Source organism: Pseudomonas sp. B2021, from assembly GCF_018135665.1.
Lineage (GTDB): Bacteria > Pseudomonadota > Gammaproteobacteria > Pseudomonadales > Pseudomonadaceae > Aquipseudomonas > Aquipseudomonas lactis.
This window is the reverse complement of sequence record NZ_SMOF01000001.1, coordinates 5,799,509-5,856,003: the sequence shown is the minus strand read 5'-3', so window position 1 is coordinate 5,856,003 and position 56,495 is coordinate 5,799,509. Positions and strand designations below refer to the sequence as shown.

Below are 56,495 nucleotides of genomic sequence, written 5' to 3'. Positions count from 1 at the left end.
CCGCTCTCCGGATGGCTGGGCGGGGCGGGCAAGCCTTTGCTGCTGGGCAGCCTGTCGGCACTGGTGCTGGCGTATCTGGTGCGGTTTCTGGCGGTGGCCTACGGGCCGCTGGAAAACAGCCTGGCGCGAATCCGTCCGTCATTGCCTGAAGCGGCACGCAGCCTTGGGGTGAGCGGCCCACGACTGTTTTGCAAAGTGTATCTGCCGTTATTGCTGCCGGGCACGTTGAGCGCAGCGCTGCTGGTGTTTGTGGATGTGCTCAAGGAAATGCCGGCCACCTTGCTGATGCGCCCGTTTGGCTGGGACACCCTGGCGGTCCGCATCTTTGAAATGACCAGTGAAGGCGAATGGGCGCGGGCGTCTTTGCCGGCGCTGACCCTGGTGCTGGTCGGCTTGTTGCCGGTCATCGGGCTGATTCGTCGCTCGGCTCGGCAAATCGGTTAGGTGCCAGTCCTACGGCTTGAGGCTACAATGCGCGGCATTCGGTGCGCTCCGTCTTTCGGATCGACCTGCTGTATGTGGCTGCGGGCCTTGTAATACAAGGTGTTCGGCGCAAGTGGCAGCTCTGCGCGCCTTCGCCAAGCCCGGAAGGAGAAACCCATGGGACAGCGTACGCCTCTGTATGACCTGCATCTCGCCCTCGGCGCGAAAATGGTCGATTTTGGCGGTTGGGATATGCCTTTGCATTACGGCTCGCAAGTTGAAGAACACCATCAGGTGCGACGCGACTGCGGGGTCTTCGATGTATCTCATATGACCGTGATCGATGTCACCGGCCCCCAGGCCAAGGAATGGCTCCAGTACCTACTGGCCAATGATGTCGACCGACTGCACGGCTGTGGCCGAGCGTTGTACAGCGCCATGCTCAACGAGCAGGGCGGGGTGGTGGATGACATGATCGTCTACCGCACCGAAACCGGTTACCGCTTGGTGGTCAACGCCGCCACGCGTGACCAGGACATGGCCTGGATGCAGGCGCAACTGGACAGCTACTCAGTGCAACTGCATGAGCGCTCCGAGTTGGCCATGCTCGCCATCCAAGGCCCCCACGCCCGGCAGAAAATCGCCGAACTGGTGACCCAGTCCCGTGGCATCCTGATCCATCAGCTCAAACCGTTCGAAGGCCGGGCCGACGGCGACTGGTATATCGCCCGCACCGGCTATACCGGCGAAGACGGCCTCGAAATCGTGCTGCCGGCCGATCAGGCACCGGGCTTTTTCAACGACTTGGTAGGCGCTGGCATTTCCCCCATCGGCCTCGGTGCGCGCGACACCTTGCGCCTGGAGGCCGGCATGAACCTGTATGGCCAGGATATTCACCAGGCCGTCTCACCCCTGGCGGCCAACATGGCCTGGAGCATCGCCTGGGAACCTGTCGAGCGTAACTTCATTGGCCGCGCCGCGCTGGAAGCAGAAAAGGCAGCCGGCGTGCAGTTCAAACTGGTGGGGCTCGTCCTCGAAGAACGGGGTGTGCTGCGCGCTCATCAGGTGGTTCGTATCGCCAATGTTGGCGAAGGAGAGATCACCAGTGGTAGTTTCTCGCCTACGCTAAGCAAATCCATTGCGCTGGCGCGTGTGCCGACGGCGACTGCCGACCGGGCCGAAGTGGAAATCCGCGGCAAGTGGTATCCGGTTCGAGTGGTCAAGCCGACCTTCGTGCGCCATGGCAAAACCTTGATCTAACCAATTCCGGCAGGCCGAAGGCCGCTGACATTTCATCTTGAGGACACAGACTATGAGCAATATCCCTGCCGACCTGCGTTTTGCCGAAAGTCACGAATGGGCCCGTCTGGAAGCTGACGGCACCGTGACCGTCGGGATTTCCGACCATGCACAGGAAGCTTTGGGTGATGTGGTGTTTGTTGAGTTGGCAGAGGTGGGTGCCAATTTTGAAGCGCAAGGCCAGGCGGGTGTGGTTGAGTCGGTGAAAGCAGCCTCGGATATCTACTCGCCGGTTGCCGGCGAAGTGATTGCTGTCAACGAAGAGTTGAGTGGCAGTCCTGAGCTGTTGAACTCCGACCCGTACGGCGCCTGGATCTTCAAGCTCAAGCCAAGCGACAAGGCCGAGCTGGACAAGCTGTTGGATGCCGCCGGCTACAAAGCCGCCATCGGCGAATAATTGCAATAGTTACAACGACACAAATCAATGTGGGAGCTGGCTTGCCTGCGATTGGATCACCCGGGTATCACCGATACACCGAGGTGCCAGCATCGCAGGCAAGCCAGCTCCCACAGTTGACTTGTTGTGATCAGTCTCTTTTCAATACAGCTTTAACCGCCGCTACAGCCCGCTCCACATCCGCCTCTGTCATCGCCGTGAACATCGGCAACGACACGATCAAACGCCCAACACGTTCGGCCACCGGGAACATGCCTTCCTTGAAACCCTGTGCCCGATACAGGCTCAGCAGGTGGATTGGCGGGTAGTGATAGCCGATACCCACGCCGTGGGTCTGCATCTGCTCCATGAACGTCGCACGGGCCGGCAGGCCATCCTGGCGCTCCGGCAACACCAGTTGGAACAGGTGCCAGTTGCTGTTTTCGAAGTCGGCCGGCGGCAGTTGCGCGCCGTACTGGGCTTCGAAATCGCTGCCAAAGCATTTGAAGTAGTGCCGTGCCAGGTTCTGACGATGGGCGGTGATCTTCTCGATGTGCGCAAATTGCCCCAGGCCGATGGCGGCGGCAATGTCGGTCATGTTGAACTTGCCACCCAGCACATCCACATCCAGGCCATCGAAGCCGCTGCGGGTGACGCCTTGCAGGCGGTACTTCTCTGCCAGACGGGCCTCCTCGGCATTGTTCAACACCAGGCAGCCGCCTTCGGACGACGTGATGTTCTTGTTCGCCTGGAAGCTGAAGGACACGAAGTCGCCGGTTGCGCCGATGCGTTCTCCATCCCAGCTGGAACCCAGGGCCTGGGCAGCATCTTCGACAATGCGCAGGTTGTACTTGTTGGCCAGCGCATAGAGCATCGGCATATCCAGGGGCAAGCCGGCCAGGTAGACGGGGATGATCGCCTTGGTGCGCGGGGTAATCGCGGCTTCTACCTGAGCCAGATCGATATTGCGCGTCACCGGGTCGATGTCGGCGAAGACGGGAGTGGCGCCGACTTCGAGAATCACGTTGGCCGTGGCAACCCAGGAGATTGGCGTGGTGATAACTTCATCTCCAGGCCCGATCCCGGCGATGCGCAAGGCGATCTCCATGGTGCAGGTGCCCGAGTTGAAGGTGCGCACCGGACGTCCGCCAAAATACTCCGACAACTGTGCTTCGAACGCCTGCACCTTCGGCCCGCTGGTGATCCAGCCGGAACGCAGAACATCGCCGACCGCCGAGATGGTGGCTTCATCAATGGTCGGTTTGGAAAACGGCAGGAAGGGCTGTTGGCTCATGACGAAGAAGGCATCCGTTTCAGGTAGGCAATTAAAATAGACGTGTCAGTAGGGCATGGTTGCATGCTGAGACTGAATATAGCCTGTCATCCATGAACGATTCGTCATGCAGCAGGCAAAAAAATGCCGCTTGAGAAAGCGGCATTTTTTATGAGGGCAGTTGTTACTCGGTTACAGCATTCTTCGCCAGGATGGCGTTAGCCAGTTCCATATCGGTGGCTTGAAGGCCAGGGTTATCGGCGCGGACCTTCTGCATGGCCGCTTCCAGGTACGGGCCGCGAATGCCGCCGTCGCTGGCGACGAAGCTGCCGGCGTCGTCTTGGGCGGCGACCACCAGCTTGTGGTCCTTGAACGTCAGGTAAGTCGAGCCAGTGGTGGCGCCCGACGAGATGACATTACGCCAGAAGCTATCGGCCATGGCTGAGCCGACAGGTAGGGAAAGCACAGCGAGGGTTGCGACAGCATATTTGAGACGCATGATGGGTGACTCCGGTGGGTTATCTGTACGTTTTGATTGTAGTTAAGCCGATCCAGTTCCATCACTGACTAAACAGTTTCAACCTTCAAAATCACCCCATCCTGGCCAACCACGCGGACTTGAGCGCCCACGGGGGCGTCGACACCGGTGACCATCCATACGCCATCGCCGACTTTGACCTTGCCGCGACCATCCACAATGGCTTGATGCACCACGAAAGTGCGCCCGACCAACTCTGAACCGCGCTCATTCAACCCCGGTTGATCGCTGGCCTTGGCACTGCTGCGTTGGCGTTTCCACCAGTACACGGCGGTCAGTATAGACAACACCGCAAACAGCAGCAGTTGCCATTCCAGCCCCAGCGGTGGGAACAGGAACTTGATCACGCCCACGGCTGCGGCGGCGATGCCCATCCAGAGCAGGTAGCCTCCGGCACCGAACACCTCGAGAATCAACAGCACGGTGCCCAGTGCTAACCAGTCCCAGAACGACAAATGCAGCAAAAAGTCCCACATGGTGTTGGCCTCAGCCTTTCTGGTTGCCGAAGGTTGCCTTGACGATTTCGCCGATACCGCCCACGGCGCCAATCACCTGGCTGGCTTCCAGCGGCATCAGGATGACCTTGCTGTTGTTGGCCGACGCCAGCTTGCCCAGGGCGTCGATGTATTTTTGCGCGACGAAGTAGTTCACCGCCTGCACATTTCCCGACGCAATGGCTTCGGACACCACTTGTGTCGCCCGCGCTTCGGCTTCGGCCTGGCGCTCGCGCGCCTCGGACTCCAGGAACGCGGCCTGACGGCTACCTTCGGCTTCAAGGATCTGCGCCTGCTTCTTGCCTTCCGCTGTCAGGATCGCCGACGCCCGCAGGCCCTCGGCTTCGAGGATCTGTGCACGCTTGATCCGCTCGGCTTTCATTTGGCCGGACATGGCGGCCATCAGGTCGGCGGGCGGGCTGATGTCCTTGATCTCGATACGGGTGATCTTGATGCCCCACGGCGCGGTAGCTTCATCCACGGTGCGCAGGAGTTTTTCGTTGATGCCGTCACGCTGGCTCAGCATGGCGTCCAGCTCCATGGAGCCGAGTACGGTGCGGATATTGGTCTGCAGCAGGTTGCGGATAGCATGTTCGAGGTTGTTGACCTCATAGGCGGCCTGGGCGGTGTTGACCACCTGGAAGAAGCACACGGCATCGATCTGCACGGTGGCATTGTCGGCGGTGATGACTTCTTGAGGCGGGATATCCAGCACGCTTTCCATCACGTTGATCTTGCGGCCGATACGGTCCATCACCGGGATGATGATATTCAGGCCAGGCTTGAGGGTGTTGGTGTAGCGGCCGAAACGCTCGACGGTCCATTGGTAGCCCTGGGGCACCACTTTGAACCCCATGAACAGGATGGCGATGGCCAAGCCCACGAAAAGAAGCAGTACGGTTCCGATCTGCATAGCGATTCCCTATCTGGAGGTGTCAGTGAACGACATTAGGCCGATTGTAACGGTCTGGTCACGGATAAAGACGGTTTCATGGCCCAACAAACAAAGGATTTGTTTCTGAATCCCCTGGCGTGACCCGCAACACCTCCGTCATCGTGGTCAGGCCGGCTTTCACTTTCTCGATGCCGGCCATGCGCAGGCTGCTCATGCCCTGCGCCAGTGCCCCACGGCGCAGGGCTTGTACGTCCGCACCCGGGGTGACCAGCGCCTGGAGGGCTGGGTCCATGAGCATGATTTCATACAGCCCGGCCCGGCCTCGATAACCGCTGTCACGGCATTGCGCACAGCCGACAGCATCAAAGCCGCCAGCGTCCTCCTGGCCCACGGGGCGCTTGCAGTGGCTGCACAGAACCCGCACCAAGCGCTGCGCCATCACGCCTATGAGCGTGGCTTTGATCAAATAGTGAGCAATGCCCAGTTCCTGCAGGCGGCTGATGGCGCTGGGCGCATCGTTGGTATGTAGGGTAGAGAGCACCAAGTGCCCCGTCAGCGCGGCCTGGATAGCCATCTCTGCGGTTTCCTGGTCGCGGATTTCGCCGATCATGATGATGTCCGGGTCCTGGCGCAGCAGGGCGCGGATGCCGCTGGCGAACGTGAGGTCGATGTTGTGCTGGACTTGCATCTGGTTGAAGGCGGGCTCGATCATTTCAATCGGGTCTTCCACCGTGCACAGGTTGACCTCGCGGGTCGCCAGTTGCCTGAGGGTGGTGTAGAGGGTGCTGGTCTTGCCTGAACCGGTCGGGCCGGTGACGAGGATGATGCCGTGGGTGCGTCGCGTCATGGCGTGCCAGCGTTGCTGGTCGGCGTTGGACAAACCCAACTGGTCAAAATCCTTGAGCAGCACCTGAGGGTCAAAAATTCGCATCACCAGTTTTTCGCCGAATGCCGTGGGCAGTGTGGAAAGCCGCAATTCCACTTCGACACCCGCAGGGTTCCTGGTTTTGACGCGGCCATCCTGGGGTTTGCGTTTTTCGGCCACGTTCATTCGCCCCAGGCTTTTCAGGCGGCTGACCACGGCCATGGTGACCTGCGGGGGAAATTGATAGACGTCATGCAGCAGCCCATCAATGCGAAAGCGCATCCGACCCTGGTCGCGGCAGGGCTCGATATGGATATCGCTGGCTCGTTGGCCAAAGGCGTATTGCAGCAGCCAGTCGACAATGTTGACGATATGCGCGTCGTTGGCATCCGGCTCCTTGTCACTGGCGCCGAGGCTGAGCAAGTCGACATTGCCAGGCGCCGTCATCTTTTGATCCGCGCCGCTGACGGACTTGGCCAAGCGGTAAAATTCGTTGATACAGCGTTGGATATCCTGGGGGTTGGCAACCACGCGCTTGATCGTGCGTTTGAGCACCTGGGACAGCCCGGCTTCCCAGGCGGTGATATGGGGTTGGGCACTGGCGACCGTTACGCTGCGGGCATCCACGGCGACTGCAAGAATGCCGTGGCGCTGGGCAAAGGCGTGGGACATCAAGGGCACCACGGCTGCCACATCGATCTTCAACGGGTCGATGTGCAGGTAAGGCTGGCCGACCTGCCGGGCCAGCCATTGGGTCAAGGTCTCCAGGCAAGGGCCCTGGGCTGCGATGCATTCCAGGGGGTGCTGGCTGGCGGGCGCTGGCACCACCTTTTGCGCCGCCTGCGCCGTGATCAGCCCTTGCTCGACCAACGCCGGCAACAATTGCTGCAGTTCCAAGGGGTGATCGTGAGCGGCGACGGGCATGCAGGTTTTCCTGGGCGGCTTGGGTGTAATCCCAGGCTAGCGAGCCGCTGAAGATCCTGCCTGCGCGTGTATTGCAGGTTTTTACTGCGCCATCGCCGCCAACGCTTGGGGCCGCTCGGAATCAGCCGACCACAGCTCCAGGGTGCAGACGCTGACCAGGTTTCGAATCTTTTCACCGATCACCTGGGCGCGGTGCCAGCTCAGGCCGGTCATCACGATATCGATGCTCAGTAGGTCGGCTTCCCGGTTCGCGCTGACCTGGGTGGGCGTGAGCAATTGCAGCGCGAAGTAGTTGAGCACCCGGCACAGCACGTCCGGTTCGGCCTCGGCGACGATGTGATAGTGCGCCCGGCAGTGGCTGCTATTGGCCGCCCACGCATCGACGCGGGTGGCAGGGTAGGCGGTTTCGACGGCGTGCATGCTGACTCTCCAAATTCGACTGGAGGAATTTTTACATTCGCCTCGGGAGATTTCTTATCTAAGATGAGCCTGTTTGGCGATAAATCGACTCAATCAATTCAAGATCAGCCTATTAACGGGTACGTTTATGCACAGTGAGTTGGACGCCTACGACCGCCGCATCCTGGCCTTGCTGCAAGAGGACGCCTCGCTCTCCAGCGCACAGATTGGCGAGCAGGTCGGCCTGTCTCAGTCGCCATGCTGGCGGCGCATTCAGCGGCTCAAGGAAGAGGGCGTGATCCGCGGCCAGGTCACCCTGCTGGACCGCAAGAAAATCGGGCTCAACACGCAGATTTTCGCCGAGGTCAAACTCAACGCCCACGGTCGCTCCAATTTCACTGAGTTCACCGAGGCGATTCGCGGTTTTCCGGAAGTGTTGGAGTGCTACGTGCTGATGGGAGCGGTGGATTTTCTGCTGCGTATCGTCACCTCGGATATCGAGGCGTACGAGCGGTTCTTCTTCGAGAAGTTGTCGATGGTGCCGGGCATCCAGGAGGTCAACTCGATTGTGGCGCTGTCGGAAATCAAGTCCACCACCAGCCTGCCAGTATTGCGCTGACAGGGAGGGCCTCATCGCGGGCAAGCCCGCTCCCACAGGAAACTGTCTCTTACCAACCAGCCGATAACCGATGACTCGCTGGATGCGCGTATGCACCCGGCGATAGCGGTATTACAGGCGCAGAAGGGTCTTCCAGGCACGGTTCTGATACACCGCAATCGCCTGGTGCATACGCGCATCCAGCGATTCATCGGTAATCGGCTGGTTGGCCAGGTGTGCCAGCTTGTTCAGCTCGCCGTACAAGCGGTCCAGTTCAGGAATGTCCACCACCTGGCGCGCATGGTGCAGCCAGGCCTGGATGCGTTCGATGCGCGGCAGTTGCTCGGCCAGGTCTTCCGGCTGTTGCTGGTAGCGCTGCAGTTGCAGGGCGACGGCGTCGTCGGCCAGCAGGCGTGGCAGCCAGTTGGTGATTTGCGCAGCGCCCTGGCGGTTGCCACGCACGTTACGTTCGGCTGTCCAGGTGCGAGCCAACAACCAGCGCGAGAGGTTGAGTGAGAACAGGCCCCACCGCACGTCTTGCAGCTCTTCGATGAACTGCTCTGGCGCGGCTTTGCGGATGTCTTCATCGTCGTCACCGGCCTGGACCAGCGGGCGCCAGTCTTCCAGCAACGCATCCAGGGCGCTGCGCAGTTCGCTGGTGGATTGGCGCGGCGCGGCCTGGCCGAGGCTGCCGATCAGGGCGCGCAATTCACCGAGGTTCTCGACCCAGTCTTGCAGCAGGCGCCAGTGGCCATTGAAGCGGTATTGCTCGGCCAGGCGCTGGCTGCTGCCCAGCAGGTACCACAGGATCGCGGCGAAGGCGTCGTCCAATGGCATTTCGGCGTGGATCTGTGGCGCCGGCAAGCTCAGGGAATAGCTACTGGCGTCATACAGGCGGTAGCCGCGTTCGGCCTTGCTGATGTCGCACGGCATCAGGGCCAGGGTCGCGGCCAGCTCGGCAGCCAATTCCAGCAGGGCAGCCGGTTCGCCTTCGCGCAATTCCAGCTCCAGTTCGCAGATTTCTTCTTTCTGCTTGCCGACCACCACGTGGCCCAGGTCCAGGGCGGCTTCGATCACCACCTTGGCCTTGCCACGGCCCCAAGCGATCTCGGCGCGTTCACGCACGAAGTCGGTGGTGAAGATCGGCTTGAGGGTCTTTTTGTCCAGCTCGGCCAGTTGCTCGGGCCAGCACTCGCCATCGAGTTTCTTCACGTCGAGCTTGGCTTTGGGCAGGTCCCAGTTGTATTCGTTGCGTTCCGACAAGCCGGCGACGCTTTGGCCGCGGGTCTTGAGGGTCTGGATGATGTCGTCACCATCCTTGCGCAGGCGCAGGGCAACCTTGGCCTGGGCCAGGTCACGCTCGGGGGTGTCGAAGTACTGGTTCATCAACTCACGGCGTTCCCAGCCACTTTTGTTGCGTTTTTTCAGTAACGGGTGCTCACGCAGCGCAACGAGTGTTTCGCGGCTGACGCGTAGCTTGATTTCGGTTTCTTTCTGCATGGCCGGAAAATCCAGGATCGGGAGCGCAGCCGGGGAAAAGTGTGGCTGCCAAGGTCGTGCAGTGTACAGGACTGAGCCCGGCAACGTGCCGCAACGGTTTATTGTGTTGCGCAGATGCCTCTATAGTGAGGTTCATCCGGGAAGTTGGGAGACCGCGCATGCCGTTACCGTCCATGAAAGAGCAGTTCGCCGCCTTGATCGCCGCGCCGTCGGTGAGCTGCACCCAGGCGTCTCTCGACCAGAGCAACCGTCCGGTGATCGACCTGCTCGCCGCTTGGTTGGGCGACCTGGGCTTTGCCATCGATATCCAACAGGTCAGCCCCGGCAAGTTCAACCTGTTGGCCAGTTTCGGCAGCGGCCCCGGTGGCTTGGTGTTGGCGGGGCATAGCGATACCGTGCCGTATGACGCGGCGCTGTGGAACACCGACCCCCTCAAGCTGACGGAAGTCGACGGCCGCTGGGTAGGACTGGGTAGTTGCGACATGAAGGGTTTCTTTGCCCTGGTTATCGAGGCGGTATTGCCGCTGCTGGGCCAACCCTTCAAGCAACCGCTGTTGATCCTGGCAACCTGTGACGAGGAAAGCTCCATGTCCGGTGCCCGTGCGCTGGCCGAGGCGGGGCGGCCGCTGGGTCGTGCGGCGGTGATCGGCGAGCCGACCGGGCTCAAGCCTATCCGCTTGCACAAAGGCGTGATGATGGAGCGCATCGACATCCTCGGGCGCAGCGGCCACTCGTCGGACCCCAGCCTGGGCCACAGCGCCCTGGAAGCCATGCATGACGCTATTGGCGAGTTGCGCGGCCTGCGCCTGGCCTGGCAGCGCGAGTACCGCAACGCGCAATTCAGCGTGCCGCAGCCGACCATGAACTTCGGCTGCATTCACGGCGGCGACAACCCCAACCGCATCTGTGGCCAGTGCTCCCTGGAGTTCGACCTGCGACCCCTGCCGGGCATGGACCCCGAGGTGCTGCGCGCCGCGATTCGCCAGAAGCTCGAACCCGTGGCCGAGCGGCATAAGGTCAAGATCGACTACGCGCCGTTGTTCCCCGCAGTGCCACCCTTTGAGCAGCCCGAAGACGCCGAGTTGGTGCGGGTGGCGGAACGTTTGACCGGTCATCGTGCCGAAGCAGTAGCGTTCGGCACCGAAGCGCCTTATCTTCAGCGCCTCGGTTGCGAAACCCTGGTGCTCGGCCCTGGCGACATTGCCTGCGCCCACCAGCCGGGCGAATACCTTGAAATGTCACGCTTGACGCCTACAGTGCGTCTATTGCGGGAACTGATCGAACACTACTGCCTGAAACCTGCATAAATTAACCCCTGCCCATTCGTACATAAGGAGAGTGAGCGTGTCGCCAAGCCTGTTCCGACGATAACCATCAGCCGCTGTGCGCTTTCACGATTGATCCTTTATTTGGCTGCTTTTTATTACAGGCCCAGGTGTTATGCCCGAATACGTCAATTGGCTTCGTCACGCTTCGCCCTACATCAACGCCCACCGCGACTGCACCTTTGTGGTCATGCTGCCCGGCGATGGTGTGGACCACCCCAACTTCGGCAATATCGTCCACGACCTGGTGCTGCTTCACAGCCTGGGTGTGCGCCTGGTGCTGGTGCACGGCTCGCGCCCGCAAATCGAAACCCGCCTTGAAGCACGCGGCCTTACCCCGGCTTACCACGAAGGCTTGCGCATCACCGATGCCGCGACGCTGGAATGTGTGATCGACGCGGTGGGCCATCTGCGCATTGCCATTGAGGCGCGCTTGTCCATGGACATGGCGTCCTCGCCGATGCAGGGCTCGCGCCTGCGTGTGGCCAGCGGCAACCTGGTTACCGCGCGGCCAATCGGCGTGCTGGAAGGCGTGGACTACCACCACACCGGCGAAGTGCGCCGGGTCGATCGCAAGGGTATCAACCGCCTGTTGGACGAACGCTCCATCGTGCTGCTGTCGCCCCTGGGGTATTCGCCTACCGGCGAGATCTTCAACCTGGCCTGCGAAGACGTCGCCACCCGCGCCGCCATCGACCTGGGTGCCGACAAGTTGCTGCTGTTCGGCGCCGATCCCGGTCTGATCGATGAGAACGGCCGCCTGGTGCGTGAATTGCGCCCACAACAAGTGCCTGCGCACCTGCAACGCCTGGGCAGCAACTATCAAGCCGAACTGCTCGATGCCGCTGCTGAAGCCTGCCGCGGTGGAGTAGGGCGCAGCCATATCGTCAGTTACGCCGAAGATGGCGCCTTGCTCACTGAACTGTTCACCCGCGACGGCGGCGGTACGCTGGTGGCCCAGGAGCAATTCGAACTGGTGCGCGAAGCGGCGATTGAAGACGTCGGCGGTTTGCTGGATCTGATCAGCCCGCTGGAAGAGCAGGGCATTCTGGTGCGCCGCTCGCGGGAAGTGCTGGAGCGTGAGATCGAACAGTTCAGCGTGGTCGAGCGCGAAGGCATGATCATCGCCTGCGCAGCGCTGTATCAGATTGCGGATTCGGATGCGGGGGAGCTGGCGTGCCTGGCAGTGAACCCGGAGTACCGCCACGGCGCGCGCGGCGATGTGTTGCTCGAACGCATCCAGACCCGGGCGCGCGCCCAGGGCTTGAAAACCCTCTTTGTACTCACCACCCGTACGGCCCACTGGTTCCGCGAACGCGGCTTTGTGCCGAGCAGCGTAGACCGCCTGCCGTCGGCGCGGGCGTCGCTGTACAACTATCAGCGCAACTCCAAGATCTTCGAAAAGGCCCTGTAAAAGATTACTGCTCTGTGTGGGAGCTGGCTTGCCTGCGATAGCGGCGCCTCGGTTTATCTGAAGGACCGAGTTGCTGGCATCGCAGGCAAGCCAGCCCCCACACTGGACCGCGCTTTTATTCTGGGATGAATTTATCGGTCACGTAGGCCGAATAATCCGGCAGCACCGTCTCCACCTTCCCCTGTTCCTTCAAGAACTTCGCCGTCTCCCCAATCGCCTTCGCCGTGCCGCCCTTGAGCAGCGCAGCGGTTTGCTGTGCCTGCGCATCCGGAAACGTCGTACCAGCCAAGAGTTCCGGAATGTCGTCGGCATTTGAACCTGTCAATTTGGCAATTTTCTGAACTGGCTCGGAATCCACCGTCCAGCTGTCTTTGTGGGCGGCATAGTCGGCAAAGGCATCCAGGGTAACTTTGGCGAACTTGGCCACGACGTCAGGATGTTTTTGCGCAAAATCCTTGCGCGCCACCCACACCTCAAACGTCGGCGCGCCCCATTGGCCCACCTGCGCCGCGTCTGTCAGGGTTTTGCCGGTCTTGCGGATTTCGCCCAGGGCCGGCGACCACACGAAAGCCCCATCAATATCGCCGCGCTTCCAAGCGGCGGCGATTTCGGCTGGCTGCAAGTTCACCACTTTGACTTGCTGGGTGTTCAACCCCCAGTGTTTCAGCGCGCCGAGCAGGCTGTAGTGGGAGGTCGAGACGAACGGGGTGGCGATGGTTTTGCCGATCAGGTCTTGAGGGTTGTCGATGCCACTGCCGTTGCGCACCACCAGGGCTTCAGAAGCGTTGATCTGTGCCGATACGATAAACGCCACAATCGGCAGGTTGCGCGACGCCGCCGCCGCAAGCGGGCTGGAGCCGAGGTTGCCGATTTGCACATCACCCGAAGCGATGGCCGTGACCACCTCTGGCCCGCTGTTGAAGCGGCGCCAGGCGATTTTTTCGCCGATGGCTTTTTCGTACAGGCCGTCGGCCTGGGGAACCTTGCTGGGATCGATGCCGGTCTGGTAGCCCACCGTCAGGTCGGCGGCGTTGACACCAAAAGAAAGTAATAGCGATACAAAAACTGTAACAAATTGACGGGAGGATGTGCGTTTGGCCATGATGGCGTCGCCTTTTTGATCGTGAGTGACGTATGCAACCGTACGACCACACTAATCGATCTAAAAAAGCACCAGTAAATACCCTTTAGGAATTAGCTTATGGAGCGGCGCGTCTATCCTGACCGGCCAGCTTCACGGAAAGTCTTATTCCTGGATCGTATGAAAAAGAATGAAATAATTCTTTTTGGGTGTATGAAAAACTCATTACCCTGCAGGGACCAAATCAACTGCGATTAGACGAAGGTAGTAGACACACTAGGTTACGATTGACTTGGTAGTCACTATCTGGCGCTAATCGCGCATCTGTGGATCGAGGGCGTCAGACCCGAGACCAAAGAAATACAAAAATTAGAAATGAGAGGAGCGGTACATGAAGAAGTCCACCTTGGCTGTGGCTGTAACGTTGGGCGCAATCGCCCAGCAAGCAGGCGCTGCCGGTTTCATCGAAGACAGCAAGGCCACACTGGGCCTGCGTAACTTCTACATCAACACCGATAACCGCGAAGGCACGGCCAACCCGAGCCGCAACGAAGAATGGGGCCAAGGCTTCGATCTGCGTTTCATCTCCGGTTACACCCAAGGCACTGTTGGCTTCGGTCTTGACGCAATCGGCCTGCTGGGCGTTCGCCTGGATTCGGGCGGCGGCACCAACGGTGCGACTGCCAGCTCTTACGGCGGCACTATCTTCCCGAGCAAGTCCAATGGCGAAGCCGTTGATAACTACTCGAGCCTGGGCTTGACCGCCAAGGCCAAGATCTCCCAGACCGAACTGAAGCTGGGTACCTTGCAGCCTAAGCTGCCGGTCATCGTCACCAACGATGGTCGTATGCTGCCGCAGACCTTCCAGGGTGGCCAGATCACCTCCAGCGACATCAAGGACCTGACCCTGGTTGCCGGCCAGATCGAAAAAGCCAAGGGCCGTAACTCCAGCAACAACGAAAGCCTGTCCATCTCCGGCGCCAACAGCCGTGGCGTGAACTGGCGTTCGAGCAACAAGTTCTACTACGCCGGTGGCGACTACAAGATCACCAAGGATCTGACCGCCCAGTACTACTACGGCAACCTGGAAGATTTCTACAAGCAACACTTCCTGGGCCTGACCCACAACTGGGCTATCGGCCCTGGCGTGCTGAAGTCTGACCTGCGCTACTTCAACAGCTCCGACGATGGTAACAACGGCAACCAGTCCGCTTACTTCTCGACGGGCAACTACGGCGGCGTGAACTCCGGCCGTGGCAAAGTCGACAACAACCTGTACAGCGGCCTGTTCCTGTACTCGGTAGCCGGTCACACTTTTGGTGGCGGTTATCAGGTCAGCAACGGCAGCAGCGACTTCCCTTGGCTGAACCAGGGTGACGGCTCGTCGGCTTACATCACCACCGACATGCAGATCCAGAAGTTCGCCCGTGCCGGCGAGCGTACCTGGCAAGCTCGCTACTCCTACGACTTCGCCAAAGTCGGCGTACCTGGCCTGACCGCGGGTGTGGTTTACCTGAAGGGCGACCATATCGACACCGTCTCCAGCAACCGTACCGAGTTCACCGGCCAGTCCGAGTGGGAACGTGACATCACTGTTGCCTACGTTGTACCGGAAGGTCCGCTGAAGAACGTCGGCGTAGCGTGGAAAAACGCTATGTGGCGCAGCGACATCGCCAGCGCGCGTAACCAGGACGAAAACCGCTTGATCGTCAGCTACTCGATCCCGCTGTTGTAAGACTGTAAAACCTTGCCCGGCGCAATGCCGGGCAAGGTGTCTTGCTGTTCAAGTCGGGCTCAACCCCCGCAAGCCCTTCCTGAACCCCTCTTTTTTGCAGCGTCTCAAGGCCTTCTCGAACCTTGAAAGCGATGTTGGCCTCAGGCCGTTCCCAAGTCCAATGAACTGATTTTTAATATTCCTTTATCGTCTAGATAAATCGATATTTATTCTTTTTAAATCAGCAAAAATCCATGCACAGTGGGCTCCATAAGCACTCACCAGGAGCCATACCATGAGCCTAAGACTGGGCGACATCGCCCCCGACTTCGAACAGGATTCCAGCGCCGGCAAGATTCGTTTCCATGAATGGCTGGGCGACAGCTGGGGAGTGTTGTTTTCCCACCCGGCGGACTTCACGCCGGTGTGCACCACCGAACTGGGCTTCACCGCCAAGCTCAAGGATGAATTCGCCAAGCGTGGGGTCAAGGCCATCGCCCTGTCGGTAGACCCGGTGGACTCGCACCACAAGTGGATCGAAGACATCAACGAGACCCAGAACACCGTGGTCAACTTTCCGATCCTGGCCGACGCCGACCGCAAGGTCTCGGACCTCTACGACCTGATCCACCCGAATGCCAGCGATACCCTCACCGTGCGCTCCTTGTTCGTGATCGACCCGAACAAGAAGATCCGCCTGACCATCACCTATCCGGCCAGTACCGGGCGTAACTTCCATGAAATCCTGCGGGTGATCGATTCCCTGCAACTGACCGACAACCACAAGGTGGCGACGCCGGCCAACTGGCAGGATGGGGATGAAGTGGTGATCGTGCCGTCGCTTAAGGACGAGGAAGAGATCAAGAAACGCTTTCCCAAGGGCTATCGCGCGGTGAAGCCGTACCTGCGTCTTACCCCACAACCCAATCGTTAAGGCGAATATCGCCATCGCGGGGAAGCCCGGCTCCCACAGTTGACCGCATTCCCCTGTGCCGCATTCCCCTGTGGGAGCCGGGCTTCCCCGCGATGGTGGCCTCATGAACAGCAAAGGCATCAAGTTGCAAACCGTCTCACACAGCAGGGGTTTTCAGGCCGTTTCGACGGCCTTTTTTTTCGCCTGGCGATTGATTAAACACTTATGCATTTGTGGAATAAACAAATGAATAAATAAGATTTATAGATATATAAATCTGCTGATAAGGTCTATCCCATCTTGGCGCCATCGCCGCACAGCGAACCGCCGACACTTGCTCAAGGAATCTCCTGCATGCTGGTCGTAACACTTGGAGGCAGTCCCAGCCAGCGTTCCCGCTCTGGGGTCTTGCTGGATAAAACTCGTCAGTGGCTGCAACAGCAGGGCGTGGAAGTGGTGAGTTACCAGGTACGGGACTTCCCGGCTGAAGACTTGCTGCACGCACGCTTCGACAGCCCCAAGGTCATTGACCTGCTGCAACAAGTCGCCAATGCCGACGGCCTGGTGATCGCCACGCCGGTGTACAAGGCGTCGTTTTCCGGGGCGTTGAAGACCCTACTGGACCTGCTGCCGGAGCGTGCGTTGGCCCATAAGGTGGTGCTGCCGATGGCGACCGGCGGCAGCATCGCCCACATGCTGGCGGTGGACTACGCCCTGAAGCCGGTGCTGTCGGCCCTCAAGGCCCAGGAATTGCTCCACGGTATTTTTGCCGAAGACAGCCAGATCGCCTATGGCGAAGGCAGCGTGCAGGCGCAGTTGGTGCCGGTACTCGAACAGCGTCTGCACGAAGCCCTGGAGCAGCTCTACAGCGCCATGGCGCGCCGGCCAAAACCGCTGGACCCTGACGTATTGAATGAACGTTTGTTGAGTGCTCGCTGGAGCATCTGAGCCTCACCCCGAAAAGCTGGAAACCCTCACCTTACTCAGCCGACAACGGCCAAGCAGGTGCAGCCAAAACCCTAATCGCACAGTTGGAGAGAGCGCCATGCGCACTGTCATCTTGCGTCGTGGTCTGGTCGCACTCTTTGCTGCGGCTGTGTCCTTCGGCGCCATCGTTCAAGCCCACGCCGCCGAGACCTTGCGGATCGGTTATCAAAAATACGGCACCCTGGTGCTGCTCAAGGCCAAGGGCACCCTGGAAAAACGCCTGGCCGCCCAAGGTGTGCAGGTGCAGTGGACCGAGTTTCCCGGTGGCCCGCAATTGCTCGAGGGCCTGAACGTCGGCTCCATCGACTTTGGCGTTACCGGGGAAACCCCACCGGTGTTCGCCCAGGCGGCTGGCGCCGATCTGCTCTATGTCGCCTACGAACCACCCGCGCCTACCAGCGAAGCGATCCTGGTGCCCAAGAACTCGCCAATCAAATCGGTGGCCGAGCTCAAGGGTAAAAAGGTCGTGCTCAACAAAGGCTCCAACGTGCACTACCTGCTGGTGCGTGCCCTGGAAGACGCCGGCCTCAACTACACCGACGTGAAGACCGTGTTCCTGCCGCCCGCCGATGCCCGTGCCGCGTTCGAGCGTGGCAGCGTGGACGCCTGGGTGATCTGGGACCCGTACCAGGCCGCCGCCGAGAAGCAACTGCAAGCGCGCACCCTGCGAGACGGCACCGGGATTGCCGACAACCATCAGTTTTACCTCGCCACCAAGCCCTACGCCGAGCAACACCCACAAGTGATCAAGGCGTTGGTGGAAGAGGTGCGTGCGGTAGGCGAATGGTCCAAGGCCAACCCGCAGGAAGTGACTGAGCAGGTCGCCCCACTGCTCGGCCTGCCGGCAGATATCACCCTCACGTCGGTGAAACGCCAGGGCTATGGCGCGCTGTTTTTGACCCCGGAAGTGGTCGCCGCCCAGCAGAAAATCGCCGACAGCTTCTACCAACTCAAATTGATCCCCAAGCCCTTGAGCATCAAGGACGTGATCTGGACGCCACCCGCCGCGGTTGCCAAAGCGCCGTAATCTGACTTCATTCAGGAGACAACTCCATGAGCCTCAATATTTTCTGGTTCCTGCCCACCCACGGCGACGGTCATTACCTTGGCACCGCCGAAGGCGCCCGCGCTGTCGACCACGGTTACCTGCAACAAGTGGCCCAGGCTGCCGACCGCCTGGGTTTCGGCGGGGTGTTGATCCCTACGGGTCGCTCCTGCGAAGACTCGTGGTTGGTGGCAGCCTCGCTGATCCCCGTGACCCAGCGCTTGAAATTCCTGGTTGCCCTGCGCCCTGGGATTATCTCCCCGACCGTGGCCGCGCGTCAGGCCGCGACTCTGGATCGCTTGTCTGGCGGTCGTGCGCTGTTCAACCTGGTCACCGGTGGCGATCCGGAAGAACTGGCTGGCGACGGTTTGTTCTTGAGCCATGAAGAACGCTACCAGGCGTCGGTGGAATTCACCCGCATCTGGCGCCGTGTCTTGGAAGGCGAGACCGTGGACTACGAGGGCGAACACATCAGCGTCAAAGGCGCCAAATTGCTCTACCCACCGATTCAACAGCCACGCCCGCCACTGTATTTCGGCGGTTCCTCCGAAGCCGCCCAGGACCTGGCGGCCGAACAGGTGGAGATGGTGCTGACCTGGGGCGAGCCGCCGGCAGCCGTCGCGGAAAAGATCGCGCAGGTACGCGCCAAAGCCGCAAAGCTGGGGCGCACGGTGCGCTTCGGTATTCGCTTGCACGTGATCGTGCGCGAAACCAACGACGAAGCCTGGAAAGCCGCCGACAAACTGATCTCCCACCTGGACGACGAGACCATCGCCCGCGCCCAGGCGTCTTTGGCGCGTTTCGATTCGGTGGGCCAGCAACGCATGGCAGCCTTGCATGGCGGTAGCCGTGACAACCTGGAAGTCAGCCCTAACCTGTGGGCCGGCGTCGGCCTGGTGCGTGGCGGCGCAGGGACGGCGCTGGTGGGCGATGGCCCAACGGTTGCGGCGCGGGTCAAGGAGTACGCGGACCTGGGTATCGATACCTTTATCTTCTCCGGTTATCCACATCTGGAAGAGTCGTATCGGGTCGCCGAGCTGTTGTTCCCGCACCTGGATATCGAACGTCCCGAGCTGCCCAAAAGCGCCGGCTACGTCAGCCCGTTCGGCGAGATGGTCGCCAACGACATCCTTCCCAAAGCTGCGTCGCAGAGCTGAGGCGCCGTTATGGACTTAGAAAAAATCAGCCATCGCGTGGCGCCCTGGGCGCTGCCGATCTTATTGCTGGCGGTGTGGCAGTTGTCGGTGTCGGCGGGTTGGTTGTCGACGCGCATTCTGCCAGCGCCGAGTGCGGTGATCGAAGCCGGGGTGAACCTGGTGGTCAGCGGCGAAATCTGGACTCACCTGGCCATCAGCGGCTGGCGCGCCGGCCTGGGCTTTGTGATCGGTGGCAGCATCGGTCTGGCCCTGGGCTTTATCACCGGCTTGTCGAAGTGGGGCGAACGCTTGCTCGACAGCTCCGTGCAGATGATCCGCAACGTGCCGCACCTGGCGCTGATTCCGCTGGTGATCCTGTGGTTCGGCATTGATGAGACCGCGAAGATTTTCCTGGTGGCCCTGGGGACCTTGTTCCCCATCTACCTGAACACTTACCACGGCATCCGCAATGTCGACCCGGCGCTGGTAGAGATGTCGCGCAGCTATGGCTTGTCCGGTTTCAGCCTGTTCTGGCAAGTGATCCTGCCGGGCGCGCTGCCGTCGATCCTGGTGGGGGTGCGCTTTGCCCTGGGCTTCATGTGGCTGACGCTGATCGTGGCAGAAACCATCTCGGCCAGTTCCGGCATCGGTTACCTGGCGATGAATGCCCGTGAATTCCTGCAAACCGACGTGGTGGTGCTGGCCATCGTCATGTACGCCATCCTCGGCAAACTGGCCGACCTGGCAGCCCGTGGGCTGGAACGTGTGTGGCTGCGCTGGCACCCGGCGTATCAAGTCAAAGGAGGTGCAGCATGACCGCTCAACAACCTCCGCGCCTGTTGAAGGGCATCCCGCTGGCGGTGCGCAAATTGCGCAAGGCCTTTGGTACCCGCGAAGTGCTCAAAGAGATCGACCTGCATATTCCCGCAGGGCAGTTCGTGGCTGTGGTCGGCCGCAGTGGTTGCGGCAAAAGTACCTTGCTGCGCCTGTTGGCGGGGCTGGACAAAGCCAGTGGCGGCGAGCTGCTGGCCGGCTCCGCGCCGCTGCACGAGGCGATTGAAGATACACGGTTGATGTTCCAGGAAGCGCGCTTGCTGCCCTGGAAAAAGATCATCGATAACGTCGGCCTGGGCCTCAAGGGCGACTGGCGCCCCAAAGCGCTGGAAGCCCTGGAAGCGGTCGGCCTGGCCGAGCGCGCCAATGAATGGCCGGCGGCGTTGTCCGGCGGCCAGAAACAGCGCGTGGCACTCGCCCGGGCGTTGATCCACCAGCCGCGCTTGTTGCTGCTCGATGAGCCGCTGGGCGCACTGGATGCCCTGACCCGCATCGAGATGCAGCAACTGATCGAAAACCTGTGGCGCAAGCACGGTTTCACGGTGTTGCTGGTGACCCACGACGTCAGCGAAGCCGTGGCGATTGCCGACCGCGTGATTCTGATTGAAAACGGCGAAATCGGCCTCGACCTGACCATCGACCTGCCACGCCCACGGGCCCGTGGTTCACACCGCCTGGCCGCGCTGGAAGCCGAAGTGCTCAATCGCGTGCTGTCGCTCCCCGGTTCTCCACCGGAACCCGAACCTGTTTCACCGCTGCCGACGCAATTGCGTTGGGCTCAATAACTCACACAGGAAAAACATCATGACGATTAAAGCCATCAACGTGCGTAACCAGTTCAAAGGCACCATCAAGGAAATCGTGGTCGGCGACGTGCTGTCGGAAATTGACGTGCAGACCGCGTCCGGCATTGTCACTTCGGTGATCACCACCCGTTCGGTCAAGGAGTTGGAGCTGGTGATCGGCAGTGAAGTGATTGCTTTTGTGAAATCCACTGAGGTGTCGATTGCCAAGTTGTGATTGGCACTGTCCTGATCGTTCCCACGCTCTGCGTGGGAATGCCGCCTGGGGCGCTCCGCGTCCCGCTGTGCCAAAGGTGACGCAGAGCGTCACGGGATGTATTCCCACGCAGAGCGTGGGAACGATCAGCGCTTGGGCAGATAGGCCGGCAAATAAAGCCCCACATACGCATCAAACACCCGCATCCCTTCCTCCGCCATGCGCGGCGTAATCAGCCCATGCTGATGCACCGAGCGCGCGTACACGCGGTCGCTCAACTCCAGCGCCAGGGCAAACACATCCACATCGCTCGGTAGCGTTGGCACTTCAAAGTGGCGATTGAACACCGCCAGCATCAAGTCGCCCAATTCCAGATCATGCTGGCGATCGGCCTGGGTCACTTCGGTCAAGCCGTGCTGGGCCAGGATCAACTGGCGCGCCGCGGCATCGTTGCTGTAGATGCTGAGCATGCGTTGTTCAACGATGTAGGACAGGTCGCGCCAATGCTTGAGAGATTCATGCTCGATGGGCGCCTGGATGGCGGCGCGAAAGGCCGCGTGAATGTCAGCGGTCAACGCCTCCAGCAATGCCGGCACACTGGCGAAAAAGTGGTACACCGACGACGGCGGAATCTGTGCCCGTTCGGCCACGCTGTAGATCGACAAACTGGCCACACCTTCGGCGGCCAGCAAGGTGCGGGCGGCGTCGAGGATCGCATCGATCCGGGCCTGGCTGCGGGCGCGGGGTTTGCGAACAGTGGCGGGGCGGGTGGTCATGGATGTCTCCTACAAGGCAGCGGGCATTGTATGAGCAGGAAGGTTGTGTTGTCTGCCAGGCCGCTATCGCAGGCAAGCCAGCTCCCACATTTGACCGAGTTCAAGCCTTGAAATGCGATCCACTGTGGGAGCTGGCTTGCCTGCGATGAGGCCAACTCGGTTTCCCAAAATAAACCCATAAAAAAACGCCGCGGACCAAAGCCAGCGGCGTTCCTTCGACAGCTACCACCGCTTACACGGTATGCAAGTACCAGTTGTACTCAAGGTCGGAGATGGAGTGTTCAAACTCCTCCAGCTCACTTTCCTTACAGGCGACGAAGATATCGATGTATTTAGGATCGATGTACTTGGCCATCACCTCACTGTCGTCCAACTCGCGCAAGGCATCGCGCAGGTTGTTAGGCAGGCTCTGCTCGTTCTGCTCGTAGCTGTTGCCTTCCACCGGAGCGTTCGGCTCGATCTTGTTGGTCAGGCCGTGGTGCACGCCCGCCAGTACCGAGGCCATCAGCAGGTAAGGGTTGGCATCGGCGCCAGCCACGCGGTGTTCGATACGCACGGCATCGGACGAGCCGGTGGGTACGCGAATCGCCACGGTGCGGTTATCCAGGCCCCAGCACGGCGAGTTCGGCACGTAGAACTGTGCGCCGAAACGACGGTAGGAGTTGACGTTGGGGCACAGAAACGCCATTTGGGCGGGTAGGGTCTCCAGCACACCGCCGATCGCGTGACGCAATGCGGCGTTCTGCTCGGGATCCTCGCTGGCAAAGATGTTCTTGCCGTCCTTGTCCAGAATGGAGATGTGTACGTGCAGCCCGTTGCCTGCCTGGCCTGGGTAAGGCTTGGCCATGAAGGTGGTGTCCATCTCATGGTCGTAGGCGATGTTCTTGATCAGGCGTTTGAGCAGTACCGCGTAGTCGCAGGCCTTGATCGGGTCGGCGACGTGGTGCAGGTTCACTTCGAACTGCGCCGGGGCACTTTCCTTGACGATGGCGTCCGCCGGGATGCCTTGCTCCTTGGCACCTTCCAGAATGTCCTGGAGGCAGTCGACGTATTCGTCGAGGTCGTCGATCAGGTAGACCTGTGTCGAGTGCGGGCGTTTGCCGGAGATCGGCGAGCGGGGCGGTTGCGGGCGGCCGTTCACGTTCTCCTGGTCGATCAGGTAGAACTCAAGCTCGAAGGCGGCGCAGATGGTCAGACCGAGGTCGTCAAACTTGGTAACAACTTGGCGGAGCACTTCGCGCGGATCGGCGAAGAAAGGTTCACCTTCGAGTTCGTGCATGGTCATCAGCAGTTGCGCGGTAGGGCGCTTTTGCCAGGGTTCATTGCACAGGGTGTCGGGGATTGGATAACAGATTCGGTCAGCATCACCGATGTCCAGGCCCAGGCCGGTGCTTTCCACCGTAGAGCCGTTGATATCCAGGGCAAATAAAGAGGCAGGCAGGTTAATGCCCTTCTCGTAAACCTTGTGGAGGCTGGTGCGTTCGATGCGCTTACCGCGCACCACACCATTCATATCCGCAATTAGAAGGTCTACGTACAGAACCTCAGGATGATCCTTAAGGAACGCGTTCGCTTCGTTAAGCTGAACGGCACGCGGGGGTACCGACATGATGCAACACCTTTGTTGTTAAAAATATCAATCATTGATCTTTTCTGGTTTCAGTCAACCCGAACGGCCTGCCGAAGTCAAGCGAGGCATTTTTTGCCCTAAAAAAGCGCCACGAAGCCTTTTTTGCGGGGTTTTGGGGCGATTTTTTGGGTTTGAGGGGCTTGGGACCTGCAGGCTTGAGCGGGCCGTGTAGGATTTTTTACGGGGGTGTTGTGTAAAAAAATGAACAAGGCTAAGCTCGATTCAAACCCATAACAGCAATAATACCGGGGTGCTTCATGTTTCACCTGCCGCCAATCGGCGTCTGCGCCTGCTCCAGCCAGGCTTTGTCCGCAGCTCGTTCGCCCCGTGTGAATGCCCAGGCACCGGCCAATATTCTTGACGGCCCGGCCGATCTCCTTTTTGCCATCTCCTACGCCACTGACCTGCCCTCATCCGCTGTGCCGATCGTGATTCTGCACAACTTTGGCCTGAGGAATGCAACCCATGGGCAAATGGCAGGTAAGCTCCTACCCTGAATGAAAAAACGACGCGGATGCTGCGTCAACCAACGCCTGGCCTTTAATGGATGCCAGGAAACCCAGCCCAGAGGCATTTATGAGTAACAACCTCGACCAGCTCACCGATTGGTTGAAAGACCACAAGATCACAGAAGTCGAATGCATGATTGGCGACCTCACCGGTATTACCCGGGGCAAGATCTCGCCGACCAACAAGTTCATTGCCGAAAAAGGCATGCGCCTGCCCGAAAGCGTTCTGTTGCAGACCGTGACCGGCGACTATGTCGAAGACGACATCTATTACGAATTGCTCGACCCGGCCGACATCGACATGATCTGCCGCCCCGACCAGAACGCGGTATTTCTGGTGCCGTGGGCCATCGAGCCGACCGCCCAGGTGATCCACGACACCTACGACAAGCAAGGCAACCCGATCGAGCTGTCGCCGCGCAACGTGCTCAAGAAAGTCCTCAAGCTCTATTCCGACCGCGGCTGGCAGCCCATCGTGGCGCCGGAGATGGAGTTCTACCTGACCAAGCGCTGCGAAGACCCGGACTTCCCGCTGCAACCGCCGATTGGCCGCTCCGGCCGCCCGGAAACCGGTCGCCAGTCCTTCTCTATAGAAGCGGCCAACGAATTCGACCCGCTGTTCGAAGACGTCTACGACTGGTGCGAACTGCAGGAACTGGACCTCGACACCCTGATCCACGAGGACGGCACCGCGCAGATGGAAATCAACTTCCGTCACGGCGATGCCCTGTCCCTGGCCGACCAGATCCTGGTGTTCAAGCGCACCATGCGCGAAGCCGCGCTCAAGCACGACGTGGCCGCCACCTTCATGGCCAAGCCCATGACCGGCGAGCCCGGCAGCGCGATGCACCTGCACCAGAGCATCATCGACATCGCCACCGGCAAGAACGTCTTCTCCAATGAAGACGGGACCATGAGCCAACTGTTCCTCAACCACATTGGCGGCCTGCAGAAATTCATCCCTGAATTGCTGCCTTTATTCGCCCCCAACGTGAACTCGTTCCGCCGCTTCCTGCCCGATACCTCGGCGCCGGTGAACGTGGAATGGGGCGAAGAAAACCGCACTGTCGGCCTGCGCGTCCCGGATGCCGGCCCGCAGAACCGCCGCGTGGAAAACCGCCTGCCGGGCGCCGACGCCAACCCGTACCTGGCGATTGCCGCCAGCCTGTTGTGCGGCTACATCGGCATGGTCGAAGGCCATAACCCGAGCGCGCCGGTGGTGGGCCGTGGTTACGAGCGACGCAACCTGCGTCTGCCGTTGACCATCGAAGACGCCCTGGAACGCATGGAAAACAGCAAGACCATCGAGAAATACCTGGGGCAAAAATTCATCACAGGCTACGTCGCGGTCAAGCGGGCCGAGCATGAAAACTTCAAGCGCGTGATCAGTTCGTGGGAGCGGGAATTCCTGCTCTTCGCCGTCTGATGCGCCGGGCGCGCCCTTCAAACGGCGCGCCCTTCACTGAAAAGTCTAGGAGATCGGTATGTCCAGCAACAACCCGCAAACCCGTGAATGGCAAGCCTTGAGCAATGATCACCATCTGGCGCCGTTCAGCGACTTCAAGCAATTGAAAGAGAAAGGCCCAAGGATCATCACCAAAGCCCACGGCGTTTACCTGTGGGACAGCGAAGGCAACAAGATCCTCGACGGTATGGCCGGCCTGTGGTGTGTGGCGATCGGTTACGGTCGCGATGAACTGGCCGATGCCGCCGCCAAGCAAATGAAAGAACTGCCGTACTACAACCTGTTCTTCCAGACCGCACACCCGCCGGTATTGGAGTTGGCCAAGGTCATTTCCGATGTCGCGCCGGCCGGCATGAACCACGTGTTCTTCACCGGCTCTGGCTCCGAAGGCAACGACACCATGTTGCGCATGGTCCGCCACTACTGGGCGATCAAGGGCCAGCCCAACAAGAAAACCATCATTGCCCGCAAGAATGGCTACCACGGCTCTACCGTGGCCGGCGCCAGTCTGGGCGGCATGACCTATATGCACGAGCAGGGCGACTTGCCGATCCCGGGCATTACCCACATCGCCCAGCCGTACTGGTTTGGCGAAGGCGGCGACATGAGCCCCGAGGAATTCGGTGTGTGGGCCGCCAACCAGTTGGAAGAGAAAATCCTGGAGCTGGGCGTGGACAACGTCGGCGCCTTTATTGCCGAGCCGATCCAGGGCGCCGGTGGCGTAATTGTGCCGCCTACCACGTACTGGCCGCGCATCAAGGAAATCCTCGCCAAGTACGACATCCTGTTTGTCGCCGACGAAGTAATCTGCGGTTTCGGCCGTACCGGTGAGTGGTTCGGTAGCGATTTCTACGACCTCAAGCCGCACATGATGACCATCGCCAAGGGCCTGACCTCGGGCTACGTGCCCATGGGCGGCCTGATCGTGCGCGACGAAGTGGTGGCGGTGCTCAACGAAGGGGGCGATTTCAACCACGGCTTTACCTACTCCGGTCACCCGGTCGCTGCGGCTGTGGCCCTGGAAAACATCCGCATCCTGCGCGATGAAAAAATCGTTAACCGTGTGCACGAAGAAACGGCACCGTATTTGCAGAAACGTCTGAGGGAACTGGGCGATCATCCGCTGGTGGGTGAAGTACGCGGCGTCGGCATGCTCGGGGCGATCGAGCTGGTGCAGGACAAGGCGACGCGCAAGCGTCACGAAGGCAAAGGCGCCGGCATGATCTGCCGAACCTTCTGCTTCGAGAATGGCCTGATCATGCGCGCCGTGGGCGACACCATGATCATTTCGCCGCCGCTGGTCATCAGCAAGGCTGAAATCGACGAGCTGGTAACCAAGGCCCGCCATTGCCTGGACCTGACTTTGGCTGCCTTGCAGGGCTAAGTGCTAGGCTCAGTGCGCGGTGCATTGGGCAGTTAAAAATGCAGGGGCTTTGGTTGAAAGCCGGCCCCTGAACTTGCCAGACTGTCGCCCTGTTTTGTTGCCCTTCGGTTGGGCCGTAAAACATACAACGCTTGTGGCCCAAAAAAGAAAAAATTGGAGCATCACCAAATGAAGGCATTAGGTTTGAAGAACGCTGGCAAGACCCTCCTCGCCTTGTCCCTGATGGGCGCAATGGCGGGCGCGGCCCAGGCAGACAGCAAAGTGCTGCACGTCTACAACTGGTCCGACTACATTGCACCGGACACCATCGCCAACTTTGAAAAAGAGTCGGGCATCAAAGTGGTGTACGACGTTTTTGACAGCAACGAAACCCTGGAAGCCAAGTTGCTGGCGGGCAAGTCCGGCTACGACATCGTCGTGCCGTCGAACAGCTTCCTCGCCAAGCAGATCAAGGCAGGTGTCTACCAGGAGCTGGACAAGTCCAAGCTGTCCAACTACGACAACCTGAACAAATCCCTGCTCAAGGCTGTATCGGTCAGCGACCCGGACAACAAGCACGCCTTCCCGTACATGTGGGGCTCGATGGGCATCGGCTACAACCCGGAGAAGGTCAAGGCCGCACTGGGCGTGGACAAGATCGACTCGTGGGACGTACTGATGAAGCCGGAAAACATCGCCAAGCTGAAAAGCTGCGGCGTGAGCTTCCTCGATTCGCCAACCGAAATGCTGCCGGTAGCGCTGCATTACCTGGGCCTGCCGACCGACACTACAAAGAAGGCTGATCTGAAACAGGCCGAAGACCTGTTCATGAAAATCCGTCCTTCGATCGGCTACTTCCACTCGTCCAAGTACATCTCCGACCTGGCCAACGGCAACATCTGCGTGGCTGTGGGCTACTCGGGTGACATCGAACAGGCCAAAACCCGCGCGGCTGAAGCCGGTGGCAAGGTCAAGATCGCCTATGACATTCCCAAGGAAGGTGCTGGCAGCTTCTTCGACATGGTCGCCATTCCCAAGGATGCCGAAAACGTCGACGCTGCCTACGCATTCATGAACTACCTGCTCAAGCCAGACGTCATGGCGGCGATCACCAACAGTGTGCGTTTCCCGAACGGTAACGAGAAAGCCACCGCCCTGGTCGATAAAGACATCACCAGCGACCCGGGTATTTATCCGTCGGCCGAAGTGCAATCCAAGCTCTACGCCATTGCCGACATGCCGGCGGCAACTCAGCGTGAAATGACCCGTAGCTGGACCAAAATCAAATCCGGTAAATAACGCACAAACCTGTAGGAGCGAGCTTGCTCGCGAAAATCGTCAACGATAACGCAGCGCCTCTGGTCGCCCGCGTTGCCTGTGAGTTCTTCGCGAGCAAGCTCGCTCCTACAAACAGCGGCAACCGTACAGAAAATAAATGACAGAAAGTTTTGCCGGATCGGTTTATCGACGGTAAGTTGCGCGCCGGTTTTGTTGCCGGGCAACAACTTCAAGGCCCCAACTATTAAGAGGACCTCCACTTGCCAATTTCTTTATTTCGCAAAGCCATGCTGGTGGGTGCAGGTATCACGCTGGCTGCCAGCGTGCAGGCCGCACCGACGGTGCATATTTATAACTGGTCGGACTACATCGGCCCCGACACCTTGGTCAACTTTGAAAAGGCCAGCGGTATCAAGCCCGTGTATGACGTGTTTGACTCCAACGAAACCCTGGAAGGCAAGTTGCTCGCCGGGCGTACCGGCTACGACGTCGTGGTGCCGTCCAACCATTTCCTGGGCAAGCAGATCAAGGCTGGCGCGTTCCAGAAGCTCGACAAGTCACTGCTGACCCACTACGCCAACCTCGACCCGGTACTGCTCAAACGCCTGGAAAAGAACGACCCGGGCAACCAATACGCCGTGCCGTACCTGTGGGGCACCAACGGCATTGGCTACAACGTCGACAAGGTCAAGCAAGTGCTGGGTGTCGACAAGATCGACTCCTGGGCTGTGTTGTTCGAACCGGAAAACATGAAGAAGCTGGCCACTTGCGGCGTGTCGTTCATGGACTCGGCCGATGAAATGCTGCCGGCAGTACTCAACTACATGGGCCTGGACCCCAACAGCACCAACCCGGCCGACTACAAGAAAGCCGAGGAAAAATTGCTGAAAGTGCGGCCCTACGTGACCTACTTCCATTCCTCCAAATACATCTCGGACTTGGCCAACGGCAACATCTGCGTGGCGGCCGGTTTCTCCGGCGATGTGTTCCAGGCCAAGGCTCGCGCAGCAGAGGCGGGCAAAGGCGTGAACATCGCCTACACGATTCCAAAAGAAGGCGGCAACCTGTGGTTCGACGTGCTGGCGATTCCCAAGGATGCCAGCAACGTCAAGGAAGCCCACGCCTTCATCAACTATTTGCTGCAGCCTGAGGTGATCGCTCAGGTCAGCGATCAAGTCGGTTACGCCAACCCTAACCCAGGGGCGGACAAACTGATGGAGCAATCGATACGCACTGACGCAGCGGTTTACCCACCGCAGGCGGTTCTCGAGCGGACATTCGTCAACTTTGAGCTACCCCCGAAAGTGCAGCGTTTAATGACCCGTAGCTGGACCAAGGTCAAGACGGGCAAGTAAGGCTCAAACTATCCAAGGCTGGCCCGCATTGGGCCGGCTGCACAGTTTTTTTTGGGAGTTTCGTAAATGGCAGTTGCCTCCGGCGCCTATAAGAAAGCCCTCGAGGGCGACCAGACACCGAAAAAGGTGCTGGTCAAAATCGACCGGGTCACGAAGAAGTTCGACGAGACGATTGCCGTGGACGATGTGTCCCTGGAAATCAAGAAAGGCGAGATCTTCGCCTTGCTCGGCGGTTCGGGTTCGGGCAAATCCACCTTGCTGCGCATGCTGGCAGGTTTCGAGCGCCCAACCGAAGGTCGCATCTACCTCGACGGTGTGGACATCACCGACATGCCGCCCTACGAGCGGCCGATCAACATGATGTTCCAGTCCTACGCCTTGTTCCCGCACATGACCGTGGCGCAGAACATCGCCTTCGGCCTGCAACAGGACAAGATCCCCAAGGCTGAAGTCGACGCACGCGTGGCCGAGATGCTCAAGCTGGTGCAGATGAGCCAGTACGCCAAGCGCAAGCCGCACCAGTTGTCCGGCGGCCAGCGCCAGCGTGTGGCGTTGGCCCGTTCCTTGGCCAAGCGCCCGAAACTGCTGCTGCTCGATGAGCCAATGGGCGCGCTGGACAAGAAGCTGCGCTCGCAGATGCAGCTTGAGTTGGTGGAGATCATCGAGCGCGTTGGGGTGACCTGCGTGATGGTGACCCACGACCAGGAAGAGGCCATGACCATGGCCGAACGCATCGCGATCATGCACCTGGGCTGGATCGCCCAGATCGGCAGCCCCATCGATATCTACGAAACCCCCACCAGCCGCCTGGTGTGCGAGTTCATTGGCAACGTCAACATCTTCGACACCCAAGTGGTGGACGACGCTGAAGGCCACGCGGTGCTCAAGTGCCCGGACCTGGACCGCGACATCTACGTGGGCTACGGCATCGCCACCTCGGTGGAAGACAAGTCGGTGACCTACGCCATTCGCCCGGAAAAGCTTCTGGTGACCACCGAAATGCCAACCTGCGAGCACAACTGGTCCAGCGGCAAGGTGCACGACATCGCCTACCTGGGCGGCCACTCGGTGTTCTACGTGGAGCTGCCGAGCGGCAAGCTGGTGCAGTCCTTCGTCGCCAACGCCGAACGCCGTGGCCAGCGCCCAACCTGGGGTGACCAGGTGTATGTGTGGTGGGAAGACGATAGCGGCGTGGTACTTCGCTCATGAACATGAAGAAATTCAAGCGGCGCTTGGATCGCATCGTGCCCAATGGCAAGCAGGTGGTCATCGGGATTCCCTTCCTCTGGCTGTTCCTGTTTTTCGCACTGCCGTTTTTCATCGTGCTGAAAATCAGCTTTGCCGAAGCCGATGTGGCGATCCCGCCCTATACCGAGATCTATACCTACGTTGAGCAAAAGCTGGAGGTGGTGCTGAACCTGGCCAACTACAGCTTGCTGGCGGGCGACGAGTTGTACATCGCCGCCTACCTGGGCTCGCTGAAGATGGCGTTTTTCAGCACGCTGCTGTGCCTGCTGATCGGCTACCCGATGGCCTACGCCATCGCCACCGCGCGCAAAGAGATGCAGACCGTGCTGGTGCTGCTGATCATGATGCCCACCTGGACCGCGATCCTGATCCGGGTGTATGCGTGGATGGGCATCCTCAGCAACAACGGCCTGCTCAATGGCTTCCTGATGTCCATGGGCTTGATCAACGAGCCGCTGCAGATCCTCAACACCAACGTCGCGGTGTACATCGGTGTGGTCTATTCGTACCTGCCATTCATGATCCTGCCGCTGTACGCCAACCTGGTGAAGCACGACCAGAGCCTGCTGGAAGCCGCCTCCGACCTGGGGTCGAGCACCTTCAACAGCTTCTGGAAAATCACCGTGCCGCTGTCCAAGAACGGCATCATCGCCGGTTGCATGCTGGTGTTTATCCCGGTGGTGGGCGAGTTCGTGATTCCTGAACTGCTCGGCGGCCCGGAAACCCTGATGATCGGTAAGGTGTTGTGGCAAGAGTTCTTCAACAACCGTGACTGGCCGGTGGCGTCTGCCCTGGCGGTGGTGATGCTGGCGATCCTGATCGTGCCGATCATCCTGTTCAACCGCAGCCAAGCCAAAGAGCTGGAGGGCAAGATATGAAGCGCTTTCGTTTCTCCAGCTTCATGCTGGTCGCAGGCTTGTTGTTCATCTACCTGCCGATGTTGATCCTGGTGATCTACTCGTTCAACGAATCCAAGCTGGTAACAGTGTGGGGCGGTTGGTCGATCAAGTGGTACGTGGGCCTGTTGGACAACACCCAGTTGATGGGCTCGGTGGCCCGATCCCTGGAAATCGCCTGCTACACGGCGGTGGCGGCGGTGGCGTTGGGTACCCTGGCAGCCTTCGTGCTGACGCGCATCAGCCAGTTCAAGGGCCGCACGCTGTTCGGTGGCCTGGTGACGGCGCCGTTGGTGATGCCCGAAGTGATCACCGGTCTGTCGCTGTTGCTGCTGTTCGTGGCCATGGCGCAGATGATCGGCTGGCCCCAGGAGCGTGGCATCGTCACCATCTGGATCGCCCACACCACCTTCTGTGCGGCGTATGTGGCGGTGGTGGTGTCGGCGCGCTTGCGTGAGCTGGACCTGTCGATCGAAGAAGCGGCGATGGACTTGGGCGCACGGCCGTGGAAGGTGTTCTTCCTGATCACCATCCCGATGATCGCGCCGTCGCTGGCGGCGGGCGGGATGATGTCCTTCGCACTGTCCCTGGATGACCTGGTACTCGCCAGCTTCGTGTCGGGCCCCGGTTCCACCACCTTGCCGATGGAAGTGTTCTCGGCGGTGCGCCTTGGGGTTAAGCCCGAGATCAACGCCGTGGCGAGCCTGATTCTGTTGGCGGTGTCGCTGGTGACCTTCCTGGTGTGGTTCTTCAGCCGTCGGGCCGAAGAGCATCGCAAGAAGGCCATCCAGCAGGCGATTGAAGAAGCTGCGGCGGATGGCTGGCAACAGCCGGACAAGCGCCGGGCGCCAGCACCGGTCTAACTGCCGGAACAGGGTGAAAATGTGGGAGCTGGCTTGCCTGCGATTGCGGTGTATCAGTCACTTATAAGATGCTGACCCACCGCCATCGCAGGCAAGCCAGCTCCCACAGTAGTTTTGCGGTGCTTATAAAATCGGGTTTCAGTCAGCCCACGGCGATGTGCGGATCACCTGCACAAAATTCATCGGCTTGAACCCAGGCTCCTGGTCCACCAGCACATCGGTCTTAACATTGCCAAACGTGGTCTGCGGGCGATGGCGCAAGCCGTCGGCGAACGCGCAGATGATGCACTCCTTGAACCCTTCACCCCGTGGATGCGCATGCACCACCGCTTCGCGCTGCACGCTGCTGAAGGCGGCGTAGTCCATGCCCAGCACGTCCATCTCCACACCAGCGGTCACCAGCGCCACCGTGGGGCGCAGGTGTTTCGGCACGCCCGGCGTGGTGTGCAGGGCGATGGACAACCACACTTGTTCAATATCGTCATCGCTCAACCCATAAGGCTTGAGGAACGCGGCGGCGGCGTTGGCGCCGTCCACTTCGAAACGCTCGTCGTCACTGCGGTGGCCTTCCACCAGGCCCAGGTCATGGAACATCGCGCCGACGTAGAGCAACTCCGGGTTGTAGGCCAACTGTTTGCGCTCACCGCTCAAGGCGCCGAACAGGAAGACCCGACGCGAATGGTGGTAGAGCAGGTCCGATTCGACGTCGCGGATGTATTCGGTGGTGGCCCGGGCCAAGGCGCTGTCAGGAATCTGGATACCGGCTATGGTGGTGCTCATGGGGGATCTCCTCTGGAAAGATTCCAGTCTGGTCCCATGACCCAGGAGCGGCTATCGCCACAGGGAGGCGATCCCGGCCAATGTGCCACCACATCGTGCCAAGCCTGTAAGCGATCCCCTGTGGGAGCTTGCTTGCCTGCGATAGCATCACCTCGGTGTACCTGAGATACCGAGGCGTCTGCATCGCAGGCAAGCCAGCTCCCACAAGGGATTGGTGTTTATTCAGTGGAAAAAGGTGTTTGTGAGTATGGGCAAAACCGTCGCCATCCTGATCTTTCCTGGTGTTCAGTCGCTGGACGTGACCGGGCCGATGGATGTGTTCTGCGAGGCCAACCGCTTCCTGGCGCCCGAGGCTCACTATCGGCTGGAAGTGCTCGGCTTCGGCCACGGCGCCATGGCGGCCTCCAACGGTTTGTCATTGCAGGCGCACAAGCACTACAGCGAAGCCCGACAACCCTACGACCTGCTGCTGGTCGCCGGTGGCCCGCAGTTACCCTTCGAAGATTTCGGCCCCGAGTTTGACGCCTGGCTGCGCACTGCCGCCGCGAAGGCACAGCGCTTCGGCTCGATCTGCAACGGCGCCTTTATGCTGGCCCGTGCGGGCCTGCTGGACGGTAAGACCGTCACTACCCACTGGAACGACGCCGCCAGCCTGGCGTGCCTGTGCCCCTCGGCCCAGGTCGAAGCCGACCGTCTCTATGTGCAGGATGGCAAGCTCTACACCTCCGCCGGGGTCACGGCAGGTATCGACCTGTCGTTGTATCTGCTGGCCCAGGATCACGGCCCGGAAGTCGCCCTGAGCGTGGCCAAGCGCCTGGTGGTGTTCACCCAGCGCTCGGGCGGGCAATCGCAGTTCAGCCCGTTCCTAACCCCCCATGCCGAAACCACCTCGGCGGTGGCGCTGGTGCAGCTGTACGTGTTGGCCAACCTGACGGGAGACCTGACCATTGCCGACCTGGCCAAGGCGGCCAATATGAGTGCACGTAATTTCTCCCGGGTGTTTGCCCGTGAAGCGCGGATTACGCCGGCGGAGTTTGTCGAGAGGGCGCGTGTGGATGCGGCGCGGGTGATGCTTGAAAGCAGCCATGCACCGCTTAAAACCGTGGCCTATCAATGTGGCTTTCGCGACGCCCAGCACATGCGCAGTGTGTTCAACCGCCGGCTGGGCGTCACGCCGCAACAGTTCAGGCTTAACTTTGCGGCGCCGGTTTGAGCGATGATCGTTCCCACGCTCTGCGTGGTAACGCCTCTTGGGACGCTCTGCGTCCCCGCTTTTAAGGGCGGACGCGGAGCGTCTACGGCTGCATTCCCACGCGGAGCGTGGGAACGATCATCGGGCGGGCAGCAGTTTCAAGGTGCCGCGGGTATTGGCCGTCACTTCCTCATCACTGAAGTGCGCCTGCTCGTACCTTCCCTCGATATAGCTCTGCGCCTGGTCGCCATAGTGCGTATCAAACGGCACACCGCTTTGCCCCACCGGGTTGATGGTGAGGGCGTGGGTCGGGTCGGCGAAGTCGATCAGGCGCCGTGTCGACGGGCCGTAGGTCACCGGCCACGGTGCCGGGCCAATCAGCGCGGTCTGGTTGTTCGGAACCTCATGGCTGCCCGGCGCCGGGAACGGGCCGACGTTGAAAATTTTATCCAGCGGCTTTTGCAGGCCCAGCGGGTGGCCGTGGGTCAGGGTGTGCGCCTTGCCCCACTGCCATTGCGCCGGGTCATCGCCGAACGTCGCCTTGAGGTGGGCCAGGCTGTTGTCCCAGGCGAGCTTGACGGTATCGGCGCGGTTGCCGTTCCACCAGGGCGAGTCTGCCGATGCGGCCAGGCGGGGCAATGCGGCGTCGATCACGCGGGTGCCGAGCAAGGTCTTGAACAAGGCATCGCCGAGTTTGGGGTGAAAGGTCGCGTCGCTGAGGTTGAACAGCAACTGGTTGAACAGCGTGGCGCTGGTGGAGTCCAGCGGGTAGTCACCCTTCCAGTTGGCAAGCTGTTCCACCAATTTGAGTTGCGCCGGGTCCTTGACCACCTCGCGCAGCACCGGCAACAGCGGCGCCAGCAGGCGCGTGCCGTAGGCGGTGGTGGTGCCCAGTTGCAGGGCCTGGCTGTTGGTCACATCCCACTTCACGCTTTTGTCGCTCAACTGCACGTTCAACTGCTGGCCACGATCCGCCAGGTTGTAATAGCCGGGGATCGGCATGCCGGTGGGCGATGCTGGCTGGGCATTGGCGGACACCACATAGCCGCGCGGCGGGTTTTCTTCCTGGGGGTTGGCACTGAAGGGGTAGAAACCCAGCTTGTCGGCCTGGGCGGTACTGCCGTCGAGGATGAACGCCGGGTTGACGCCGGCCGGGCGGATCGGCAACTGCGCCGCCGCCCACCAGCCGATATCGCCCTTGGCGTTTGCCCACACGATGTTCAGGCCCGGCGCCGAGACCTTCGCGGCCGCGGCACGCGCCTTGGCCAGGGTATCGGCACGGTTGAGCTGATAGAAACCATCGAGGATCGGGTTTTCGCTGTCGAGGAACGCCCACCACATGGCAATCGGTGTGCTGCCGGCGTTCTCACCGAGCACATCGTTGATGATCGGGCCGTGGGGCGAGCGGCGCAGGGTGAGGGTCACCGGCGCCTGGCCCTTGACCTGGATCTGCTGCTCGCTGCTGCTCATGTCCACCCATTGGTCGTGATACCAGACCTGGTTGGGGTTGTTTGGGTTGACCTTCTCGGCGACCAGGTCGAGGTCGTCGTTCTGGAACATGGTCAGGCTCCAGCCGAAGTCCAGGTTGTGCCCCAGGAACGCCACCGGTACCAGCGCGTTGTGGTAGCCGTATAGCTCGAAGCCTGGCGCCGACAGTTGCGCCTCGTACCAGACCGAAGGCACCGAAAAACGGATATGAGGGTCACCCGCCAGCAACGGCTTGCCACTTTGGGTATGGCTGCCGCTGACGGCCCAGGCATTGCTGCCTTCGAACTGCGGCAGGCCGTTGTCGGCCAGGGCCTGTTCGCTCAGGGCGGCGATGGCGCCAAGGGTCTGCCAATCGCTGGCCGCCAGGTTGAGTGCGCCCTTGGGTTGCCAGTCGAGATCGAAGACCTTCAAGTAGTCGCTGCCCAGCCGGTCACGCACATAGGTCAGCACCGGCTCGGTGCGAAAGGCCGCGGCAAAGCTGTAGGCCATGTACCCGGCGACGCTGATGCTGTCTTCGGCGGTAAACGGGCGCTTGGCGATGCCCAGCACATCGAACTCCATGGGGCTGGCGTGGCTGTCCTGATACTGATTGATCCCGTCCAGGTAGGCTTGCAGGGCCTTGGACGAGGCTGAGCCAGGGTCCATATGCTCCACATAGCTTAAGGCACGCTCGCGGATGCGCAGGCTGCGAAAGAGCTTATCGGTGTCCAGCAGCTTGGGCCCCAGCACCTCGGCCAGTTCGCCACGGGCCAGGCGCCGCATGATCTCCATCTGGAACAGGCGGTCCTGGGCGTGCACATAGCCCAGGGCGCGGTACAGGTCGGCTTCGTTCTCGGCGCGGATATGCGGTACGCCACGGTCGTCGTAACGCACCGTGACCGAGCCTTGCAGGTGCGCCAGCGTCACCGTGCCCTGGCGCGTAGGTTGTTTGCTGTAGACGTACCAACCGGCGCCCAGGGCGACCAGCACAATCAGCACCGCAAAAACCTGCAAGACGCGCTTCATGAACATTCCTTACCAAAGTGGACGGGCTACAGATCCTTAGGCCACGAACAATAGCAGCCTACCGCGAGGGTGTGAGTGGCATTCACGTCGCGTCCGGTTCCAAGGGCCTTGAGAATTGGCTCGATAAAACTGTTGCTGGCGTTGCAGGTCAGGCCTTCGCTATAGGGGCCGAAATACGCCAGCTTGCCGGTGCGGTCCCAAATGCCCACGGCCGGGCTGGCGGGTATCTGGTCGGCGCCGGCCAGGGCATCAAGGACTTTCAGGTGGCGCAGGTTCTCGGGCAACTGGCCGTGGCTGCCGGGTTTTTGCAGGGCATAGAACTCCACCCCCTGGGGCGCGTACTGCTCGATCAACTCGCCCAGGTGTTGCTGGTTACCGACATTGCACGGGCAGGCCGGGTCCCAGAAGTGCACCAGACGAATCGGGCCAGGGCCGCTGAGGGCGGCGGGCAGTTGCAGCGCATCGCCGGAAAATACCGCGGTGTGTTCGCTGAAGGCGCGCAGGTAGCGGCCCTGGAACCAGTCATAGGCCGCCCACAGTACCCCGGCGCAAATAACCAGGATCACGCTGGCGAACAGGGCGTTACGGTAGGGCGGTCGCATTGGATGTATCCTCGCAGGTCGCGTAGCTTGCCATGCTTGTCCTGACAGATGAATATCGCAGCTCGATATTCATCTTCACCGCAAGTCTGGAAGCCTTTATGCCCGTTACCTTTGACCCTGATCATCTGCGCGAAAGCTTGCGCCCCCTGGTGGATGCGCAGCCGCTGTCAGCCGAGGCGAGGGTTTACCAGCGTTTCTACGGGCTCGACCTGGCCGCACGCCAGGTGCCGGCGGTGAGCCGCCTGGGGCGTTTTGAGGTGGATGGGTTTGAGGTGGTGGCCCAGGTCTGGTGGCCGCCGGCGCCGGTGGCGACGATGTTCCTGTTTCACGGTTTCTACGATCACATGGGGCTGTATCGCCATGTGGTGGATTGGGCGCTGGACCAGGGCTTCGTGGTGATCGCCTGCGACCTGCCGGGCCATGGCTTGTCCAGCGGCGTGCGCGCCAGCATCGATGACTTTGCGGTGTACCAGAGCGTGGTGCAGGCGTTGTTCGTCGAGGCCAAGGCTTTGCAATTGCCGCAACCCTGGCACCTGTTCGGGCAAAGCACCGGCGGCGCCATCGTGGTGGACCACCTGCTCAACCACGGCGCCCAAAGCCCGGCCCAGGGCAAGACCTTCCTGCTGTCGCCGTTGGTGCGGCCGCGTGCCTGGGGTTGGTCGCAGGTCAGCTATTACCTGCTGCGCCCCTTCGTCAAAGGCATCGCCCGGCGTTTCAGCGATAACTCCAACGACCCGGCGTTCAAGCCGTTCCTGGAAGCCGACCCGCTACAGCCTCGCCAACTGCCTACCGCCTGGGTGGGGTCGCTGGCGCGCTGGATCAAACGCATCGAAGCCGCACCCCGCAGCCCCCGGCGCCCGGTGATCGTGCAGGGTGAGGAAGATATGACGGTGGACTGGCAGCACAATCTGCAGGTGTTGCGGGGTAAGTTCGATCAGCCTGAGGTGTTGATGCTCAAGCAGGGTCGGCATCACTTGGCCAATGAAATTCCGCAGATTCGCTATGAGTACTTCAGTTTTCTCACAAGCCACCTGAAATAACGCAATCCAAATGTGGGAGCTGGCTTGCCTGCGATAGCGGTGTAACTGACAGATCGCAATCGCAGGCAAGCCAGCTCCCACAGGGTTTACTGCGTCAGGCTTGAGGTGCTCTGGCCAACGGCAAGCCCTGCGCGAATGGCGGCAAGGGCAGCCTGGTAATACGCCTTGCCCTCCGGCGACTCGGCAAAGGTGGCGAACTCTTCCAGCTCCGGGTCGGACAAATCCCGATAGACATACAGCAAGGTATTGTTCAAATCCTTGTCGATCTGCTGCATCAGCCGCTCGCGCTGGCCATTCAACATGCCTTGTGCCTGGCCACCGCCTAGCAAGCCGGGGATCATCTGGCTCAAGCTGTCGGCCGCCACGCCCGCAATCGCCAGGCTGACCTCGGCACCGGCCTCGCGGGCGGGCAGGGCCTGGGCCAGGTGGCCGATGATCAGGCTGCGGGTGGCATCGGCTTCGAGTTTGGGCAGGCCCTGGGCGTTTTTCGCCAATTGGTCGCGGCGCGTGGCCAGCAACTCGGCGGCGACAATCTTGCGGCCCAGGGGCGATTGGAAAAACGCCAGGGCAGGTTTCGGGTCGGGCAAGTGCTTGCGCAGTTGCGCCTCGGCACGCTGGTCCATGGCCTGGGCGGCAAAGCGTTTATTGCTGTTGTCCACCAGCGCCTGGTACACCACTGGCGGCAGGCTATTGCGGTAGCGCTGCTGGGCGGCACTGAGGGCGTCATTGAAGTGCGCACGTTGTTCGGCCCAGCCGGCGACCTTATACAACTGGTCATGGCCGTCTGCCCAGGCGGGCAAAACGCAGAACATCAACACAGAAAAAAACAAACGACGCATAAGGACTCCTGTCAGTCGGCCACTATTGTCCGTGTCGGGCGTAGGATTTGTCGAGAAGTCCTATCAGTCACCTGACTAAAGTGTATTCGGACGCTCAACGGCGCTGTCGGATTTTCAGGCGTATGGATACTATGCGCGCCATGCAAATACCCCTCGATCACCCGCTGCTGCAACGCATCGTCGACGACCTGGCCGAAAAAGGCTGGTCGCAGCAAAATGGCTTCCTGCCCCAGGCTCTGACCCTGGAGCTGGCGGCTGAGTGCCGTAAACGTGCGGCGCAGGGTGAATTGGCGCCCGCAGCGGTAGGGCGTGGGCCGGCCCAGGAGATTCGCGAAGGCATTCGCGGTGACCATATCCAGTGGCTGGAGGAGGGTGACGCGTCTATCTGCGACACCTATATGGGCGTGATGGACGGCCTGCGCCTGGCGATGAATCGCAGCCTGTTCCTGGGCCTGGAAGATTTCGAAAGCCACTTTGCGATGTACCCGCCGGGGGCGTTTTACCTCAAGCATGTAGACCGTTTTCGCGACGACGACCGGCGCATGGTCTCGGCGGTGATTTACTTGAACGACGCCTGGCTGCCCGAACATGGCGGCCAACTGCGCATGTACCTCAAGGGCGGTGTCGAATACGACGTGGTGCCTGCCGGGGGTTGCCTGGTGGTATTCCTGTCGGGCGAGGTGCCCCACGAAGTCCTGCCCGCTACGCGTGAACGCCTGTCCTTGACGGGCTGGTTTCGCCGGCGGGGCAACGAGCCGTTTTAAACATGGAAAAGATTCTGGTCAGCCGCTGCCTGCTCGGGCACAAAGTGCGCTATGACGGCGGGGCCAGCGGCCCGTTCGACCAACTGGCAGCGTGGCAAGCTGAAGGTCGCGTGGTTACCATCTGCCCGGAAGTGGCGGGCGGCTTGCCCACACCGCGGTCATCGGCCGAAATCCCAGGCGGGCAGGGCATCGACGTGTGGGAAGGCCGCGCCCAGGTGCTGACGGCCGAGGGCGAAGACTTCACCAGCGCCTTTCTCGACGGTGCCCGCCAGGCCTTGGCGCTGGTGCAACGCCATCACATCCGCATCGCCATTCTCAAGGCCAACAGCCCATCCTGCGGCAACCTGTTGACCTATGACGGCACCTTCAGTGGGGTGAAGGTCAGTGGCGAAGGCGTCACGGCGGCGCTGCTCAAGCGCCATGGTGTGCAGGTGTTCAGTGAGTTGGAGTTGCCACAGGCGGCGATTGCCCTCACGCAGCTTTAAGAAGTTTAAACAGATCAAGTGTGGGAGCTGGCTTGCCTGCGATAGCGGTGTATCAGCACCTTATGTGTAACTGACAGACCGCTATCGCAGGCAAGCCAGCTCCCACATTTTATTGCACCTTGAGCCATTTCTGCGCCAGCGCCTTCAACCGGCCATCGTCCTTAACCCGCTTCAACGCCCCGTTCAAACTGGTCTTGAACGCCGGGTTGCCCTTCTGGAACGGGATCGCCAATGCCGGCTTCTGGTGGTAAGGCTCACTGAAATCGAAACGATCCTCAAGCTCGGCAGTCATAGACATATGGTTAATGGCCACGTCGTACTTGCCGGTTTCCACACCGGACAGCAGGTCCGCGTTATCGGTGGTAATAAACGAGGAGCGCACCTCCATCTCCTTGGCCAGCAGTTCACCCAGCTCCACTTCAAAGCCTGCGAGTTTGTCGCCCTCTTTGAAATTGTACGGCGGGGTGTTGGCTTCCAGGGCGATGCGCAGTTCACCGCGATCGTTGACGTCGTCAATCAGTTCGGCATGAGCCAAGGGGCTCAGAAGAGCAAGCAGCAGCAACAGGCCAGGCGAAAAGCGCATGGTCACTCCTAAAGAATTCGTACAGGCGAGGCGCCGTTGAGCATCGTTTTGCTATGGTGTCGGGTGCCTTGGACCGCAATTTATCGCGAAGTTGTCATAACCCTACAGATTTCACAGAAAAACTGGAGAAGCGAATGAAAGCCCTTTTGTCCCGTGCAACGATTGCCAGCCTTTTGCTGGGTACCTCGATGTTGGCCAGCGCCGCAGACCTTCCGCGTACACCTGCACCTGAAGGCGCCGAAGTGTTTATCGTCTCGCCGAAAGATGGCGCCACCGTTGATAAAACCTTCACCGTCAAATTCGGCGTCAAGAAGCTGGACCTGGAGCCGATCGACAAGCAAGTGCCTAACGCCGGTCACCACCACCTGCTGGTAGACCAGGAAGTGGGGGCGCTCAACGCTAACGAGGCGATCCCGGCCACGCCTACCTCGATTCACTTCGGCAAGGCGCAAACCGAAACCGAGCTGACCCTGACGCCAGGCAAGCACACCCTGCAACTGGTGGCCGGCGACAACGTGCATCGCCAGTTCGAACCCACTGTTGCATCGAAAGTGATCACTGTTAACGTCAAATAAAAAAACGGGAGCCCTTTGCGGGGCTCCCGTTTTTTATTGGTAGGAGCGAGCAAGCTCGCTCCTACTAGAACAACACGCGGCTACGAATAGTGCCGTTGATGTGCTGCAGCTTCTCTTGCGCCAGGTCCGAGTACTCGGCGTCGACGTCGATCACCACGTAGCCGACCTTCTCGTTAGTCTGCAGGAACTGACCGGAGATGTTGATGCCGTTTTCCGCGAAGACCTTGTTGATCTCCATCATCACGCCAGGGATGTTCTGGTGGATGTGCAGCAGGCGGTGCTTGCCCGGGTGAGCCGGCAGGGCCACTTCCGGGAAGTTGACCGACGATACCGAAGTACCGTTGTCGCTGTACTTGACCAGCTTTTCCGAGACTTCCAGGCCGATGTTGGCTTGGGCTTCAGCGGTGGAGCCGCCGATGTGCGGGGTCAGGATCACGTTGTCCAGGCCACGCAGCGGGCTTTCGAAGATGTCGTCGTTGGAGCGTGGCTCCACCGGGAACACGTCGATGGCAGCGCCGATCAGGTGCTTGTCCTTGATCGCGTCAGCCAGGGCGTCCAGCTCGACCACGGTACCGCGAGCGGCGTTGATCAGGATCCCGCCTTTCTTGATCGCGCGGATTTCCTTCTCGCCGATCATCCACTGAGTCTCGGCCGTTTCCGGCACGTGCAGGGTGACGATGTCGGACATGCCCAGCAGCTCGGTCAGGCTGGCCACTTGGGTGGCGTTGCCCAATGGCAGCTTGGTCAGGGTGTCGTAGAAGAACACCTGCATGCCCAGGCCTTCAGCCAATACCGACAGTTGCGTGCCGATCGAGCCGTAGCCAACGATACCCAGCTTCTTGCCGCGGATTTCGAAGGAGTTGGCTGCGCTCTTGATCCAGCCGCCACGGTGGCAGGAAGCGTTCTTCTCAGGGATACCGCGCAGCAGCAGGATGGCCTCGGCCAGCACCAGCTCCGCAACGGAACGGGTGTTGGAGTACGGTGCGTTGAACACCGCGATGCCGCGCTCGCGCGCTGCATTGAGGTCGACCTGGTTGGTGCCGATGCAGAAACAGCCGACAGCCACGAGTTTCTTGGCGTGGTCGAAGATCTCTTCGGTCAGCTGAGTGCGGGAGCGAATGCCGATAAAGTGCGCGTCGGCGATCTTTTCCTTGAGCTGGGCTTCCGGCAGAGAACTGGTGATGTACTCAATGCTGGTGTACCCGGCGGCTTTCAGAACGTCGACAGCCGATGGGTGGACGCCTTCCAGAAGAAGGAACTTGATCTTGCTCTTATCGAGAGAAGTCTTGCTCATCTGCGTAAACCTGTATCCCGGAGAAAATTGGCAGGGAGTCGAGCAGCGCAAGCTGACCCGGACGGCAGGAAAGCCGTCACCGCAGAAACGCCCTTTGGGTCTGTCCTGCGGGGGCGGTATGCTAGCATACGCACCCCGCTAAACACCTATTCCTGCGACGTGAAGCGTTCTCAGGATGACCATGAATTGTTCGAGAGTTCTGTCGATGACCCATCCTGCCCTGATTGATGAGCTAAAGACCCTGGTTGAGCCCGGCAAAGTGCTGACCGACGCCGACTCCCTGGAGGCTTACGGCAAGGATTGGACCAAGCACTTCGCCCCCGCACCCACCGCCATCGTGTTCCCCAAGACCACCGAGCAGGTGCAGGCCATCGTACGCTGGGCCAATGAACACAAGGTGGCGCTGGTGCCATCGGGTGGGCGCACCGGGCTGTCGGCGGCTGCCGTGGCCGCCAATGGCGAAGTGGTGGTGTCGTTCGACTATATGAACCAGATCCTCGACGTGAACCTCACCGACCGCACCGCCGTGTGCCAGCCGGGTGTGGTCACCAAGCAGTTGCAGAACGTCGCTGAAGAAAACGGCCTGTATTACCCGGTGGACTTCGCCTCGTCCGGTTCCAGCCAGATTGGCGGCAATATCGGCACCAATGCCGGCGGGATCAAAGTAATTCGCTATGGTATGACCCGCAACTGGGTGGCCGGCATGAAGGTCGTCACTGGCAAAGGCGATGCGCTGGAGCTGAACCGCGACCTGATCAAGAACGCCACCGGCTACGACATGCGCCAGCTGTTTATCGGTGCCGAGGGCACCCTGGGCTTTGTGGTCGAAGCCACCATGCGCCTGGACCGTGCGCCGAAGAACCTCACGGCGATGGTGCTCGGTACGACTGATTTCGACTCGATCATGCCGGTGCTGCATGCCTTCCAGAGCAAGCTGGACCTGACCGCCTTCGAATTCTTCTCCGACAAGGCCCTGGCCAAAGTCCTTGGCCGTGGCGATGTGCCGGCGCCGTTCGAAACCGAGTGCCCGTTCTACGCTCTGCTGGAATTCGAAGCCACCACCGAAGAAGTCGCCAACCACGCCCTGGAAACCTTCGAGCATTGCGTGGAGCAAGGCTGGGTGCTGGATGGCGTGATGAGCCAGAGCGAAACCCAGCTGCACAACCTGTGGAAACTGCGCGAGTACATCTCCGAAACCATTTCCCACTGGACGCCGTACAAGAACGACATCTCGGTGACTGTCTCGAAAGTGCCGACGTTCCTGAGCGAAATTGACGCGATCGTCGGTGAACACTACCCGGACTTCGAAATCGTCTGGTTTGGCCATATCGGTGACGGCAACCTGCACCTGAACATCCTCAAGCCGGAAAACCTGAGCAAGGATGAGTTCTTCGCCAAGTGCGCCACCGTGAATAAGTGGGTGTTCGAGACCGTCGCCAAGTACAACGGCTCGATCTCCGCCGAGCACGGGGTGGGCATGACCAAGCGCGATTACCTGACCTACAGCCGTTCACCGGTTGAAATCGAATACATGAAGGCCGTTAAAGCGGTGTTTGACCCTAACGGGATCATGAACCCCGGCAAGATCTTCGCTGTTTAATCGCACCTGAAGGAGTCGTTCCATGAGCTACCAGCACAAGTATGTCGACGGCACCAACATCCACTTCCCGGTGGGTAAAGTGGTGTGCATCGGGCGTAACTACGCCGAACACGCCAAGGAACTGGACAACCCGGTGCCCACCGAGCCGCTGCTGTTCATCAAGCCGGGTAGCTGCGTGGTGCCGTTGGAAGGCGGTTTTGCCATACCGACCGAACGTGGTTCGGTGCACTACGAAGCGGAAATCGCCGTGTTGATCGGCAAGCCTTTGTCCGCCAAGCCGAGCCGGGAAGAAGTGCTTGACGCCATCTCCGGCTTCGCCCCGGCCCTGGACCTGACCCTGCGCGACAAACAGGCCGAGCTCAAAGCCAAGGGCCTGCCGTGGGAAATCGCCAAGTCGTTCGATGGCGCGGCGGTGATTGCGCCCTTCGTGGTCAGCAGTACCTTTGCGGACATGGCCGATATCGGCATTCGCCTGAGCATCAACGGCGAAGTGCGCCAGGACGGCAACAGCGCTCAGATGCTCAATCCGATTGTGCCGATGATTCAGTACATGGCAGGTTGCTTCTCCCTGCAAGCGGGCGACGTGATCCTGACCGGCACCCCGGCGGGCGTTGGCCCGTTGAATGTGGGGGATGAAGTGGTGTTGGAGCTGGCAGGTGTGAACCGTTTCGAAAGCGTTGTGCGCTAAGTAGCCGGCACACTGCGATCAAACTGTGGGAGCGGGCTTGCCCGCGATTGAGGGCGTTCAGTCAACTGTTCAGTGACTGTCACACCGCCATCGCGGGCAAGCCCGCTCCCACAGTTGTTTGTGTACATCTGCAAGATCCGGCGTTTTGCATTTTTTTCACACACTATCCGGATAATTCCCTGCTCTTGCGCGCGGGTCCTTGAATCCTGTGCTATCCCCTACAGCTCACTTTCCGGAAAAGCGCTCAATGGTCGTGCCTCTGCCCACTTCGAAAACCTCGCTCCGCTCTCGCTTGTCCATGCGCTGGTATTCCTGGGTGTTCTTGGCCGGTGCCATTTTGTATGGCATCGCCTGGGCCATGCACTGGGACGATCGCGGTCTGCTGTGGGTGCTGGAGCGTTTCGAGAGTTCGGCCGAACGCCGGGAGAGTGTGTGGCTACCGGACTATCACGCGGTGATCGACGCCAAGTTGCTGCCCGGTATGGAGAAGGACGAGGCATCAGACCTGTCTTACAACCCGCAGACCAAAACCCTGTTTTCGGTGATGGGCAAGAACCCCTTTCTGGTTGAGCTGAGCCTGCAAGGCGATGTGTTGCGCAAAATGCCCCTCAACGGCTGGAACAATCCGGAAGGTGTGGCGGTGATGGAAAACGGCTTGATGGCGGTGGTCGATGAGCGCGATCACAGCCTCACCGTGGTCAAGGTGGACGCCAGCACCACCGCGCTGAACAAGGCCGATTTCCCCAGTCATGACCTGGGCCTGTCCAAAGAGCAGAACAAAGCCTTTGAAGCCGTCACCTGGGACAAGCGTAACCAGCAACTGGTGCTGGGCGAAGAGCGCCCGCCGGCCTTGTTCACCTGGAAAAGCGATGGCAATACGCTGACCGGCGACAAGCAAAAACTGGCCAGCACCGAACTGGATGTGCGTAACCTCTCGGCTTTATCCATCGACCCACGTACCGGGCATTTGCTGGTGCTGTCGGCCGATTCCCACCTGCTGCTGGAACTGGATGAAACGGGCGAGCAAGTCAGCTTCATGACCTTGCTTGGCGGCTTCAATGGCCTGAAAGACACGATCCCCCGTGCCGAAGGCGTGACCATGGACGAGAGCGGCAACCTGTACATGGTCAGTGAGCCAAACCTGTTCTATCGCTTTGAAAAGCAGAAATAACTGACGAATTACGTCAGACTTTTCTTTATAAACGGCATTCGCCAGACAGTCCGGTGCGTTTAAGTTTAAATTCAGGTGACCTTGATATCTATTCGCCAGTTTTTTCTCTGAGCCCGCCCCGATGCGTCGACTTGCCCGCCCTAAACCTGCTGTTTTTATCTTGCTATTGCTCGCCTTGGTCGCTGCCGGGCTGGTGGCACAGCAGTTCCGTCTGTTCGAACGCGCCTGGTTCAACTGGCGGGTGTGGTACCAGCCTGCGGATGAGCGCGCCATTGGCCTGGCGGACTACCGTGTCACCCTCGAAGGCCAGGTGATCGAAGGGCTCGACGACGATGTCTCGGCCCTGACCTACGACCCCGTGCGCAAAAGCCTGTTTACCGTCACCAATAAAAACGCCGAACTGGTCGAGTTGTCGCTGGAGGGCAAGATCCTGCGGCGCATTCCGCTGGTGGGCTTTGGCGATGCCGAAGCGGTGGAATTTATCAGCGACAACATCTACGTCATCAGCGATGAGCGCCAGCAGCGCTTGATCAAAGTGCATGTGGACGAAGACACCAAGTTCCTCGACGCTGCCGATGCGGAGCAAATGACTCTGGGCGTGCACGTCGGCGGCAACAAGGGCTTTGAAGGGTTGGCCTACGATTCGGTGGGCAAGCGCTTGTTCGTGGCCAAGGAACGCGACCCCATGCTGATCTACGAGGTGCACGGGTTTCCCCATTTCAAGCCGGAAAAAACCTATTCGGTGCATGTGATCAACAACCCCAAGCGCGATGCCGGGCTGTTTGTGCGCGACCTGTCGAGCCTGCAATACGACGAGCGCAGCGGCCATCTGTTGGCGCTGTCGGATGAGTCGTTCCTGGTCTTGGAGCTGGATATTGATGGTCGCCCTCTAAGCAGTCTGTCGTTGCTTAAAGGGCGCCATGGCCTGAGCAAGCGCGTGCCCCAGGCCGAAGGGATCGCCATGGATGACGACGGCACGCTGTACATGGTCAGCGAGCCCAACCTGTTTTACGTGTTCAAGAAACCCTGATCAGAACATCCACTGCACACCCAGCGAATAACCGGTCTGGCTGCCTTCGGCATGCCCGAGGCGGCCGTTGACCTCGGCGAACACGCCCAGCTGTGGGGTGATCGCCAGTTGGCTGCCCAGTTGTGCGCGAGCGAAGCTCTTATCCACTGAGCCCAGCCTGGCGGTGCGGGCCTGGCCATCGGCGCGTGCGGTGAGTTGCAGGTCGTCCAGGCGGCCGTCGGCCAATTCCTTGACCCAGGCGATGTCGCCGTAGGGCATCAGGTTCAGGCCATAGGGCAGGGCAACAGCGCCGCGCACGCGCCAGCCGAGGCTGGCTTCCAGGGAGTCGAAAGACTGCTCTTCGTACTCTAGGGCCGTGCGCAGGTTCTGCTTTTCGTGGAACTTGTCGATGCGGTAATGGCTGTAGTCCAGGCCGGCGAACGGCCCGCTCTTGATCGCGCCAAAGTCAAAGTCATAGCCACCCAGCACCCGTGCGCCCAACGCCAGGGCATCGGTATCGCCCGTCAGTTGCTGGTTGAGCAGGATCGGCCCGCCATTGGCCTGGATGACCAGGTTGCGCTTGGAATCGAAGCGCGTGTGGCCCACGCTCAGGTCACCGGCCAGCCAGCTTGGCCCACCATCGTTGAGCAGTGCATAGACGGCTGCCTGCCAGGTGTCGCTGTCGAGCTTGCCGCGATGCTCCAGTTTGTCGCGCCCATTGAGGTAGCTGAGGCTGGCGCCGATATTCAGGCTTGAAGTCAGTTGGTAGTCGCCGAGGGCATGCAGGCCCAGGCGTCGGGCTTCGGGGTTGGGGGCAGTGTCAAAGCCGCTGTCCGGGTTGTATTCGCCATCCACGCCGATCTCGCCATCAAAGCTGCCCACCTCGCGGCTGGCCGCTTGCAGGGTCAGCCAGCGGCGATCATGCAGGCGTACCAGGGCCTGATGCTGGCGCTGCAGGTTGTCTTGCATATTGCGCGCAACGGCGCCGCCGGAAGCGGTCGAGGCCATCAGGTCGGTGTTGGTCAGTTCCAGCACCAGGCGGCTGAGCAGGCGTGAATAGTCACGCAGGCGCTGGTCGATGCGCGCCTGGCCGAATGCATCGGTCAGCACGGCTTTGTTGTCTTCGTTCGGGTCGTGCCAGGTTGAGCCGCCGGGGATTTTCGGGTTGTCGGTCTGGGTGTAACCGTCCAGGTCGCCCAGTTCCCAGTTGGTGGCCTCTATATAAAGGATCGGGATATTCAGCGGTTCGAACGCTTCACCATCGCTGCAGCAGCCGGTGCCCTTTGGGTACTGCGGGTCCAGGCCGGGGTTGCTGAACAAGGGGATGTTCAGTTCCCTGGCGATCTGGAAGGTGTGCTCACGCAAGGAGGCCAACGCCGGGTTAGCGGTGCTGTTCTGGCCGGCGTGGGCATACATCATGTCACCGGTGATCAGGCTGTCGAGGTTGATCATCGCGAGCATGTTGGCGCGCTGGCTGGCGCTGAGTGAGTCGACAAAGGCCCGCGAGCCACGCAGGCCTTCTTCTTCGGCGCCGAAGCCAACGATTTGCAGGCCATTTTCCAGTGACAGGCCGCCGAGGTTCTTCGCCACCTCAGTCAACACGCTGGCGCCGGAACCGTTGTCATCCAGGCCTTGTAGGGTCGGGCGGCCGAAGTAGGTATCGAAATGCGCGCCAATCACCACGTACTGGGCCTTGGTGCCAGCGGCAGAGGCCACCACGTTTTGCGAAGCCCGGCTGCCGTTGTTCCAGGTGAAATCCTGGCGGCTGATGTTATAGGCCGTGCCCATCTGGCTCTGCATCCAGTCGGCTGCCCCGGCAAAATTGGCCGTGCCGCGATAACGGCCAGGGTAATCGTTGATCAGCTTTTCCAGGGTGGTGTTGGCGTGCTGGCCGTAATCGTAGGCCTGGCTATGGGTGGGCAACAGGGCACCGGCAACGCTGATGGCGAGGGCTAGAGGCTTTATCACAAGGTCTTCCTTGAGGTGAGGGGGACGTTCAAGCCCAGACCCTTTGCACAATGCGCGCCTCATTCCCTGGGCGGCTGCAAATTGGCGCATTGTTAAACGCGTGGGTCGCGTGGCTGTAATTTGTAACGGATTGGATACCAGGCGGGGCAGGGGATGCCGTGACAGAGCGCACGGTTTTGGCGAGGAGTGCTGCGAAAAGTAGCGTTTTTGTTACATCGCTTTAGAGCCGAGCGCTAACACATGTGGGAGCTGGCTTGCCTGCGATGGCATCGCCTCGGTATCCATTGATACACCGAGTCGTCTGCATCGCGGGCAAGCCCGGCTCCCACAGGGTCAGGCTTTGAGGGTTTTCACGCCTTCCGGGGTACCCAGCAGCAATACATCCGCCGGGCGCGCGGCGAACAGGCCGTTGGTGACCACGCCCACAATGGCGTTGATCTGCGTCTCCAGTTCCACCGGGTTGGTGATCTGCATATTGAACACGTCGAGGATGATGTTGCCGTTATCGGTCAACACGCCTTCGCGGTACACCGGGTCGCCGCCCAGTTTCACCAGCTCGCGGGCCACGTGGCTGCGGGCCATGGGGATGACTTCCACCGGCAGTGGGAACGTGCCCAGCACGGGGACCAGCTTGCTCGCGTCGGCGATGCAAATGAAGGTCTTGGCCACGGCCGCGACAATCTTCTCGCGGGTGAGGGCCGCGCCGCCGCCTTTGATCAGGTTCAGGTGTTCGTCGCTTTCATCGGCGCCGTCGACGTAGAACTCCAGGTCGCTCACGGTGTTGAGTTCGTACACCGGAATGCCATGGCCCTTGAGGCGGGCAGCGGTGGCTTCGGAACTGGCGACGGCGCCGTCGAACGCGCCCTTGTGCTGGGCCAGTGCGTCGATAAAGCAGTTGGCGGTGGAACCGGTGCCGACACCGACGATGCTCTTGTCGTCGAGTTTAGGAAGGATTAAATCGACAGCGGCCTGGGCCACTGCCTGTTTGAGTTGATCCTGGGTCATGCGGGCTCCGGAACGGGCGGGGAATTAACGAGGGCGGCGAGTATAACCCAACAAAACCTCGGGATTCGTGTGGTCGCCCGGCCAAACGCTGGGTTAGACTCCTTGGCCCTGCCCAACCCGTGAAGTAGATGCCTGCCGATGCTTGAACACTACGTCAAAAAAATCCTCACCTCGCGCGTTTACGACATCGCCGTGGAAACCCCCTTGCAGACTGCCCGCCAGCTCTCCGAGCGGCTGGGTAACAAAATTTGGCTCAAGCGCGAAGACTTGCAGCCGGTGTTCTCGTTCAAGATTCGCGGCGCCTACAACAAGCTGACCCAGCTCAGTGCCGAAGAACGTGCACGCGGCGTCGTCACCGCGTCGGCCGGCAACCATGCCCAGGGCCTGGCCCTGGCGGCCAAGGTGCTGGGGGTGAAAGCCACCATCGTGATGCCCAAAACCACCCCGGAGATCAAGGTCGAAGGCGTGCGTTCCCGTGGTGGCAAAGTGGTGTTGCACGGTGATTCCTTCCCGGAAGCCCTGGCCTACTCGCTCAAGCTGGTCGACGAAAAAGGCTACGTGTACATCCACCCCTACGATGATCCGCATACCATTGCCGGGCAGGGCACCGTGGCGATGGAGATCCTGCGCCAGCACCCAGGGCCGCTGGACGCGATTTTCGTACCGGTGGGCGGCGGCGGCCTGATCGCCGGGATTGCGGCGTATGTGAAATACCTGCGCCCGGAAATCAAGATCATCGGCGTGGAGCCGGACGACTCCAACTGCCTGCAAGCCGCCATGGCGGCGGGCGAGCGCGTGGTTTTGCCGACTGTGGGAATCTTCGCCGATGGCGTGGCGGTGGCGCAGATCGGCCAGCATACCTTCGACATCTGCAAAGACTATGTGGACGAAGTGATCACCGTCAGCACCGATGAAATCTGTGCGGCGATCAAGGACATCTACGATGACACCCGCTCCATCACCGAACCGGCCGGTGCGCTGGGTGTGGCCGGGATCAAAAAGTACGTCGAGACCCGTGGCGTCAGCGGCCAGAGCTTTGTCGCCATCGACTCGGGCGCCAACGTCAACTTCGACCGTTTGCGCCATGTGGCCGAGCGCGCCGAGTTGGGTGAAGGTCGTGAGGCCATCATCGCCGTGACCATCCCCGAGCGGCCGGGCAGCTTCAAGGCCTTCTGCGAAGCGGTGGGCAAGCGCCAGATCACCGAATTCAATTACCGCTACCACTCCGGCAGCGAAGCGCACATCTTCGTCGGCGTGCAGACCCACCCGGAGAACGACCCACGCAGCGCGTTGGTGGCCAGCCTGACCAGCCAGGGTTTTCCGGTGCTGGACCTCACCGAGAACGAACTGGCCAAGTTGCACATTCGCCATATGGTCGGTGGGCATGCGGCCAAAGTCAGCGACGAATTGGTGTTTCGCTTCGAATTTCCGGAGCGACCGGGGGCGTTGTTCAACTTCCTGCACAAGCTCGGCGGGCGCTGGAACATCTCGATGTTCCACTACCGCAACCACGGTGCGGCTGACGGCCGAGTGGTGGCGGGCTTGCAAGTGCCGGCGGACGAGCGCCACCTGGTGCCTGCCGCGTTGGCGCAAATCGGTTACCCGTACTGGGATGAAAGCGAAAACCCGGCTTACCAGCTGTTCCTCGGTTGAGCGACTACGCTGACTGAGCGGCCTAAAAGGAATAGAGACCATGGAAACGCTGACCACCCTCAAGGTGATCCACATCACCGCCACCGTATTGCTGCTGCTCAGCGGCCTGGGCCTGGCGGTATTGGCGTGGCGTAAACGCAGCGCCGGCCCGTCTGCGACCGTGCAACGCCCCTGGGCATTTATATGGCTGCTGATGGGGATATGCCTGGTGAGCATGCCGTTCACCGGCTGGTGGCTGGTGCACCTGCTCGGCTGGCCATTGGGGCAAACCTGGATCTTGGGCTCCAGCATCCTCTACACCGTGGCGGCGCTGGCCTGGTTCTGGCTGGTGGCGCGGCTCAATCGGCTGCGCAAGGGCGAGGGCGGGAGCCTGAATTTCACCCTGGTGCTGGCGGTGGTCAGCCTGGTGGGGTTTGTGGCAATTGCAGGGCTGATGGGCGCCAAGCCGGTTTAAAGCGTTAGACCGCGTCGCGTTCATCGCAGGCAAGCCAGCTCCCACAGGGGAATGCATTCCAAATGTGGGAGCTGGCTTGCCTGCGATAGCGTCATCAGCTGCGCAGTGTAATCACCGGCCAGCCACGCTTTTCAGCCTCAGCGCGCAAATTCGGATCCGGATCCACTGCCACCGGGTGAGTCACCTGCTCCAGCAACGGCAAATCATTCATCGAATCGCTGTAGAAGTAGCTGCCTTCCAGGCTATGCCCGGTTTCTTCCAGCCAACGGTTCAAACGTGTCACCTTGCCCTCACGAAAGCACGGCACATCAGTGCTGCGCCCGGTATAGCGGCCGTCCACCATTTCGCACTCGGTGGCGATCAAGGTCTCGACGCCCAGGCGTGCGGCAATCGGCGCGGTGACGAAGCGGTTGGTGGCGGTGATGATCACCAGCTTGTCACCGGCGGCGCGGTGCTTGGCCAGCAGCTCGACGGCCTTGGGGAGCAGGATGGGCTCGATGCAGTCGCGCATGTAGTCGTTGTGCCACTCGTCCAGCTGGGCCATCTCGGTGCGGCCGAGGATTTCCAGGCAGAAGTTCAAGTAGGCGGCGTTATCCAGCGTGCCGGCCAGGTAGTCCTGGTAGAACTCATCGTTGCGGGCCTTGTAGGCCACCGGGTCGAGAAAACCGCGTTCACACAGGTAATCGCCCCAGGCGTGATCGCTGTCACCGCCCAGAAGGGTATTGTCCAAGTCGAATAAGGCCAGGCGCATTGCAGTTACTCGCTGAAAAGTCTGTAAAAAGGCGTCCAGAATACGGTCTTTTCACAAGAGTGCACATAAGGTAAGAAGCCTCGTTGCCGCTGGAACAACCTTTGTGGAACAATGCGGCGACATGCGTTTGCGAGGTTGTTGCCGTGATCGACCCCGATGGTTTCCGTCCTAATGTCGGCATTATTCTGACGAATGATGCCGGACAGGTGCTATGGGCTCGCCGAATCAACCAAGATGCCTGGCAGTTTCCTCAAGGTGGAATCAACCCCGACGAAACCCCTGAAGACGCCTTGTACCGTGAGTTGAACGAAGAAGTCGGCCTTGAGCGCGAAGATGTGCAAATTCTGGCCTGTACCCGTGGCTGGTTGCGCTATCGTTTGCCGCAACGCCTGGTGCGTACCCACAGCCAACCGCTGTGCATCGGCCAGAAGCAGAAATGGTTTCTTTTGCGCCTGATCTCCAACGAGCAGCGGGTGCGGATGGATTTGACCGGTAAACCGGAGTTCGATGGCTGGCGCTGGGTCAGCTATTGGTATCCGTTGGGCCAGGTGGTGACATTCAAGCGCGAGGTTTATCGTCGCGCTCTCAAAGAGCTTGCCCCGCGCCTTTTAGCGCGCGACTGACGACGGAGTTCGACCCCGAGCCATGCTCAATACGCTGCGCAAGATCGTCCAGGAAGTTAACTCCGCCAAGGATCTCAAGGCGGCGTTGGGGATTATTGTGTTGCGCGTCAAGGAAGCCATGGGCAGCCAGGTCTGCTCGGTTTACCTGCTGGACCCCGAGACCAACCGTTTTGTGCTGATGGCCACGGAGGGCTTGAACAAGCGCTCCATCGGCAAGGTCAGCATGGCGCCCAATGAAGGTCTGGTGGGCCTGGTGGGGACGCGTGAAGAACCCCTGAACCTCGAAAACGCGGCCGATCACCCGCGTTATCGCTACTTTGCCGAAACCGGCGAAGAGCGCTACGCCTCGTTCCTTGGCGCACCGATCATTCACCACCGCCGCGTTGTCGGCGTGTTGGTCATCCAGCAAAAAGAGCGTCGCCAGTTCGACGAAGGCGAAGAAGCCTTCCTGGTGACCATGAGCGCGCAACTGGCCGGGGTTATTGCCCACGCCGAAGCGACCGGCTCGATTCGCGGCCTGGGGCGCCAGGGCAAGGGTATCCAGGAAGCCAAGTTCGTCGGTGTACCGGGTTCGCCAGGCGCTGCGGTGGGTACCGCGGTGGTCATGCTGCCGCCCGCCGACCTCGATGTGGTGCCGGACAAGAGCGTCAGTGACATCGACGCCGAGATCAAACTGTTCAAGACCGCCCTCGAAGGCGTGCGCGCCGACATGCGCAACCTGTCGACCAAGCTGGCGACCCAGCTGCGCCCCGAAGAGCGTGCGCTGTTCGACGTGTACCAGATGATGCTCGACGACGCGTCCCTGGGTAACGAAGTCAAGACCGTGATCAAGACCGGCCAGTGGGCCCAGGGCGCGTTGCGCCAGGTGGTCACCGATCACGTCAACCGTTTCGAAATGATGGACGACGCCTACCTGCGCGAGCGGGCGTCGGATGTGCGCGACCTGGGTCGCCGTCTGTTGGCGTACTTGCAGGAAGACCGCAGCACCAACATGGTCTTCCCCGATAACACCATTTTAGTCAGTGAAGAATTGACCGCCACCCAGCTTGGCGAAGTGCCTGAAGGCAAGCTGGTGGGCCTGGTGTCGGTATTGGGTTCGGGTAACTCCCACGTGGCGATCCTGGCCCGGGCCATGGGTATCCCGACGGTGATGGGCCTGGTAGACCTGCCGTATTCCAAGGTCGATGGCATCGACATGATCGTCGACGGGCATCGCGGCGAGGTGTTCACCAACCCCAGCGACGTGCTGCGCAAGCAATACGCCGAGGTGGTGGAAGAAGAGAAGCAACTGGCCCAGGGCCTGGATTCGCTACGCGAGCTGCCGTGTGTCACCCCCGACGGCCACCGCGTACCGCTGCTGGTGAACACGGGCCTGCTGGCGGATGTAGCCCGTGCGCAGCAACGCGGTGCCGAAGGGGTGGGGCTGTACCGCACCGAAGTGCCGTTCATGATCAACCAGCGTTTCCCGAGCGAGAAGGAGCAGCTGGCGATTTATCGCGAGCAACTGCAAGCCTTCCACCCGTTACCGGTGACGATGCGCAGCCTGGATATTGGCGGCGACAAGTCACTGTCCTATTTCCCGATCAAGGAAGACAACCCCTTCCTTGGCTGGCGTGGCATCCGCGTTACCCTCGACCATCCCGAAATCTTCCTCGTCCAGACCCGCGCCATGCTCAAGGCCAGCGAGGGCTTGAACAACCTGCGCATCCTGCTGCCGATGATCTCCGGCACCCATGAACTGGAAGAAGCCCTGCACCTGATCCACCGTGCCTGGGGCGAAGTGCGCGACGAAGGCGCCGATGTGCCGATGCCGCCGATTGGGGTGATGATCGAAATCCCGGCGGCGGTGTACCAGGCCAAGGAACTGGCGCGGCAGGTGGACTTCCTGTCGGTGGGCTCCAACGACCTGACCCAGTACCTGCTGGCCGTGGACCGTAACAACCCACGGGTGGCCGACCTCTACGACTACCTGCACCCAGCGGTGCTGCAAGCGCTGCAACACGTGGTGCGCGACGCCCATGCCGAAGGCAAACCGGTGAGTATCTGCGGCGAAATGGCCGGCGACCCCGCGGCGGCGGTGCTGTTGATGGCGATGGGTTTTGACAGCCTGTCGATGAACGCCACCAACTTGCCGAAAGTGAAGTGGATGCTGCGCCAGGTGGAGTTGAGCAGGGCCAAGGATTTGCTCGCCGAGTTGATGACCATCGACAACCCGCAAGTTATCCACAGCTCGCTGCAACTGGCGTTGAAGAACCTGGGGTTGACCCGGATGATCAACCCGGCCTCGGCCAAAACCCTGTAGGAGCGAGCTTCTAGCAGATCGTTCCCGCGCTCTGCGTGGGAATGCAGCCCTGGACGCTCCGCGTCGGCTTTTAGAGCGTGACGCAGAGCGTCACAAGAGGCGTTCCCACGCAGAGCGTGGGAACGATCAAAGACCGAGGCGCCTTCATCGCAGGCAAGCCAGCTCCCACCTGTGGAATGCATTCCCCTGTGGGAGCTGGCTTGCCTGCG

54 protein-coding genes (1 of these 54 cut by a window edge) are annotated in these 56,495 nt (G+C 60.5%); 35 read left to right on the top strand and 19 right to left on the bottom strand.

What is annotated here, in order from left to right:
• The 3 genes from E1K68_RS26540 to gcvH form a co-directional block, all read left to right on the top strand.
• Nucleotides 1–444 carry the 3' portion of an iron ABC transporter permease gene (locus tag E1K68_RS26540; RefSeq protein ID WP_003195296.1) on the top strand. The gene continues 1,173 nt to the left of window position 1, outside the view, so the window shows 444 of its 1,617 coding nt (coding positions 1,174–1,617); its start codon lies beyond the left edge, outside the window; the stop codon is at nt 442–444.
• 156 nt (nt 445–600) lie between these two features.
• On the top strand, nt 601–1,683 hold the full coding sequence (gene gcvT / locus E1K68_RS26535; RefSeq protein WP_212614842.1) for a glycine cleavage system aminomethyltransferase GcvT: 1,083 nt from the start codon (nt 601–603) through the stop codon (nt 1,681–1,683).
• A 52-nt stretch (nt 1,684–1,735) separates the two neighbouring features.
• Nucleotides 1,736–2,119 carry a glycine cleavage system protein GcvH gene (gene gcvH / locus E1K68_RS26530; protein ID WP_003195293.1) on the top strand — a complete coding sequence of 128 codons (384 nt, stop codon included), beginning with the start codon at nt 1,736–1,738 and terminating at the stop codon, nt 2,117–2,119.
• Nucleotides 2,120–2,249: 130 nt separating this feature from the next.
• Here the strand turns inward: gcvH and E1K68_RS26525 are convergent, their stop codons facing one another.
• From E1K68_RS26525 to E1K68_RS26500, 6 genes are all read right to left on the bottom strand, one after another.
• Complete coding sequence (locus E1K68_RS26525; protein ID WP_212614841.1) at nt 2,250–3,392, bottom strand: DegT/DnrJ/EryC1/StrS aminotransferase family protein; 1,143 nt, start codon at nt 3,390–3,392, stop codon at nt 2,250–2,252.
• Between the two features lie 163 nt (nt 3,393–3,555).
• Entirely contained in the window at nt 3,556–3,870 is a 315-nt protein-coding gene (locus E1K68_RS26520; RefSeq protein ID WP_003176799.1) for a DUF2388 domain-containing protein, read from the bottom strand.
• 68 nt (nt 3,871–3,938) lie between these two features.
• Entirely contained in the window at nt 3,939–4,385 is a 447-nt protein-coding gene (locus E1K68_RS26515; protein WP_003195289.1) for an NfeD family protein, read from the bottom strand.
• A gap of 10 nt (nt 4,386–4,395) precedes the next feature.
• Nucleotides 4,396–5,316 carry an SPFH domain-containing protein gene (locus tag E1K68_RS26510; protein ID WP_003195285.1) on the bottom strand — a complete coding sequence of 307 codons (921 nt, stop codon included), beginning with the start codon at nt 5,314–5,316 and terminating at the stop codon, nt 4,396–4,398.
• Between the two features lie 76 nt (nt 5,317–5,392).
• Entirely contained in the window at nt 5,393–7,087 is a 1,695-nt protein-coding gene (locus tag E1K68_RS26505; protein WP_212614840.1) for a GspE/PulE family protein, read from the bottom strand.
• Between the two features lie 81 nt (nt 7,088–7,168).
• Complete coding sequence (locus tag E1K68_RS26500; protein ID WP_094773949.1) at nt 7,169–7,507, bottom strand: hypothetical protein; 339 nt, start codon at nt 7,505–7,507, stop codon at nt 7,169–7,171.
• Between the two features lie 127 nt (nt 7,508–7,634).
• Here E1K68_RS26500 and E1K68_RS26495 point away from each other — a divergent pair, with 127 nt between their 5' ends.
• On the top strand, nt 7,635–8,105 hold the full coding sequence (locus E1K68_RS26495) for an Lrp/AsnC family transcriptional regulator (protein WP_212614839.1): 471 nt from the start codon (nt 7,635–7,637) through the stop codon (nt 8,103–8,105).
• A gap of 111 nt (nt 8,106–8,216) precedes the next feature.
• Here the strand turns inward: E1K68_RS26495 and E1K68_RS26490 are convergent, their stop codons facing one another.
• Nucleotides 8,217–9,584: a CYTH domain-containing protein gene (locus E1K68_RS26490; RefSeq protein ID WP_169855658.1), complete on the bottom strand. Its 1,368-nt coding sequence runs from the start codon at nt 9,582–9,584 to the stop codon at nt 8,217–8,219.
• A gap of 158 nt (nt 9,585–9,742) precedes the next feature.
• Between E1K68_RS26490 and argE the strand changes: the two genes are divergently transcribed.
• Both argE and argA read left to right on the top strand, forming a co-directional pair.
• On the top strand, nt 9,743–10,891 hold the full coding sequence (gene argE, locus E1K68_RS26485; protein ID WP_169855659.1) for an acetylornithine deacetylase: 1,149 nt from the start codon (nt 9,743–9,745) through the stop codon (nt 10,889–10,891).
• 133 nt (nt 10,892–11,024) lie between these two features.
• Nucleotides 11,025–12,323 (top strand): amino-acid N-acetyltransferase, encoded by a 1,299-nt coding sequence (gene argA / locus E1K68_RS26480; RefSeq protein ID WP_003195273.1) that lies wholly within the window; start codon nt 11,025–11,027, stop codon nt 12,321–12,323.
• A gap of 115 nt (nt 12,324–12,438) precedes the next feature.
• On the opposite strand, the gene tauA is transcribed toward argA, so the two are convergent.
• Nucleotides 12,439–13,425: a taurine ABC transporter substrate-binding protein gene (tauA, locus tag E1K68_RS26475; protein WP_057710215.1), complete on the bottom strand. Its 987-nt coding sequence runs from the start codon at nt 13,423–13,425 to the stop codon at nt 12,439–12,441.
• A 370-nt stretch (nt 13,426–13,795) separates the two neighbouring features.
• Between tauA and E1K68_RS26470 the strand changes: the two genes are divergently transcribed.
• From E1K68_RS26470 to E1K68_RS26435, 8 genes are all read left to right on the top strand, one after another.
• Nucleotides 13,796–15,139, top strand: a complete 1,344-nt coding sequence (locus tag E1K68_RS26470; protein ID WP_034134017.1) for an OprD family porin — start codon at nt 13,796–13,798, stop codon at nt 15,137–15,139.
• Between the two features lie 274 nt (nt 15,140–15,413).
• A complete protein-coding gene (locus E1K68_RS26465; RefSeq protein WP_003195267.1) occupies nt 15,414–16,052 on the top strand; it encodes a peroxiredoxin in 639 nt (212 codons plus the stop codon).
• A gap of 333 nt (nt 16,053–16,385) precedes the next feature.
• On the top strand, nt 16,386–16,979 hold the full coding sequence (gene ssuE, locus E1K68_RS26460; RefSeq protein WP_003195265.1) for an NADPH-dependent FMN reductase: 594 nt from the start codon (nt 16,386–16,388) through the stop codon (nt 16,977–16,979).
• 97 nt (nt 16,980–17,076) lie between these two features.
• Nucleotides 17,077–18,045: a sulfonate ABC transporter substrate-binding protein gene (locus tag E1K68_RS26455; RefSeq protein WP_137204136.1), complete on the top strand. Its 969-nt coding sequence runs from the start codon at nt 17,077–17,079 to the stop codon at nt 18,043–18,045.
• A 26-nt stretch (nt 18,046–18,071) separates the two neighbouring features.
• Nucleotides 18,072–19,220: an FMNH2-dependent alkanesulfonate monooxygenase gene (gene ssuD, locus E1K68_RS26450; protein ID WP_137204137.1), complete on the top strand. Its 1,149-nt coding sequence runs from the start codon at nt 18,072–18,074 to the stop codon at nt 19,218–19,220.
• A gap of 9 nt (nt 19,221–19,229) precedes the next feature.
• Nucleotides 19,230–20,015 (top strand): aliphatic sulfonate ABC transporter permease SsuC, encoded by a 786-nt coding sequence (gene ssuC / locus E1K68_RS26445; protein WP_094773945.1) that lies wholly within the window; start codon nt 19,230–19,232, stop codon nt 20,013–20,015.
• A complete protein-coding gene (ssuB, locus tag E1K68_RS26440; protein ID WP_003195256.1) occupies nt 20,012–20,818 on the top strand; it encodes an aliphatic sulfonates ABC transporter ATP-binding protein in 807 nt (268 codons plus the stop codon). Before ssuC ends, ssuB begins: the two co-directional genes overlap by 4 nt.
• A gap of 19 nt (nt 20,819–20,837) precedes the next feature.
• Nucleotides 20,838–21,053, top strand: coding sequence for a TOBE domain-containing protein (locus tag E1K68_RS26435; protein WP_003176783.1), 216 nt, complete (start codon nt 20,838–20,840; stop codon nt 21,051–21,053).
• 125 nt (nt 21,054–21,178) lie between these two features.
• Here the strand turns inward: E1K68_RS26435 and E1K68_RS26430 are convergent, their stop codons facing one another.
• Together E1K68_RS26430 and E1K68_RS26425 are read right to left on the bottom strand one after the other, a co-directional pair.
• The gene (locus E1K68_RS26430; protein WP_003195254.1) at nt 21,179–21,808 is read right to left on the bottom strand and encodes a TetR/AcrR family transcriptional regulator; all 630 of its coding nucleotides are present in this window, start codon (nt 21,806–21,808) and stop codon (nt 21,179–21,181) included.
• A gap of 232 nt (nt 21,809–22,040) precedes the next feature.
• Nucleotides 22,041–23,417 (bottom strand): glutamine synthetase family protein, encoded by a 1,377-nt coding sequence (locus E1K68_RS26425; protein WP_003195252.1) that lies wholly within the window; start codon nt 23,415–23,417, stop codon nt 22,041–22,043.
• A 278-nt stretch (nt 23,418–23,695) separates the two neighbouring features.
• Between E1K68_RS26425 and E1K68_RS26420 the strand changes: the two genes are divergently transcribed.
• The 8 genes from E1K68_RS26420 (at nt 23,696) to E1K68_RS26385 (ending at nt 32,415) form a co-directional block, all read left to right on the top strand.
• Nucleotides 23,696–23,935, top strand: coding sequence for a hypothetical protein (locus tag E1K68_RS26420; RefSeq protein WP_080765515.1), 240 nt, complete (start codon nt 23,696–23,698; stop codon nt 23,933–23,935).
• A 79-nt stretch (nt 23,936–24,014) separates the two neighbouring features.
• Nucleotides 24,015–25,373 carry a glutamine synthetase family protein gene (locus E1K68_RS26415; RefSeq protein WP_003195249.1) on the top strand — a complete coding sequence of 453 codons (1,359 nt, stop codon included), beginning with the start codon at nt 24,015–24,017 and terminating at the stop codon, nt 25,371–25,373.
• A gap of 58 nt (nt 25,374–25,431) precedes the next feature.
• Nucleotides 25,432–26,796 carry an aspartate aminotransferase family protein gene (locus tag E1K68_RS26410; protein ID WP_212614838.1) on the top strand — a complete coding sequence of 455 codons (1,365 nt, stop codon included), beginning with the start codon at nt 25,432–25,434 and terminating at the stop codon, nt 26,794–26,796.
• Between the two features lie 183 nt (nt 26,797–26,979).
• Nucleotides 26,980–28,074 carry a polyamine ABC transporter substrate-binding protein gene (locus E1K68_RS26405; protein WP_032897707.1) on the top strand — a complete coding sequence of 365 codons (1,095 nt, stop codon included), beginning with the start codon at nt 26,980–26,982 and terminating at the stop codon, nt 28,072–28,074.
• Nucleotides 28,075–28,313: 239 nt separating this feature from the next.
• A complete protein-coding gene (locus E1K68_RS26400; RefSeq protein ID WP_098950091.1) occupies nt 28,314–29,408 on the top strand; it encodes a polyamine ABC transporter substrate-binding protein in 1,095 nt (364 codons plus the stop codon).
• 66 nt (nt 29,409–29,474) lie between these two features.
• Nucleotides 29,475–30,617, top strand: coding sequence for a polyamine ABC transporter ATP-binding protein (potA, locus tag E1K68_RS26395; protein WP_003195240.1), 1,143 nt, complete (start codon nt 29,475–29,477; stop codon nt 30,615–30,617).
• 35 nt (nt 30,618–30,652) lie between these two features.
• Nucleotides 30,653–31,534 (top strand): ABC transporter permease subunit, encoded by an 882-nt coding sequence (locus E1K68_RS26390; RefSeq protein ID WP_244175850.1) that lies wholly within the window; start codon nt 30,653–30,655, stop codon nt 31,532–31,534.
• On the top strand, nt 31,531–32,415 hold the full coding sequence (locus tag E1K68_RS26385; RefSeq protein ID WP_003195236.1) for an ABC transporter permease subunit: 885 nt from the start codon (nt 31,531–31,533) through the stop codon (nt 32,413–32,415). Before E1K68_RS26390 ends, E1K68_RS26385 begins: the two co-directional genes overlap by 4 nt.
• Before the next feature lie 138 nt (nt 32,416–32,553).
• On the opposite strand, the gene E1K68_RS26380 is transcribed toward E1K68_RS26385, so the two are convergent.
• On the bottom strand, nt 32,554–33,195 hold the full coding sequence (locus E1K68_RS26380; RefSeq protein ID WP_069558179.1) for an HD domain-containing protein: 642 nt from the start codon (nt 33,193–33,195) through the stop codon (nt 32,554–32,556).
• A 247-nt stretch (nt 33,196–33,442) separates the two neighbouring features.
• Between E1K68_RS26380 and E1K68_RS26375 the strand changes: the two genes are divergently transcribed.
• Complete coding sequence (locus E1K68_RS26375; RefSeq protein WP_169912781.1) at nt 33,443–34,408, top strand: GlxA family transcriptional regulator; 966 nt, start codon at nt 33,443–33,445, stop codon at nt 34,406–34,408.
• Between the two features lie 117 nt (nt 34,409–34,525).
• On the opposite strand, the gene E1K68_RS26370 is transcribed toward E1K68_RS26375, so the two are convergent.
• Both E1K68_RS26370 and E1K68_RS26365 read right to left on the bottom strand, forming a co-directional pair.
• Complete coding sequence (locus tag E1K68_RS26370; RefSeq protein ID WP_003195230.1) at nt 34,526–36,880, bottom strand: penicillin acylase family protein; 2,355 nt, start codon at nt 36,878–36,880, stop codon at nt 34,526–34,528.
• Between the two features lie 26 nt (nt 36,881–36,906).
• Complete coding sequence (locus tag E1K68_RS26365; protein WP_003195228.1) at nt 36,907–37,482, bottom strand: DUF6436 domain-containing protein; 576 nt, start codon at nt 37,480–37,482, stop codon at nt 36,907–36,909.
• 98 nt (nt 37,483–37,580) lie between these two features.
• Here E1K68_RS26365 and E1K68_RS26360 point away from each other — a divergent pair, with 98 nt between their 5' ends.
• Nucleotides 37,581–38,522, top strand: a complete 942-nt coding sequence (locus E1K68_RS26360) for an alpha/beta hydrolase (RefSeq protein ID WP_034134012.1) — start codon at nt 37,581–37,583, stop codon at nt 38,520–38,522.
• 86 nt (nt 38,523–38,608) lie between these two features.
• Here the strand turns inward: E1K68_RS26360 and E1K68_RS26355 are convergent, their stop codons facing one another.
• On the bottom strand, nt 38,609–39,361 hold the full coding sequence (locus E1K68_RS26355) for a DUF2059 domain-containing protein (protein WP_003195224.1): 753 nt from the start codon (nt 39,359–39,361) through the stop codon (nt 38,609–38,611).
• Nucleotides 39,362–39,492: 131 nt separating this feature from the next.
• On the opposite strand from E1K68_RS26355, the gene E1K68_RS26350 reads away from it, so the two are divergent.
• Nucleotides 39,493–40,125: a 2OG-Fe(II) oxygenase gene (locus tag E1K68_RS26350; RefSeq protein ID WP_212614932.1), complete on the top strand. Its 633-nt coding sequence runs from the start codon at nt 39,493–39,495 to the stop codon at nt 40,123–40,125.
• Between the two features lie 2 nt (nt 40,126–40,127).
• Complete coding sequence (locus tag E1K68_RS26345; RefSeq protein ID WP_212614837.1) at nt 40,128–40,610, top strand: DUF523 domain-containing protein; 483 nt, start codon at nt 40,128–40,130, stop codon at nt 40,608–40,610.
• 109 nt (nt 40,611–40,719) lie between these two features.
• Here E1K68_RS26345 and E1K68_RS26340 read toward each other — a convergent pair whose 3' ends face one another.
• Nucleotides 40,720–41,193, bottom strand: a complete 474-nt coding sequence (locus tag E1K68_RS26340) for a transporter substrate-binding domain-containing protein (protein WP_212614836.1) — start codon at nt 41,191–41,193, stop codon at nt 40,720–40,722.
• A gap of 134 nt (nt 41,194–41,327) precedes the next feature.
• On the opposite strand from E1K68_RS26340, the gene E1K68_RS26335 reads away from it, so the two are divergent.
• Entirely contained in the window at nt 41,328–41,768 is a 441-nt protein-coding gene (locus tag E1K68_RS26335; RefSeq protein WP_003195216.1) for a DUF4399 domain-containing protein, read from the top strand.
• 64 nt (nt 41,769–41,832) lie between these two features.
• Here E1K68_RS26335 and serA read toward each other — a convergent pair whose 3' ends face one another.
• Nucleotides 41,833–43,062: a phosphoglycerate dehydrogenase gene (gene serA, locus E1K68_RS26330; RefSeq protein WP_003195214.1), complete on the bottom strand. Its 1,230-nt coding sequence runs from the start codon at nt 43,060–43,062 to the stop codon at nt 41,833–41,835.
• Between the two features lie 205 nt (nt 43,063–43,267).
• On the opposite strand from serA, the gene E1K68_RS26325 reads away from it, so the two are divergent.
• From E1K68_RS26325 to E1K68_RS26310, 4 genes are all read left to right on the top strand, one after another.
• The gene (locus E1K68_RS26325; protein WP_212614835.1) at nt 43,268–44,662 is read left to right on the top strand and encodes an FAD-binding oxidoreductase; all 1,395 of its coding nucleotides are present in this window, start codon (nt 43,268–43,270) and stop codon (nt 44,660–44,662) included.
• A 22-nt stretch (nt 44,663–44,684) separates the two neighbouring features.
• Nucleotides 44,685–45,350 (top strand): fumarylacetoacetate hydrolase family protein, encoded by a 666-nt coding sequence (locus tag E1K68_RS26320; RefSeq protein ID WP_034134009.1) that lies wholly within the window; start codon nt 44,685–44,687, stop codon nt 45,348–45,350.
• A 247-nt stretch (nt 45,351–45,597) separates the two neighbouring features.
• Nucleotides 45,598–46,521, top strand: coding sequence for an SdiA-regulated domain-containing protein (locus E1K68_RS26315; RefSeq protein WP_212614834.1), 924 nt, complete (start codon nt 45,598–45,600; stop codon nt 46,519–46,521).
• A 121-nt stretch (nt 46,522–46,642) separates the two neighbouring features.
• Nucleotides 46,643–47,551 carry an SdiA-regulated domain-containing protein gene (locus E1K68_RS26310; RefSeq protein WP_034134008.1) on the top strand — a complete coding sequence of 303 codons (909 nt, stop codon included), beginning with the start codon at nt 46,643–46,645 and terminating at the stop codon, nt 47,549–47,551.
• On the opposite strand, the gene E1K68_RS26305 is transcribed toward E1K68_RS26310, so the two are convergent.
• Both E1K68_RS26305 and rpiA read right to left on the bottom strand, forming a co-directional pair.
• Nucleotides 47,552–49,498 (bottom strand): autotransporter domain-containing protein, encoded by a 1,947-nt coding sequence (locus tag E1K68_RS26305; RefSeq protein ID WP_212614833.1) that lies wholly within the window; start codon nt 49,496–49,498, stop codon nt 47,552–47,554.
• A gap of 333 nt (nt 49,499–49,831) precedes the next feature.
• Nucleotides 49,832–50,503: a ribose-5-phosphate isomerase RpiA gene (rpiA, locus tag E1K68_RS26300; protein WP_003195201.1), complete on the bottom strand. Its 672-nt coding sequence runs from the start codon at nt 50,501–50,503 to the stop codon at nt 49,832–49,834.
• 138 nt (nt 50,504–50,641) lie between these two features.
• Here rpiA and ilvA point away from each other — a divergent pair, with 138 nt between their 5' ends.
• The gene (ilvA, locus tag E1K68_RS26295; protein WP_003195199.1) at nt 50,642–52,156 is read left to right on the top strand and encodes a threonine ammonia-lyase, biosynthetic; all 1,515 of its coding nucleotides are present in this window, start codon (nt 50,642–50,644) and stop codon (nt 52,154–52,156) included.
• Nucleotides 52,157–52,196: 40 nt separating this feature from the next.
• Complete coding sequence (locus E1K68_RS26290; RefSeq protein ID WP_034134006.1) at nt 52,197–52,610, top strand: DUF2269 family protein; 414 nt, start codon at nt 52,197–52,199, stop codon at nt 52,608–52,610.
• Between the two features lie 94 nt (nt 52,611–52,704).
• Here E1K68_RS26290 and E1K68_RS26285 read toward each other — a convergent pair whose 3' ends face one another.
• The gene (locus tag E1K68_RS26285) at nt 52,705–53,361 is read right to left on the bottom strand and encodes an HAD family hydrolase (RefSeq protein ID WP_212614832.1); all 657 of its coding nucleotides are present in this window, start codon (nt 53,359–53,361) and stop codon (nt 52,705–52,707) included.
• Between the two features lie 143 nt (nt 53,362–53,504).
• On the opposite strand from E1K68_RS26285, the gene E1K68_RS26280 reads away from it, so the two are divergent.
• A complete protein-coding gene (locus E1K68_RS26280) occupies nt 53,505–53,984 on the top strand; it encodes an RNA pyrophosphohydrolase (RefSeq protein ID WP_003176750.1) in 480 nt (159 codons plus the stop codon).
• A gap of 22 nt (nt 53,985–54,006) precedes the next feature.
• A complete protein-coding gene (gene ptsP / locus E1K68_RS26275; protein ID WP_003195193.1) occupies nt 54,007–56,286 on the top strand; it encodes a phosphoenolpyruvate--protein phosphotransferase in 2,280 nt (759 codons plus the stop codon).
• Nucleotides 56,287–56,495: the final 209 nt, after the last annotated feature.

Bases quoted from the DNA above. Each gene is read 5' to 3' on its own strand.
- gcvT (WP_212614842.1), top strand. From the start codon at position 601: ATGGGACAGCGTACGCCTCTGTATGACCTGCATCTCGCCCTCGGCGCG.
- gcvH (WP_003195293.1), top strand. From the start codon at position 1,736: ATGAGCAATATCCCTGCCGACCTGCGTTTTGCCGAAAGTCACGAATGG.
- E1K68_RS26525 (WP_212614841.1), bottom strand. From the start codon at position 3,392: ATGAGCCAACAGCCCTTCCTGCCGTTTTCCAAACCGACCATTGATGAA.
- E1K68_RS26520 (WP_003176799.1), bottom strand. From the start codon at position 3,870: ATGCGTCTCAAATATGCTGTCGCAACCCTCGCTGTGCTTTCCCTACCT.
- E1K68_RS26515 (WP_003195289.1), bottom strand. From the start codon at position 4,385: ATGTGGGACTTTTTGCTGCATTTGTCGTTCTGGGACTGGTTAGCACTG.
- E1K68_RS26510 (WP_003195285.1), bottom strand. From the start codon at position 5,316: ATGCAGATCGGAACCGTACTGCTTCTTTTCGTGGGCTTGGCCATCGCC.
- E1K68_RS26505 (WP_212614840.1), bottom strand. From the start codon at position 7,087: ATGCCCGTCGCCGCTCACGATCACCCCTTGGAACTGCAGCAATTGTTG.
- E1K68_RS26500 (WP_094773949.1), bottom strand. From the start codon at position 7,507: ATGCACGCCGTCGAAACCGCCTACCCTGCCACCCGCGTCGATGCGTGG.
- E1K68_RS26495 (WP_212614839.1), top strand. From the start codon at position 7,635: ATGCACAGTGAGTTGGACGCCTACGACCGCCGCATCCTGGCCTTGCTG.
- E1K68_RS26490 (WP_169855658.1), bottom strand. From the start codon at position 9,584: ATGCAGAAAGAAACCGAAATCAAGCTACGCGTCAGCCGCGAAACACTC.
- argE (WP_169855659.1), top strand. From the start codon at position 9,743: ATGCCGTTACCGTCCATGAAAGAGCAGTTCGCCGCCTTGATCGCCGCG.
- argA (WP_003195273.1), top strand. From the start codon at position 11,025: ATGCCCGAATACGTCAATTGGCTTCGTCACGCTTCGCCCTACATCAAC.
- tauA (WP_057710215.1), bottom strand. From the start codon at position 13,425: ATGGCCAAACGCACATCCTCCCGTCAATTTGTTACAGTTTTTGTATCG.
- E1K68_RS26470 (WP_034134017.1), top strand. From the start codon at position 13,796: ATGAAGAAGTCCACCTTGGCTGTGGCTGTAACGTTGGGCGCAATCGCC.
- E1K68_RS26465 (WP_003195267.1), top strand. From the start codon at position 15,414: ATGAGCCTAAGACTGGGCGACATCGCCCCCGACTTCGAACAGGATTCC.
- ssuE (WP_003195265.1), top strand. From the start codon at position 16,386: ATGCTGGTCGTAACACTTGGAGGCAGTCCCAGCCAGCGTTCCCGCTCT.
- E1K68_RS26455 (WP_137204136.1), top strand. From the start codon at position 17,077: ATGCGCACTGTCATCTTGCGTCGTGGTCTGGTCGCACTCTTTGCTGCG.
- ssuD (WP_137204137.1), top strand. From the start codon at position 18,072: ATGAGCCTCAATATTTTCTGGTTCCTGCCCACCCACGGCGACGGTCAT.
- ssuC (WP_094773945.1), top strand. From the start codon at position 19,230: ATGGACTTAGAAAAAATCAGCCATCGCGTGGCGCCCTGGGCGCTGCCG.
- ssuB (WP_003195256.1), top strand. From the start codon at position 20,012: ATGACCGCTCAACAACCTCCGCGCCTGTTGAAGGGCATCCCGCTGGCG.
- E1K68_RS26435 (WP_003176783.1), top strand. From the start codon at position 20,838: ATGACGATTAAAGCCATCAACGTGCGTAACCAGTTCAAAGGCACCATC.
- E1K68_RS26430 (WP_003195254.1), bottom strand. From the start codon at position 21,808: ATGACCACCCGCCCCGCCACTGTTCGCAAACCCCGCGCCCGCAGCCAG.
- E1K68_RS26425 (WP_003195252.1), bottom strand. From the start codon at position 23,417: ATGTCGGTACCCCCGCGTGCCGTTCAGCTTAACGAAGCGAACGCGTTC.
- E1K68_RS26420 (WP_080765515.1), top strand. From the start codon at position 23,696: ATGTTTCACCTGCCGCCAATCGGCGTCTGCGCCTGCTCCAGCCAGGCT.
- E1K68_RS26415 (WP_003195249.1), top strand. From the start codon at position 24,015: ATGAGTAACAACCTCGACCAGCTCACCGATTGGTTGAAAGACCACAAG.
- E1K68_RS26410 (WP_212614838.1), top strand. From the start codon at position 25,432: ATGTCCAGCAACAACCCGCAAACCCGTGAATGGCAAGCCTTGAGCAAT.
- potA (WP_003195240.1), top strand. From the start codon at position 29,475: ATGGCAGTTGCCTCCGGCGCCTATAAGAAAGCCCTCGAGGGCGACCAG.
- E1K68_RS26385 (WP_003195236.1), top strand. From the start codon at position 31,531: ATGAAGCGCTTTCGTTTCTCCAGCTTCATGCTGGTCGCAGGCTTGTTG.
- E1K68_RS26380 (WP_069558179.1), bottom strand. From the start codon at position 33,195: ATGAGCACCACCATAGCCGGTATCCAGATTCCTGACAGCGCCTTGGCC.
- E1K68_RS26375 (WP_169912781.1), top strand. From the start codon at position 33,443: ATGGGCAAAACCGTCGCCATCCTGATCTTTCCTGGTGTTCAGTCGCTG.
- E1K68_RS26370 (WP_003195230.1), bottom strand. From the start codon at position 36,880: ATGAAGCGCGTCTTGCAGGTTTTTGCGGTGCTGATTGTGCTGGTCGCC.
- E1K68_RS26365 (WP_003195228.1), bottom strand. From the start codon at position 37,482: ATGCGACCGCCCTACCGTAACGCCCTGTTCGCCAGCGTGATCCTGGTT.
- E1K68_RS26360 (WP_034134012.1), top strand. From the start codon at position 37,581: ATGCCCGTTACCTTTGACCCTGATCATCTGCGCGAAAGCTTGCGCCCC.
- E1K68_RS26355 (WP_003195224.1), bottom strand. From the start codon at position 39,361: ATGCGTCGTTTGTTTTTTTCTGTGTTGATGTTCTGCGTTTTGCCCGCC.
- E1K68_RS26350 (WP_212614932.1), top strand. From the start codon at position 39,493: ATGCGCGCCATGCAAATACCCCTCGATCACCCGCTGCTGCAACGCATC.
- E1K68_RS26345 (WP_212614837.1), top strand. From the start codon at position 40,128: ATGGAAAAGATTCTGGTCAGCCGCTGCCTGCTCGGGCACAAAGTGCGC.
- E1K68_RS26340 (WP_212614836.1), bottom strand. From the start codon at position 41,193: ATGCGCTTTTCGCCTGGCCTGTTGCTGCTGCTTGCTCTTCTGAGCCCC.
- E1K68_RS26335 (WP_003195216.1), top strand. From the start codon at position 41,328: ATGAAAGCCCTTTTGTCCCGTGCAACGATTGCCAGCCTTTTGCTGGGT.
- serA (WP_003195214.1), bottom strand. From the start codon at position 43,062: ATGAGCAAGACTTCTCTCGATAAGAGCAAGATCAAGTTCCTTCTTCTG.
- E1K68_RS26325 (WP_212614835.1), top strand. From the start codon at position 43,268: ATGACCCATCCTGCCCTGATTGATGAGCTAAAGACCCTGGTTGAGCCC.
- E1K68_RS26320 (WP_034134009.1), top strand. From the start codon at position 44,685: ATGAGCTACCAGCACAAGTATGTCGACGGCACCAACATCCACTTCCCG.
- E1K68_RS26315 (WP_212614834.1), top strand. From the start codon at position 45,598: ATGGTCGTGCCTCTGCCCACTTCGAAAACCTCGCTCCGCTCTCGCTTG.
- E1K68_RS26310 (WP_034134008.1), top strand. From the start codon at position 46,643: ATGCGTCGACTTGCCCGCCCTAAACCTGCTGTTTTTATCTTGCTATTG.
- rpiA (WP_003195201.1), bottom strand. From the start codon at position 50,503: ATGACCCAGGATCAACTCAAACAGGCAGTGGCCCAGGCCGCTGTCGAT.
- ilvA (WP_003195199.1), top strand. From the start codon at position 50,642: ATGCTTGAACACTACGTCAAAAAAATCCTCACCTCGCGCGTTTACGAC.
- E1K68_RS26290 (WP_034134006.1), top strand. From the start codon at position 52,197: ATGGAAACGCTGACCACCCTCAAGGTGATCCACATCACCGCCACCGTA.
- E1K68_RS26285 (WP_212614832.1), bottom strand. From the start codon at position 53,361: ATGCGCCTGGCCTTATTCGACTTGGACAATACCCTTCTGGGCGGTGAC.
- ptsP (WP_003195193.1), top strand. From the start codon at position 54,007: ATGCTCAATACGCTGCGCAAGATCGTCCAGGAAGTTAACTCCGCCAAG.